This window comes from Citrobacter sp. KH_055_1, from assembly GCF_057838705.1.
On sequence record NZ_CM174473.1, the window covers coordinates 55,041 to 111,149 of the forward strand.

Below are 56,109 nucleotides of genomic sequence, written 5' to 3' on the forward strand. Positions count from 1 at the left end.
CAGGAATTGCCATTTTAATAATCCATTTTGTTGAGAAAATAATATATGAGGTTTTTACGGTTGGTTTGCAATAGTGAAGGTATTAATAATAGAGAAAAATAAATAAATTATTCTACGGCTGAATTTAAAATACTTATATATAAGTGGGATGATTGGTTATGGAAGAATAATTGATTTTGAAAGTAGACCGGATAAGCGTCAGCGCCATCCGGCAAATAAGGTGGTGAGCTACAAACGTTGTCCCAGATGTTTTGTTGGTACTCGGCTTTGGTGTAAGACTGCCAATACAACAATATTTGTGTCTTGTGCACTATAGTAAATCGTATGGCTAACATAAGGAAAGCTGTAAACATCTTCACCAAAATCATCAATGCGATGTTGCCCCATGCCTGGCATTTCAGCTAATTGGGAGAGAACGACCTGTAATTTACTAAGATAATCCCTGGACTGTTTAGCGCCCCAATTTCTTGATGTGTAATCACGGATTTCAATAATATCGCGCTGTGCTTCCCCAGTAAGTTTGTAACTCACTTTTTATCCTTTGTGTTGATCCATCAACTCATCAAAAAAAGCATCGCCGTCGACAGTATTGCCCGAATGAATATCGTTCTGAGCACGCTGAATTTTGGCCTTCAGTAACTGGAGCTTCATGGCTTCCATTTGTTCATAGTCCTCAATGGAAACGACGACTGCAACAGGCTTACCGTTACGGTTAATTTGCACAGGTTCTCGCTGTGCTTTAAGCAGCATATCGCCAAATTGTGTTTTGGCTTCATTTGCCGTAAGAGTATGCATATTGTCACCATTTCGCATGAATCGTTCGATTCGTTCATTATAGTCGATATCTTTCTGGTGGTCACTATGAAGAGGGGGCCAGAAAAGTAGGCCGGATAAGCGATAGCGCCATCCGGCACCTGGTGAACCTGTAAGTATGGCTTACAGGTTCAGCTGTACTTCACTGGAGAGTCGCCAGCGTACTCTCAATTCTTGCCAGCTTCTGCTGTACCTCTTTCAACTCATCCTGCAGCCGTTGCTCCTGCTCGCCATAGACCATCAGGACGATACAACCGTTCATCACTTTTACGGTAATCTGTTGTCCGGTATCAAACCCAGCCGTGCGTAACCACTTGCCGGGAAGGATAATTTTGGGCGTGGATATGTCGAAAACATTCGGGCGATATCCCACAATTAACGAACGCTCGGCTCCGGATTGGTCAGTGTCTGGGGTAGAATGCGAATCAGCCATAATCAACTCCTTGATAGTTGGTGAGGTTAGCACTCGTCAGGTACTGCGAATACCGGGTGGGAGCATTTATAGATCAGGTCGCCAAAGGAAAAGTACGTACCTGGTTGGTGATGTCTTGCTCTTATAGGTACGTACATGTCAACGGTTAAACGCGACCCAAACCAGTCCAAATCCGGAAAAGCACCGACCTTCCAGATTCGTATCACGCCTGAGTTAAAGGCGCAGTTCGAGGCAGCTGCAAAGGCAGAGGGGATGAGCTTGGGGAATTGGCTCAAAACCTTGGGGAGAAAGGAGTTGGTAAGGCTGCAGATTGAGCCTCAAGATAAATAGTGGGCCGATTAATTATCCTGCCTTCCTGGGATATTTATGATCTCCATTTTTAAGGCATCTTCTCCTGAAAATATTGCAGCTAAACCCTTCCTGATTTTTAATTGGTCGTTCTCTATTGCCCCATGAGCCACAGGGGAATATATAGCTGTTTGTAACTGCACTCGCTCAAAATTATAGCCAATATCTTTTGCGATCTCTGACAATAAGTCCAAGAAAAGATTGTTGCTTATTTGGTTCCATATGGTTCCTAAGGCGTTGTCGTTATCAGGGTATGATGTATTCAAATGTGCAAAATAAAGCTTCCAGGAAGATAATACATCACTTTCAGAAGCGCTTCTTCTGGCCTTTCCTCTTCTTATTTTTCCATAAAATGCTAAGTCGATCATATTTAATGCACGAACATGTTCGTTAGACAGTCGAGCATTCGGAGATCTGGTTGCCATGAGTTGTTTGAATATATCAATCTTTAATGATTTTATTTGTGAATGTTTTTCAATGAATTTTTGAGTTTGAATAGCTATTAATGGGCTAATCAAAGTGGCAGTAATGGCTATAATGGTAAGTGCAGTACTCATATATGATTCTCGTTATCAATAATTGAATTTAAACATTTGAACGAGGATCATAAATGAATTCGTGTACTGAGGAGATATGACAAATGGCTGGGATAAGAAAAGCATTTTGGCGGAGATCACAGGAGTCGCATTAGGTTGGTAATTATGTTGAATTTATTCATTATTTTTCTATGCGATTTGTGAGTATGCCCCCAAATATGCCCCCACATGTTTTTTCTTGTCAGTTAACTGGCTAAATTATAAACGTTCCATGTTGAGTTTAAATCGAGCTCGATGGACATCCATAGATGTTAACCAAGGCTCTGGATCTTGCACGGAGAAGCTTCTTTGGTCAATACGGACTAGTTCATAGCGTTCAACCAGAAAATTTACGGCATCGGCCAGAGTAATACCGGCCTCAATGTGTTCCTGAATAACAGTTTCATTATTGAACGGCGTGTCGTTTAGTGTCAGGACATAGTGCTGTTCCAGCAGGCGTGTCAGTAACATTTGCCAGACAGCCACGGGCGACGGGCATGGCTTCGCCGCCTGCGGACTTGTTGCAGGTTGAGTATTCATGTTTGCTCTCGTGAAATTAATTAGCGTTGAGTTAGATAAGCGGCGATGTACACATAGCCGCAACTACCATGGGTGTCGGCTTCGCAGGTAAAACCGTTATGGTAGAGCGTGACACAGTGATGATGGCAGGGGTCCAGTTCACCAGTGGTCAGCATCGATTCCATCTGGCTGATAAAGTGTGGAAATGCGTCATTCAATTTGAAGCATTCCGTATCGCTGAAATTGCCCATCAAATTAGCCCTGTCAGCCAGATAATGCAGCCGGTTGCCTTCCTGAACTAATCTGGCACCAAACCGTGGAACAATTTCTCTTTGTAGCCCCCATTCATGGGCTGGTATTAATGACATGAGAACCTCCTTTTAAAGTAATCCCAGCTCAGCAAATGAAATTGTCTCATTCCCGACTACGAGATGATCCAGCACGCGCACTTCCACCAGCGCCAGCGCTTTCACGATACGCTGAGTAATATGTTTATCTTGCTGGCTGATTTCTGTCGTACCAGATGGATGGTTGTGCGCCAGAATTACCGCAGCAGCATTATGCCTCAGAGCCGATTTCACCACTTCGCGGGGATGTACCTCGGTATGGCTCAGTGTGCCGGTAAACAGTGTTTCGCGTTCCAGCAAACAGTGCTGATTGTCGAGATACATCACGATGAAAGCTTCACGCTCAAGGTGTGCCATCCTGAGTTGAAGCCAGGCTTTAGTAACGCTGGTGCTAGTAAATGATTCGCTGGGTTGACGCTGATACTTCTCCAGCAATCGCAGTGCGCGTTGTATAACACGTTGCTCGTTTACAGGAAATTCCGGGAATAAATAGGGTGCAGACATAATTGTTCCTTAAAGCAAAAAGCCCTACCAGTTTAGTCGTAGGGGCAAAAGAGCCTTCGTGACAGAGTTCATGAAGCAAGTTGCAGCATATTCTCAGCCATAACCCACAGTGCTCGATTGAGCTTCACATCACCGTCGATCCCTTTCACTGCGCGTGTATGAGCGCGTTTACCTTTGATGGTTCGTCCCGATAGCCCACCTTTAATCAGGTTTTCCTGAATGCGTTGGTAGGTAGTCCAAAGATCGTTACTTTCATCCTGCCATCGGCGCGGGGAAAGTATCTGTGATTCCGTCACTGGTTGATGCTCTTCACCAAAACGATAGGTTAATGCCGCTTTCGCAATGGCGTGCTGAGCAGGTGGCGGTAACATAAGCGACTGCATGGCATCGCGCCTCTCTTCTACTCGGTCAAATATCCCCAGTATTTCGTAAGCCCCTTCAATGACTTTCTCCACGACATTGCCTTTATGCGGCACACGCACTTCCCCAAAACTTTCACCGCAAATCAGTCCATTTTGGCAAACCGATCTAAACAACCCTGGCAGCATCTGGTATGAGCTTGAACCGTCATGGCTATTAAGCAGAATTATTTCTGGCACCTGTTTGCCGGTAATTTGTCCTTCGCGACGCAGGCGCAGCATGTGTTTGGTGTGTTCTCGCTTACTCAGATCTCGCACGCGGGTCTGGCAGGCAAAGAACGGTTGAAAACCCTCGCGTTGAAGGTTATCGAGGAGGGTAATAGTAGGGATGTATGTGTAACGTTCACTGCGGGATTCATGCTTTTCTTCACTGAAGACACTCGGAACGTAATGCGCCAGTTCATCGTGGGTTAACGGGCGATCACGGCGCACTAAATTGACCGCACCAAAGCGGCTGGCTAATCGAGTCATAATTAATTCCTTCGGGCATAAAAGCGAAAAGGCCATACTTCCCTGGGGAGGCATGGCCTGGATAAAATGATTAATAGCAGTTGAATGGCGTATTACTGACCTTCGTACTGAACCTGTGTGCCAGTCACCGCACCTGATGCGTTGAGGGTGACGCGAACTTTGTCATAAGTTTTATAGCCCGGATTAAAGACCTCATACTCCACGACACGCAGTTGTTGTGTTTTATCTGCCGGATCTGGTACAGAAGGCGCTTGTTTGTATGATCCAAAGTCAGCTGATGCGAGGGTTTCTTGATCGTAATTGGCAGCATAAGCCTTTTTCGCTGCCGCTAATGCTGCCTGCATCTCTGGTTCTGTAATTCCAGTAGCGCTTTTTGACATACGATTTTGTGCTGCAAGGCGGCGTGCTTCGTTTGCAGCTTCAGCATCTTTTTGTGCCTGGCTACCCGGACCATAAAGATTTTTATTGGCTCCGTCTCCATAGAACCCTCCTTTTCCTGAATTTTCAGCAACCCCCGCTTTGGGATCATAGTTGGCGGCTATTTCAGGATCTGCTTCGCGTGAATATGCCTGCTTTGATTGTTTATGCCATTGGCCGTTTTCATCCTGTTTATAGCCCATCTTTGTCATGTCCTGTTGATAGGTTTTTTGGGGATCGAAGTCGGCCACTTTCTGGTTAATGATGGATGAACAAACTTGTGCAAAATCAGCGGTATTAACTTCAGAGCGTGAACCGAAGGTATTGATGCTGACCGATTGGTTCTCTTGCAGCATGCTGATTATGTTTTGGATATCTTTTGTCGTTGTGGTGGTTTGCACTGCCTGATAGTTCGATTGGGCGTTACACATCACGCTGGAGGGATAAGACGAACCATTGACACTAAAGTTACTGCCAGCCAGTTCGGTTGAGCCCCGTCCGTTGCATTGCGGTTGCTGCTCAATCAAACCTATTGTTGCGGGTTTTACGCGAATGAGTATCTGCCCGTCGTCGCTGTAGGATTGGCAGAAGGTGCCATTAACTTGCCAGGCTGCCGAGGCATTAGAGGCAGTGATACTCATCACCACAGCAAACATCGTAGTTTTCAGAGTAATATTTTTCATTGAAGGTTCTCCATAACAGACAAGAGGAAACCAGCCACATAGGTGTATTCCGTTGGCTGGGATTAATAGCGAAGGCTGTTAATGACATCGCTAATGAGTGGGAAGTGGGGAAGTGCAGCGATAAAATCTTCACCGGCTGTCAGGTAAGTAACATCTTCGCGTCGGCTAAAACGCCCATCAGCCAGCGTAACAGCACCAATGGTGGTAAGTGCAAAGACACGAATTTCCCCCGATTGGCACACCACCAGATACCACTCTTCCACGTAGTGGATGAGCCGGTAGGGTTCTAACGCTTCATGGCGCTGCCCTTCGACCAGCACCGTGATTTGTCGTTGCTGGCTGATTGCCTGTACCAGACGGGAAAAGAACTCCGGCATTGCCACATGGGATTTCAGAGGTGCATGCCAGATGAGGCACGGTGAGGTGCCGGTTTCATTCATCAACAAGTTCATCAGTTGCTTGTCCCGAACCGGCATGATCCGTGCGATCCCCGTGGTGCGGATAAAGGAGAATGCGCCAGATGAATGATCGGGAGGCTGGCTATCATTCAAGCGGTATCGTCCATTTTCATCCTGGATATCGAGATGGATCAGTCGTTGATTGAAATCACGCTGTAAGGTGCGTTCAGAAACCCCAAATTCATCCACCAGAGATTTCAGAGTGAGTGTTTCTCCGGCAAGCAGGCGGCTAATAATGACCGACAACCTGATCGCCAGTCGGTCGTAACGTGAGTCGTGCTCGTTGACGGACATATGGCCTCTCAGGGAAATAAATATGTTGCTATTTCATGCAGTTATTATGCAGGACAGGCCGGACACGTTATGTCGGCAAAGATAGGTAAAATGTAGAAAACAGGAAAATAGCGCGGCACGATAACGCATTGTTAAAAAAGGTTTTGTCCATTAAATATTCATCATGGCGACACAACCTGACGGAGATGGAGTTAGCTAAAGATTCTGTCCCACAGCACGGTGGCAAGTTGCACTAGTTTTTGGCGCAGTTTCCTCAAAAGGCTGGTCCAGCCTGACGGGAAAGAGTCAGGGTTTATCACCGTATCAAATGCAGTTCCTGCCATCTCGCCAAACCGCTGGCGTACAGCATCGTTGCTCTCTGTAGTCAGGTGCTCTGGTTTCAATTGCCGATAAAAGGCGCTGCTGGCCTGTATCGGTAATGAATGCACCGTAAGCTCTACAAGGGCAGTCAGGTTGTAACCGGTATGAGCGGAAACTGCTATTACCGGATAAGACGATGGAAACTGACCCGCAATTTGGGCGCTGATGGCGGCCAACGAGAGGTATTGTGTTGGAGAAGGCCGATCCTGGCACTCAGAGTTAGTAGGCAACGGAGGAATACATTCAGCCTGAGTTATCACAAATAAGAAACGTGATGCATCAGCGCCATTAGAAAGTAGCAATCGGTGCGTTGTAATATCTATTGCCCGAGCGCGGTCATCAGCCCGTAATACCCAAATAACCAAATCCAGTTCAACAAACAAACGATGATAGAGCGCTATATACTCAGCATCGAACTCAGGAGTTTCACCCACGCCAGGAAGATCGACTAAGGTTATGCAGCGTTCGCCTACAGTGAGGACCATGCGCTGTGGCTCACGTGTACAAGCCATAAGCTCGCTAGTAAGACAAATTTGCTCCTGGAATAGTGCGTTGCAAAGGCTGCTTTTACCTGCACCGGTTTTACCCATAATTCCAATTACTGGCTCGTAGTCGATGGATTGCTTTAATTGCTTCAGGATGCGTTCAGTTGTAGAGGAGGGTAGGAAGTTAAGGCAGGCTTGGAATGCGTTTACCGCATCCTGTGAATCAGTGTGTTTGGACATAAGGCGCTCCTTTGAATGTATTACCTGAAAGTCTTTCGGTATTTCAAAGGGGTAATGAGGGTGTGAAATTTTTTGGAATGGTGGTGGTAAGTTAACTTACTGTATTGCCGACACAAAGCGTGGAAAAATGAGCGCCAATAACGACAATTTTGGCGCTATTTGTGTAAGGTATTGCATCACCTCTTCAACTTAGTTTAAGACCACTTCCGAAGGCGTCACCTGAATCTGGTAGTGTGTCAAAAATATACTCTGGGATGATAAAAAAGGTTGTTTCTTTGCTCTGCCTGCCCATGAAATAGGAAAAGCTAACGATTTGGCTCATCTCCCCGACGTCAACAACCTGAAGTGAAAAAAAGCTATTGTAGAGATCGACGATTTCTTGGGGACTCTCAATAGCTGCGCCATAAAAATGCCGTAGATATCGTCTTAGAAGTAGGTACATGCATCTTTCGTAGTTGTCCCTGCCCCATGCCCGAAATGGATGCCTTGTGGATGAAGCTGTATCGTCAAACCAACGCTGAATCCTCATGAAACGCATCAGGAAGCGGTCACGATCACCTGTTAAGATCGCATAAAGCATGATAGCAGCCACTAATTCAACATAGATAGGAAGAAGAGCCTCGTAATCTCGCCGAATACCTTGAAGAAATTTAACAATGTCATGGTGCCCTAAGCGTAATAATTCCTCAATTAACAGCATTAGTATGGGAAATTCATGATGCATTCCCCTAAACTCCGGATTTTTAGCGTAATTGCCATGGAAGTGCTTCAGTTTGCCAATTGATGAAAGCTCTTCGTCTACAACCTTTTTTCCAAATCGTGCAACTAAACCATCGTACAGACTTCCATTCAGTAGCATTTTCTTTCCTAAAGCTTTCAATCCTGGAAAAAGGCTACCTTGGTATGGAATAGTATCTTTTAACATGCGATTGATTCGCAATGGGGCAATGATCACATTATTAGGTGTATTTTCACCCCCACTATTTACCGGATAGAAATGGCAGACTTCTAGCCTAAAAAGCGGTACTGGTTTCAATTTGGATGACGGTTTAGATACATCCGATTGTTGCTGTGCTGATACATAGCTTCTTTGATGTTTGGCTTTACGTTGGTACAAGTGGTATAGCCCTGTGATGTCATCCACTTCATTAATTGAAGCTAGTTCTATCGGGCTTCGTTTAATATGATGTTGAATATGACCCCAGTAAGAAAATCCGATAATATCCGTTATTACTTTACCCAGAAGCTTTCTAGAACCAAGCTGCCGGTGTGTTTTACTACAGAATTTCTTATTTCTCACTTGTGCTAGGGACAGGCCGCAATAATGACAAACTGATAATGCCTTAGCTTCTTTAGCTATTCTATTTTGGTTATATGCGGCATAATGTTGTTTGCAAAGACGCTTAGATCTCTCTTTATTGTTTCCACAAACAGGCATGGTGCAATTCTTACGGATACAGATAGCCATTATTTTATCCATATATAAAATTTAATATTTAGGGTGATACTATTTGATATAAATAACGTTGTGTTATAATTAATTATCAAATAATCAATAACTGACTGGTATATACATAATGTTAAATGTAGTTATCAACATACAAATTACCTAGCCAGTTATTGTTCTGGATGGCTATTAGCCTCGCTTATTTGCTCTTTGCTCAACCCATTCTTGGTACTCACTCAGTTTCCACCGTGAAGAACGCCCTAGCTTAATTGGCGATGGAAATAGGCCTTTCTTTATTTGAGCGTAGAAGAACTTATTTGTCAGACCTGAATTACTCACAATGTACTTCATGTCGACTAAAATATCATCTTGGTTGTAATTTGGCGGAACAGTATCAGTGAGCTTTTGATCAGGGATTAGGCTCGTTACTAACCCGGCTGGAACTTCACATGTGCCCCATACATGCTTAGTGCTCGGGGAACCCTCGAAATGAGAAGAAAGGCGAGTCCTGATGTAGGTAGCTGTTTTACGAGCCTGTAGTTTATTCTTTATTGCATCGGTGTTTAACATTACTTACCTCTTTATAAATCAAGTGTTTTGGCGTGAAGAGTTGTTGCTACGAAGAGGATAGTAATAGGTTCTTTTAGTGTGTAAAATTGGTAAATGTCAGATACTTTTTTAGACACTAAGGTAAGCAAATGCCTAAAGTCTCAAATGAGCAGAAAGCAGTAATGGACATACTTGATCTTATTCATTTTCATAATGTATATACATCAAGATTCATATCTTCTGAAGATATAAAGTTATTTCAAAATATAGCTTTGGATGTACAGGATACTGTAAATAAAATCAGCACTGATGAAGCGCTACTAGATATTTTAACCCACTATTTGATATGTGGTTTGGAAATTTCATTAAGTGGCGATGATGTAAAATTTATGAGTAAGTTGAAGGGTAAACATGAGATTCCTGATGAAGTACTAGATTCTATTTTGAAAAAGAAGAAAGAAATATCTTTCGCTCTTCTTAGTTGTATGGTGTCAGAGCATGGTATTAAAAAAGTTGATTTTATAAATCAGTTGGTGAATTTGACAAAGAAATATGAGGGGATATATATCCCAGCCACTTTAGCTTATAGACTTGCTAATAATTTTAATAGTCTTGTTCATCCTCTTGATCATCTTCACTTCTATGGATATCTTAATGATCTTGGTATAATGACATGCGCGAAATATCGGTGTAACAAAAAAAATGATAATAAGGACTCTTTTAATCGGGTAGCATTGCTCATGGAGTTTGAGATTTTTAGAGTATTTGCAAGGTTTTGTATTGACCCAGGCGGCATGGATGAAATCACCTTAAAAGTTCCCCCGAAAGATATTCCTGATGAGTTAAGGAAAAATATTATAGATGAATATAAATATTTAATAGATAATATTTTTAGCAAGGAAGGTATTATTTATAAATTTATAGATACCAGTTTAAATGAGGAGGAAACAGCTTTACTCCTTCTGGGAAATGTAAGTCGTTTATTTAAGCATAGACGATTTTTTCAAGGAACAATAGCCAGATGGCCGGGCGCTTGGGGAGCTTTTTTAATAGAACTTTTGAGACAAGAGAATCCAACAAGAGCAATTTATTGTGAAAGCGAAAACACTAATAGCATTAGTGAAAAGGCTAAAGATATAATGGATAAACTGAATTATAAAGTATCAGCTAGAATGCTTTATTTACGATATAGCCAATTTATAAAGAATGAATCAAAATTTATAATAAAATATAACAATGTATTAGCTCAGTTACCTTATACGCCTGAATGGGATGGTGACAACTATGTTTACCATAAATTTTTAGTGTAAAATGTAGTCCAAGGATTTTCTAATGAAGAGATATTCGAGAGGATTTTTGGTAGAAGAAGTGACTGGGGGGTGGTGGTAGGAGCGATGACCACTCTGAAATGGTCAGTATTTTCAGATGGTTGACTAATTCTTCATAGGTAGTATGTAACTATCTTTTACTGCAAGGATAAGATCTGAATGAACATTTGCCACATTTTTTACTGATTTATAATTAACCATAATTATGAATGATTTTAATTTTTACTGTACATATAAACAGTGCTGGGCGATACTAAGCTATGAGTGACAGTTAGAGCTGATGAAATGAAAGAAATTGATATCAAATTGAAAATTGTAGAGTTTCTTTTAAACTCTGAGCCCGCTGATACATACCTCGCTGCTGAAGTTAGATTTAGTTTCGGGTCAAGACGTGCTGATATCGTTTCAATTTCATCTGATGTTGCAACTGTTTATGAAATAAAAAGTGAAAAAGATTCCGTTGAAAGGCTTGTTTATCAAATAGATAGTTATAAAGAATATTTTGATTATTGTTACATAGTCTGTGTGAATCAAAATTTAGATGCAGTCAGGAAAAAAATCAGCTCGAATGTTGGGATTATTGTTGTAGATGATATTAGCGTTAAGAGAATTAGAAAGGCAAAGCGTATTGCCCGGCAAGATAAATTATGTTTAGCAAGCACTATACCAGTGAATGAATTAAAAAAAATTGTCATACAAAAAAATGGGCTATCAAAATATGAATTATGTGTTTCATTAGCTAATGAAAAGTCTCTCGCTGAGATAAAAAGCTTATCGAGAAAATTTTTATTGAATAATATCATGAAAAATTTCAAAATTTTCCATGATGAAATTGGTGAGATTTTATCACCAGATGACATTCTAACAATAACAAGAATGCCTCCTGGTAGGATATTAAGATTTTCTTAGTAGAACACGGCTTGACATGAAATAATTCATTCTCACTGCAATCCAAAAAGATGGACTTATACCTGAAGGCGTGTTTTTAGCTGCAAGACTAATTTCATGATCAGCCCATATCCCAATTGATTTATAACGTTCATCTTTTACCATCATTGCAGCACACAACGGATAACTTCCGGCGTCTCTTCTATACCTTTTATAGATAAATTTCTCCTGTAAAGAAATATCTATTCTTGGTACAAAAGTGCCTCCTTTCATTTCAATTTGTTCAATATTAATTGAAGCATAATCACCATATTTTACTTGATAATTTTCGCTAATTTTATTGAATATTTTTTCTTCTAAAATAGGTATTTCACCTCGATCATCGTGCCCATATTTAGTAGGGCTAGAGGGAAATGATGTACAGGCAATGATAACATCTTCGATTTTATCATTAAACATTTCTAGATCACTACAAGCATTAGAAAAGTACTCTTCTTCTTTATCTGTAGTTCCTTCAACTTGCCCTGCATCTAAGATAACAAAAAATTTACTGCCGTCTTGTAAACTATCAGCTATAGGTTTAATAAAAATAGAATAATCATCTAGATCGTGTGGAAGGCGTAACGCCAGCATTTTCTTTGTTTTTGTTATTTCGGTAACAAAACTCTGCACTTCTGAAAAATCTTCATCATCATAGATGTGTATCATTGGGATAATGTTCAAATGACTATAAAGATTGATGAAGTATCTCCATTCATAATAACCATCTTTTTCATCAACGAGTTGTCGAATTTGATCGTTAATATATTTCTCATTTGATGTTAAATCTAAAATAAAAGGTCTTTCCCCCTGAATATCTTTGATAGTCAGCATTCTACGATGAATGTCTCCATCTGGAGCAATTTTGGCTTTTCGTGACTTTGTTAGCTCATAAATTGGTAGAATATGATCAAATATCCCTGAAGAGAGTTTTGACACTGCTTTTAACTCAGCGTCCCGGGTCTTCATAATTGGAAAGTAATTGAATTTTTTCATGATTTATAAATTATGTCCACTGAAGCCTAATTGTTGAGCACGGATTCTCACAGCCATTGAAGATACTTGAAAATGTGCTGCTATATCAGCCACTTGATTGGATTTTTCTTCTATAAACTTACTGAATTCAATCTCTGGCATTAATAACTCGGCAGCGAATCTATTTGCTTCAGCTTCCATTTTATTTGTTTCTTCATTTCTGAAGAAAACTGTGTCTGTAAAGCTATTTCTATTGAGTGTATGGCGAATAAAGTGGCCTAGTTCATGGGCAATAGTGAAGCGTTGGCGATGCGGATGATGTAAAGAGTTTACCGTCATTACCCAATTGCCGCTTTTCCCTTGTTTGAGAGAACCAGATTCTTCTCCTTTCATCGGCTCTAGTCGCATCGTAATACCCAACAAATTGGTTAGTCTTGAGACATCTAGAGGACTAGTTTCAATATTATTTTTCTTTGCAAAAACAATAAGTTCTGAAGCTGTTGTCATGTCAATGTCTTGGCCGCTTATTACACCACTGCTTTTTAATTTCTTAGTCATAAACGCCATTTAAGTTCTCCTTCCTAAGATAAAGTTGCTGCCATCTTCATCTGAGGTATCTTTTAAAGAAATGCTTTCAGCAATTAATTTAAGATTCCTTTTTAAACCATCCAGTTCTTGCTCAAGTTTCTCAAATGACTGATTATGTTCTTGTTGGCTGAGTTTAATCTCGTCAATTGAACTAATTTGAGCTAGCAAATCAAATTGTACAGGTTCAATCTTTTCATATAAAATTTTCTTTATTTCTTTTTCAAATTTTGAGCTTTCGACATATTGATTTACTTCGACAACGGCAATATCTCTCGCTTCTTCTTTTGCTTTTGCTGTGGAAGAGTTTTTGATAATAAGAAACGAAAATGCTGCTACTATCCCATTGAGTGCAATGAGTACAGTAATAATTGTTTGGTATAAATTACTTTGGAAAGACCAAAAATCGTCAAGACTTAAAAGGGTTCCATCAGTGACCATCTTACCGATGTTCTGTAAAATTTTTGGATCAGAAATGATATCGGGCTTCTTAAGCACAAAATTATCAGCGAACCCAATGTAAGAATAAAAATTTGGGCGTAGAACTAAATAGAAAATAAAAAGCCAAAAAAAACTAGTTACTAAGGTACAGAAAGCAATAGATAGAAAAGTAATCCATTTACTATGATGGCAAAGTTTTGGCTTAAGGTGTATATCTCCGTGTTGAGCTTTATCTTTTATCGACATTCTCTACCTCGTTAAGCCTGCCCATGCCATATCCTCTCTACTCTTGTGTATGATACCAGCTTTTGTTGGCTGCTCGTTCATACTTAGATTTCGTAAAAATGTGACCTTTATTGCATTGTGGCTTAAAAATCAATCTAGTAAAAGACATTTTCAAGCCAATTCGATGCCTCAACTTGCTATGTTTCTGACACTTGCGACACTCAAGCTTGTTATGAACGAAGCATACCACTGCATCATCTCTTTCCTTCCATCCAGATATTGCGCATGGTTGTAAGCCCCACGAATCGCATTTTTATCCACATGAGCAAGCTGAGTTTCAATCCACGCCGAGTTAAAGCCTTCTTCATGCAAAATGGTGCTCATCGTATGGCGAAAGCCGTGCCCTGTCAGCCTTCCTTTGTATCCTAATAACTCAATCACCTGATTAATGCTTTCCTTTGAGATCGGCTTAGTACGATCATTACGTCCAATGAATACAAGCGGATATAACCCAGTAATAGGTTTCAGTGACTCAAAGAGTGCCATTACCTGATCCGACATAGGTACGATATGTGGGCGCTTCATCTTCATCACTTCGGCAGGTATCTCCCAGAGCCGCTTTTCAAAGTTGATATTTTCCCAACGGGCGAAACGCAACTCCTGAGTTCGTACACCTGTAAGCATGATGATTTGGGTTGCCGTCTTGGTAATAATGCTACCCGTGTACCCAGCTAGATCTTTAAGAAAGTGCGGTAGTTCTTCGACCGTCAGGAAGGGAAAATGTGTTTTCTTAGGTGTCGCGAGGGCAGTAGCGAGATCGGGGGCAGGATTGTATTCAGCGCGTCCGGTCACGATCGCATGACGAAATACTTCACCACAGCGTTGCCTGACTTTGCGCATCTTTTCTAGCGCTTCACGTTTTTCCATTCGGCGCAGAGTTTCAAGTAACTCCATCGGTTTTATCTCTGCAATGGGACGCTTACCAATGTAGGGAAAAACATCTTTCTCGAAGGTATCAATGATTTCGTCACGATAGCGCAACGACCACCGGTCAGCTCTCACCTGATGCCATTCTCTCGCAATTGCTTCAAAAGTGTTTTCAAAACCTAGCTTCTGAGCGATTTTCTCCGCTTTCTTTACTTCACCAGGATCGTTACCTGCTGCCAGTACCTTTTTTGCAGCTTCACGTTTATCACGCGCTTCAGCCAAGGAAACTTCTGGATATACACCAAAGGCCAGGCGTTTTTCTTTACCAGCGTAACGGTACTTTAAACGCCAGTAACGTGAGCCGCTGGTCGCTACTTCAAGGTAGAGGCCAGCTCCATCAGATAACTTGTAAGGCTTTTCTTTCGGTTTAGCAGTATCAACTTGGCGGGCTGTTAACTTCATTGGGGGCACCTTAAAATGGGGGCATCTTTTATGCCCCCCATAATGCCCCCAGAATGTACTTGATTCTGGTAGACATGAGTTGACCTCAGGAGAACATAACTGATCGCAATGGCAGGTAGTATAAGGGATTTATTGACTGTGGGGGAATTCAGGAGAAGCTAAATGGCGGAAGATCACAGGAGTCGAACCTGCCCGGGACCGCTGGCGGCCCCAACTGGATTTGAAGTCCAGCCACCTCACCGGAGATGACGATCTTCCGCGCCTCGATTGCTACATGGAGGCGGGGCGCATTATAGCTACTTCCTCGGGTTTCCACACCCCCTGACTCACTTTTTTAACTTCCGTTTCGCTATAACATGATCGGTTTCATATAAATCCCCACAAAATCCATAAGTTACAGTGATGTTTATTTTTTGACGCTACCCCGATCACAGAAAACAAGAATCGTAATTTGATAACGAGATATCGGAATACCCATGTCCCGCGTGATGATTTACAAAAACTGTAACCGGTACCAGTATGCCTGTGTACGCCTTATGCCCCGTATCTGACCGACGCAATCAACAGGACGTTACGGCGAAAGCATTTCAGAACTAAAGGAACAGACGATGAAAATTAGTGACGGAAACTGGATGACCCAGCCAGGTCTGAATGTAATAAACCCCGTTCAGGTGTTCGATGTTGAACAACAGGGTAATGAGATGGTGGTCTACGTTGCGCCGCGCGACGTGCGTGAGCGAACCTGGCAGTTGGACACCCCGATGTTTACGCTGCGCTTCTTCTCGCCGCAGGAAGGCGTGGTGGGCGTGCGTATGGAGCACTTTCAGGGGGCGCTGGATAACGGCCCGCATTATCCGCTGAACGTGCTGCAGGACGTGAAGGTTGAGATGTGCAATAACGCCGACTTTGCCGAACTGAAGAGCGGTAATTTAAGTGTGCGCGTCACCAAAGGCGAATTCTGGGCCCTCGATTTTTTACGCAACGGGGAGCGCATTACCGGCAGCCAGTTGAAAAATAATGGCTACGTGCAGGATGCTAATAGCGATCGCAACTATATGTTCGAGCGCCTGGATCTGGGCGTCGGCGAAACGGTGTACGGGCTTGGCGAACGCTTTACGTCGTTGGTGCGTAATGGTCAGACGGTCGAGACCTGGAACTGCGATGGCGGTACCAGTACCGAGCAGTCTTACAAGAACATCCCGTTCTATGTCACCAATCGTGGTTACGGCGTACTGGTGAACCATCCGCAGTGTGTGTCGTTTGAAATTGGCTCCGAGAAGGTGTCAAAGGTACAGTTCAGCGTGGAAAGCGAGTATCTGGAATACTTCGTGATCGACGGCCCGACCCCGAAAGCGGTGCTGGATCGCTATACCCAGTTTACCGGTCGCCCGGCACTGCCGCCAGCGTGGTCGTTCGGTCTGTGGCTCACCACCTCGTTCACCACCAACTACGATGAAGCGACGGTGAACAGCTTTATCGACGGCATGGCCGAGCGCAATCTGCCGCTGCACGTTTTCCATTTTGACTGCTTCTGGATGAAGGCCTTCCAGTGGTGTGATTTTGAGTGGGACCCGGTGACGTTCCCGGACCCGGAAGGCATGCTCCGTCGCCTGAAGGAGAAAGGTCTGAAGGTCTGCGTGTGGATTAACCCGTACATCGGGCAGAAATCGCCGCTGTTCAACGAACTGAAAGAAAAAGGCTATCTGCTTAAGCGGCCGGACGGTTCAGTGTGGCAGTGGGATAAATGGCAGCCGGGGCTGGCGATTTATGACTTTACCAATCCAGAGGCCTGCGAGTGGTATGCCAACAAGCTGAAAGGCCTGGTAGATATCGGCGTGGACTGCTTCAAGACCGATTTTGGCGAGCGTATCCCGACGGATGTGCAGTGGTTTGACGGCGCTGACCCGCAGAAAATGCACAACCATTATGCGTTCATCTACAACGAACTGGTGTGGAACGTGCTGAAAGAGACCGTGGGGGACGAAGAGGCGGTGCTGTTCGCCCGTTCTGCTTCCGTGGGCGCGCAGCAGTTTCCGGTGCACTGGGGCGGCGACTGCTATGCCAACTACGAATCAATGGCGGAAAGCTTGCGCGGTGGCTTATCCATCGGCTTGTCCGGCTTTGGCTTCTGGAGTCACGACATCGGCGGCTTCGAGAATACCGCCCCGGCGCACGTCTACAAACGCTGGTGTGCGTTTGGGCTGCTCTCCAGCCACAGTCGTCTGCACGGCAGCAAATCCTACCGCGTACCATGGGCGTACGACGACGAATCCTGCGATGTGGTGCGTTACTTCACCGAGCAGAAATGCCGCATGATGCCGTATCTGTATCGCGAAGCTGTGCGCGCCAGCGAGTATGGCACGCCGATGATGCGTGCGATGATGCTCGAATTCCCGGACGATCCGGCGTGTGATTACCTTGACCGTCAGTACATGCTGGGCGACAGCGTGATGGTGGCCCCGGTGTTCTCTGAAGCGGGAGATGTGCAGTTCTACCTACCGGAAGGTCGCTGGACGCACCTGTGGCGTAACGACGAGATTGTGGGCAGTCGCTGGCATAAACAGCAGCATGACTTCCTGAGCCTGCCGGTCTACGTGCGTGACAACACCCTGCTGGCGCTGGGCAGCAATAACCAGAAGCCGGATTACGCCTGGCATGAAGGCACTGCGTTCCAGCTGTTCCATCTGGAGGAGGGTCGTGAAGCCGTCTGTGACGTGCCGGCCGCTGACGGCTCGGTTATCTTCACGCTGAGGGCGAAACGTGTGGATAACACCATCACCGTGACGGGGGAGGGCGAGGCGCGCAACTGGATGCTGTGTCTGCGTAACATCCCGCAGATTGGCGGCGTGAAGGGCGGTTCATCTACAGGGAGCGAGTGGGGTGTGGTGATTGCAGCAGAAGGCAATGTGTTGACCATTACTCTGTAAGTGCATGTGAACGTGGTGCCGGTTCTCTTATCCGGCACCACGGTGTGCGCAACTTCTTGGCTCGGTAGTATTTGCTCTACCGGCGATACCTTACTGCGCAGGCTCGGTCGACATCACTTCGCCGCCCGAAATCTCACCTGCACTCATCGTCTGTGTCACTTGCTGCTTGTCGGCATTCACCGCATGCAGTTGACCGTTCACCGTGGGCTTCAGCGGCGTATCTGCCTGCAGAGTGCCGCTGGCAGTCAGTTGGATGTTACCGTCGCCGGAAATCGGCAGCGCAGGCCATCCCCACTGTTGTAGGATAGTCATTGGCACACCGCGACCGTTCAGGCTGACCTGCGTCTGGCGCTGCGGAAGTTGTGAGATGCTGGCGGTAGCCTCCAGCAACCCTTTCTCGGTATACGCGCTCAGTTCGCTGATATTGATCGTGCTGCTGTTGGCCGTAAGCGTCAGCGAAGGGCGGCGTACGTCGGTGCGGTTAAACGTGGCGGCCGCGGCGTTGAGCGTGGTGCTGCCGCTCCAGATCCCCCACTGGTGATTTTGCACCAGTCCGAGGTTGGCGCCGTAACCGTCCAGCGCGGTGAGCTGCCACGGGAAGGCTGGGTCGATATCGATCACCAGATTGCGGCTGGCGCTGAATTTCTTCAGCGTCAGGCTGTCGAGCCAGGTGGGCAAGGGCTTCACCCACAGCGGTTTCCAGTTTTCCGGTAGCGTGTATTCCAGCCCGGCAACTGCGGCATCGTCGAGAACAAGCGCTTTGCTATTGCGCAACCAGTTGCCGGAGGTTCTGACCATACCGCCTTCCCAGCGGGTGGTGAACTGGCGCAGCGCAATGCCCTGCGGCGAGAACTCAGCGTTGAGAATAGGATCGAAGAAGTGCAGCGAGCCGTAGATAAACTCGCTGGCGTTCATCGACAACTTACCTTCCTGGGTTTGCCAGTCGTCCTTACTGAAGGTCATGTTGCGCAAGCTGAGATCGAGATCCGTTACCGCCCAGTCAGGGCCTTGTAGACGGGCATCTGTCACCTCAAGACGACCAATTTGCAGCGAGGGAATGGTGGTGAGCGGCGCAAAAAAGTCGGTCAGCGATTTATCGCTTTGCAACCGAATGTCGTTTAGCCGTAGATTTTCCACCACCCAACTGCCGTCGGGGTTTCGCTGCGCCACGCCGGTCAATGCGCCGCGCGCCACATCGGCGCCAATATTGCTTAACGTGACGCGATCGTTATCGATACTGCCTTCAATCAGCACGTTAGTCGTAGGAACATCGTTCAGCGTTAACGAGCTGGCGCTGAGCTGGATCTGCGCTTTACTGCCGAGTATTTTTCCGGCTTCAGGGCTCCAGGGGATCACGCCGCCGTTCACGCGCTGCGCACTGAGGTTCCACTCGCTTCCGGGGCTGTTGAGTGCCATATCCTGTAGCTGCAGGCGATCGGCCTGGAACGGCAGCGGTGCAGTTTGTGGAGAAAGATTCAGCGTACCGTTTTGCAACAGGATGGTGTCGACGTGCAGCGGGTCGGTGATTTGGCGACTGCTCAGCCCAATATCAACGTTTTTTGCTACCAGGGTGGCAGGCTGGCCATCCCGACCAAAGGTGACGTTCTCCAGCAGAATGTGGGAGGGCGAAGAAAACCGATGATCGATGGCATCAAACGTCAGGTGGTAGCTGCTGTTCTCTGACACCCAAGCGCTGACATGCTCGGCGCCCCAGCGGGTTTGCAGTAGAAAATAGAGACCGAGGATCGCCACTGCAAGGGCGATCAGCACGTAAAGAAGCAGCTTTCCAATAAATTTCATGGTCTTCCATCCCGCAAAGTACACGTAGTCAAGTTATGCACGATTTACGCGCAATCCTCAAGGCGGGAATGGTGAAAGAGCGTAACAGCGGCGTTGATTCTGAATCAACGCCGCATGTCGCTTACTGTTTCTCTGGCGGGAAAACGAGGTTCAGAACGATAGCGGTAATACCGCCTGCGGCAATCCCTGAGGAGAGCAGGTTTTTCACCCAGTCCGGGGCAAACTGCAGGATCAGCGGCTGCTGGGAGACGCCCAGGCCAACGGCCAGCGACAGTGCAATAATCAGAATAGCGCGGCGATTCAGCGGCTCGCGAGAAACAATGCGCACCCCGGAGGCGGCGATGGTACCGAACATCACCAGCGTAGCGCCGCCGAGAACCGGCTCAGGGATGTGCTGTACAAACCCACTGACCGCCGGGAACAGACCCAGCGCGATCAGCATCAGCGCGACTACAAAGCCAACATAGCGGCTGGCTACGCCAGTCAACTGAATCACCCCGTTGTTCTGCCCGAAGCAGGAGTTCGGAAAGGTATTGAACACGGCGGAAACAAACGAGTTCAGGCCATTTGCCAGAACGCCGCCTTTCAGACGCTTCATGTACAGCGGGCCGGAGACCGGTTGTTCGGAGACATCGGAGGTGGCCGTAATATCGCCGATAGTTTCCAGTGAGGTGATCATAAAGACCAGCATCAGTGGCAGCAGTAAGCTCCAGTCGATGCCCAGGCCATAATATAGCGGCGTTGGTACCATGATGAAGTCCTGGCTCACCGGGGCGGTGTTTTGCGGCAACATGTCCATAAACCAGGCCAGCAGATAGCCTGCGGCCATGGCAATCACCAGTGATGCCACACGCAGGTACGGGTTGCGCTGGCGGTTAAGAAGAATAATGAGCGCCAGTACAACGCCGGCCAGCATCAGATTCTTCGGTGCGCCGAAGGTGTTGTCGCTCATTGCGGCATAGCCGCCACCGATTGACGTCAGGCCTACCTGAATCAGCGACAGGCCGATAATCATCACCACCACACCTGAGACCAGCGGGGTAATAATACGGCGCGCCAGATGCAGTACGCGCGAGATAACCATTTCCGTGCAGCTCGCCAGCATCAGCGTACCGAACAGTGCCGCCATCATGGTCGGGACATCTGCACCGCCGGTTTTCAGCGCCGTGCCGCCCATAATCAGCGGTGCTACAAAGTTAAAGCTGGTGCCCTGAATGGATAACAGCCCTGAGCCGACCGGCCCCCAGGCTTTAATCTGAATGATGGAGGCTACGCCGGAAGCGAACAGCGACATACTGATAATGTGTTGAGTATCCTGAGCCGGTAAACCGAGCGCCTGACAGATAAGCAGGGCTGGCGTGATCACCGCGACGAACATCGCCAGCAGGTGCTGGCAGGCGGCAAACAGGGTCTGGGCTAACGGGGGGCGATCTTCAAGACGGTAAATCAGTTCACTGTTGTGAGCCTGCGCAACCGGTTGCGCATTTGTTGGCTCTACGGCGTTAACGGACATCAGAGGCAATCCCATGGTGGAAAAGCGGTGATTTTATCTGACCAGAACAGAAAAGCAAACGTTTGCTAGCAGGTATTCTTAATATTTAAAACCGATGAACTCACCTTTTTATATAACTTTTTGTCATTTTCTGCTTAAAATCCACCCCGAAAACCTAAAAAGACCTAAAAATCGATCTGGAATACATCGTGCGTGATTGTGCTAAACGCACTAATGGAGCTGTCTATGTTTTACCTCGATACGTTATCTACATTGGTTGCGGCAACGCTGGTGTTGCTGCTGGGACGTAAGCTCGTCCAGTCTGTTCCCTTCCTGAAGAAATACACGATACCTGAGCCCGTTGCGGGTGGTTTACTGGTGGCGATCGCACTGCTGGTACTGAAAAAGAGCATGGGCTGGGAAGTTAATTTCGATATGACGCTGCGTGACCCGTTGATGCTGGCGTTCTTTGCCACTATCGGCCTGAACGCCAACATCGCCAGCCTGCGCGCCGGTGGCCGCGTGGTGGGCATTTTTCTGATTGTGGTGGTGGGGTTGCTGTTGATGCAGAACGCCATTGGGATCGGGATGGCGAGCCTGCTGGGTCTTGACCCGTTGATGGGGCTGATTGCCGGTTCGATTACGCTTTCCGGTGGACACGGTACGGGCGCGGCGTGGAGTAAGCTGTTTATTGAGCGCTACGGTTTTACCAATGCCACCGAAGTGGCGATGGCGTGCGCAACATTTGGCCTGGTGCTGGGTGGACTGATTGGCGGCCCGGTCGCGCGCTATCTGGTGAAGCACTCCACTACGCCTGACGGTATGCCGGACGATCAGGCCGTGCCGACTGCGTTTGAAAAACCGGATGTCGGGCGCATCATCACCTCTCTGGTGCTGATTGAAACCATCGCGCTGATCGCTATCTGTCTGACGGTGGGCAAAATCGTTGCGCAATTGCTGGTGGGTACCGTGCTGGAATTGCCGACCTTCGTCTGCGTGCTGTTTGTTGGGGTGATCCTCAGCAATGGCCTGGCGTTAATGGGCTTTTATCGGGTGTTTGAACGCGCGGTTTCCGTGCTGGGCAACGTGAGTCTGTCGCTGTTCCTGGCGATGGCGTTGATGAGCCTGAAGCTGTGGGAACTGGCTTCGCTGGCGCTGCCGATGCTGGCGATTCTGGTGGTGCAGACGATCTTCATGGCGCTGTACGCCATATTTGTCACCTGGCGCATGATGGGCAAGAACTACGATGCCGCTGTGCTGGCAGCCGGGCACTGTGGTTTTGGTCTCGGCGCAACGCCGACGGCGATTGCCAACATGCAGGCGATTACCGAGCGTTTTGGTCCATCGCATACTGCATTTTTAGTCGTGCCGATGGTAGGGGCGTTCTTTATCGACATCGTTAACGCGCTGGTGATTAAGCTGTATTTGCTGTTGCCAATTTTTGCGCAATAAAGGCCGTGCGGCGGTGTGACAACCGCCGCCGCTATTTATCGATTACGCGTTGGAATAGCGTTCGGTTTCCGGCATCCAGCGTTCAATCAGCGCCACCGCCTGTTGTGGGTAACGTTCGTGAATATGACGGGCAATGCGCTGAACTTCCGGAATAATTGCATGATCGCGTAGTAAATCCGCTACTTTGAATTCCGCCGTCCCCGTCTGACGTGTCCCCAGTAATTCTCCGGGGCCGCGAATCTCCAAATCCTTTTGCGCAATCACAAATCCGTCGTTACTGTCTCGCAGGACCTGCAGGCGTTTCTGCGCGGTTTTTGACAGCGGTGATTTGTAGAGCAGCACGCAGTGGGAGGCCACCGCGCCACGACCGACGCGGCCGCGTAGCTGATGCAGCTGGGCCAGACCTAAACGTTCCGGGTTTTCGATAATCATCAGGCTGGCGTTGGGGACGTCCACGCCGACTTCAATCACCGTGGTGGCGATCAACAGATGCAGTTCTCCCTGCTTGAAGGCAGCCATCACCGACTGCTTCTCGGCGGGCTTCATGCGTCCGTGCACCAGACCAATATTGAGTTCCGGTAGGGCAATTTTCAGCTCTTCCCACGTGGCTTCTGCCGCCTGGGCTTCTAACAATTCAGACTCTTCAATCAGCGTGCAGACCCAGTAAGCCTGACGTCCTTCATGGGTACAGGCGTTGCGCACGCGATCAATAATATCGCTGCGACGGGTATCCGGGATGGCGACCGTGGTGACCGGCGTACGACCCGGCGGGAGTTCGTCTATCACCGAGGTGTCGAGATCGGCGTAGGCGGTCATTGCCAGAGTACGCGGGATCGGCGTGGCAGTCATGATCAGCTGATGCGGGTGGAAACCCTGCTGCTGACCTTTTTCCCATAGAGCTAGACGTTGATGAACGCCAAAGCGGTGCTGTTCGTCGATAATCACCAGCGCCAGACCATTGAACTGAACCTGCTCCTGAAAAATGGCGTGTGTACCGACAATCATCTGTACCTGCCCGCTGGCAATGGCTTCCTGTTGGGCAAGACGCGCTTTACCTTTCTGCTTACCGGCCAACCAGCCGACTTCAATGCCAAGTGGGGCAAACCAGCTACGGAAGTTATTCGCATGCTGTTCGGCCAGTAGTTCGGTTGGTGCCATCAGCGCTACCTGCTGACCGTGGGCAATAGCCCGTAGGGCAGCGAGCGCGGCGACCAGGGTTTTACCAGATCCGACATCACCCTGTACCAGGCGCATCATCGGGACATCCAGCGCCATGTCGCGTTCGATCTCAGCGGTCACCCGCGCCTGTGCGGCTGTGGGTTTGAAGGGTAATGCGGCCAGCAGCTGGTTTTTCAACGTATCGTTGGCACTCAGTGACTGGGCATGAAAACGCTGCGCCCCGGCGCGCAATGCCAGCATACTGAGGTTATGGGCTAAGAGCTCTTCGAGGATCAGGCGCCGCTGCGCCGGATGTTGTCCGGTTTCTAGATCGCTGAGCTGTAACGATGGCGGTGGACGATGCAGCGTGCGCAGCGCTTCTGGTAGGCTCATCATGCCCTGTAACAGTTCGGGCGGCAGCAGTTCGGCAATGGCGCAGGTATCGAGCAAATCCAGCGCCTGATCGGTAAGTTTGCGCAGCGTAGCCTGCTTAACCCCTTCCGTAGTCGGGTAAACTGGCGTGAGCGTTTCCTGTAGTTCCGGGGTGCTGAGATCGCCCTGTACGCGGTATTCCGGGTGGATCATCTCTGCCCCGTATTTCCCGCGCTTGGCTTCACCGTAGGCCAGCACTCGCCGACCTGTCGCCAGGCTATTTTTCATTGCCGCGCTGAAGTTGAAAAAACGCATCGTCAGGATGCCGGAACCGTCGCTTATCTGGCAGGTCATCATTCGCCGACCACCGAAGGTGACAGTGCAGTTCAGCACTTCTCCTTCTACGGTGGCGTAGACGCCCGGCAAAAGCTCGCCAATTGGGTACAGATGCGTGCGGTCTTCATAACGCAGAGGAAGGTGTAACAGGAGATCCTGTACGGTGTGCAGGCCGATTTTAGCCAGTTTACTGCTTTGCGCTGCGCCAACGCCCGTCAGGGAATTAAGTGGAATGGCATCCAGTAAACGGCCTTTCATCGGATTTATCTCGCTGACTGCATAGTGGCCCACCACGCGGCATCGGCTTCAATTTCGCCCTGCGTATTGACGTGGGGGTAAGGGAGACCTTTGCGCTTTGCGACGTTGGCCAGCACCGGATAACCCCCTTCGAAAAGCAGGCGCTGCTGCTCGTCTTCCGGCAGCATGCTGTTATCTCGCTGGTACATGCCGGCGTTTTGCCGCTGGCGCTGTGCTTCATACAGAATGAGTGCGGAGGCAACCGAGACATTCAATGACTGCACCATGCCGGTCATAGGAATGATGATATCCCGATCCGCAAGGTCTAACGCTTCCTGGGTGATGCCGGTTTTTTCCTGACCCATCAGGATGCAGGTGGGGCGCGTGTAATCAATTTCGCGGAAATCGACAGCCTTATCAGAGAGATGCGTCGCCAGAATCTGCATGCCCTGATTTTTTAAATGGGTGACCGCATCGCCAATAGTCGGGTGGGTCTTGACTTGCACCCAGCTGTTACTGCCTGCGGCAGAAGAGAGCATGGTGCGCATGCGGCTACCCGGCCAGACGGCGTGGACTTCGTGCACACCGACCGCATCTGCGGTACGAACGATCGCAGAAACATTATGAGGTTTATGGACCTGCTCCATGCAGACGGTCAGATCGGACTGACGCCTGGCGAGCATTTCACAAATACGCGCATAACGGTTTGAGTTCATTACACTTCATCCTTCGAACTGCCTCGGCGTTGGCTGCACTCACTTACCCCAGTCACGTACTTCTGTACGCTACTGGGGATTCATTCGCTTGCCGCCTTGATGCAATTCGAATGATTTTGTGTAAGCGCTAATTTCTATTACGTGTGACTTTAATAACGTCCGGCATTACGCGGATTTTGCGCATGATATTCGCCAGATGCACGCGATCGCGAGCGGTCAGGCGGATAAAGGCGCTGTAGACGCGACCGTCTTTTTCTTCCGTATTCAGGCTTTGAATATTGGAAGTCGTGGTGTTGATTGCCGCCGTCAGGTTAGCCAGAGCACCCTGGTGGTTAAACATCTCCACCTTGATTTCGGTGATGAATTCCTGCTCCGTTTCTTTGTCCCATTCTACCGCCATAAACTTCTCTGGCTCTTTCTGGTAACCACGGATGTTACGACAGGATTCATGGTGAATGACCAGACCTTTCCCCGGGCTGACGTGGGCGATAATCGGGTCACCTGGGATGGGACGACAGCATTTCGCGAAGGTGATCAGCACACCATCAGCGCCTTTGATCGGCAGATGGCCGTGGCCGGATTGCGCAGGAACATTCGCAGATGCGTCACCCTGCTGGAGGTTCTTCGCTACCACCACGCTCATGGCATTCCCCAGGCCGATTTCCGCGAGCAGATCGTCAAGCGTGGCGAGCTTCATGCGCTCAAGCTCACGCTGGATGCTCTCCTGCGGGATCTCAGCCAGTTTACGGCTGCCGCCTAAGGCATGGTTAAGCAGACGGCGACCCAGGCTAACGGAATCATCGCGCTTGAGGTTTTTCAACAGCTGGCGAATTTTGGCGCGGGCTTTCGAGCTAACGACAAAGTTAAGCCACGCCGCATTCGGACGCGCGCCCGGAGCGGTAATGATCTCAACAGTTTGGCCGCTGGAAAGCGACTGCGAAAGCGGGTAAGGCTGTCTGTCGACGCGTGCACCGACGCAGGCATGACCGATGTCGGTATGCACGGCATAAGCGAAATCGACAGGTGTTGCACCGGCAGGCAGTTCAACAATGCGCCCTTCCGGTGTGAAAACATAAATCTCATCCGGGAAGAGATCAGATTTGACGCTTTCAATAAATTCAAATGAGCTACCGGCACTCTGCTGCAGTTCCAGCAGGCTTTGCATCCAGCGCTGTGCGCGGATTTGCGCTGTGGTGCTGCTTTCACCGCCGTGCTCTTTATATGCCCAGTGCGCAGCAACCCCCATCTCCGCCATTTGGTCCATGTCTTCAGTACGAATTTGTACTTCAACCGGAACCCCGTGCGGACCGATCATCGAGGTGTGCAAAGACTGATATCCGTTCGCTTTCGGAATGGCGATATAGTCTTTCACGCGACCAGGACGGGGTTTGTACAGGCTGTGCATTTGACCAAGTACGCGATAACAGGTGTCGGCGTCGTGGACGATAACGCGAAACGCGTAGATGTCCATGATCGAGTGAAAACGCTGCTCTTTGAGCACCATTTTGCAGTAGATCGAGTACAGGTGTTTCTCGCGACCGCTTACGCGACACGGAATGCCTGCCTCCTGCAAACGCCCTTCGATTTCCGAGAGGATTTTTTGAATCATCTCTTTGCGGTTGCCGCGTGCGGCTTTAACCACTTCTTTAATCACGCGATAGCGGTTCGGGTACAGCGCTTCAAAACCCAACTCTTCCAGCTCGGTTTTAATGTGATGTATACCTAAACGGTGCGCCAGCGGACTGTAGATTTCGAGGGTTTCGCGGGCAATACGGCGACGTTTGTCCGGGCGTAATGAGCCCAGCGTGCGCATATTGTGGGTACGGTCGGCAAGTTTGATGAGAATGACGCGGATATCCTGCACCATCGCCATAATCATCTTGCGAAAGTTTTCGGCCTGCGCCTCTTTCTTATCGCGGAACTTAAGCTTATCAAGCTTCGATACCCCTTCAACCAGTTCTGCAACGCTTTTACCAAAAAGCTGTTCCATGTCCTGGTAGGTAGCGGGGGTATCTTCAATCACGTCATGCAGCAGCGCAGCCATTAGCGTTTCATAGTCGAGTTTCATCTCGGCCAGAATGCAGGCTACTGCTACCGGGTGCGTGATATAGGGTTCACCGCTTGAACGTGTCTGGCCCTCGTGAGCGTCACGTGCAACGAGATACGCCTGCCGAAGACGCTTAATCTGGTCTTCCGGCAGGTAGTTTTGAATCAGTTGATTCAGGCTTTCAAACAGATACAAGGGCGACCCGCTTTGTGATTAACGACGACCTTCAGCAATAGCGGTAACGGCTTGTAATTCAGCGGCTTCCTGCTCTTGCTGTTCCTGGCGCTCACGCACGTCGAGGATCTGGTTGTTGATCAGACCTTCTTCGATTTCGCGCAGCGCGATTACGGTAGTTTTATCGTTTTCTTCTGGTACAAGCGGATCCTTTCCGCCTGTCTGCATCTGACGAGCGCGACGCGCGGCGACCAGTACCAGGTCAAAACGGTTACCAATTTTCTCTACAGCGTCCTGAACAGTTACGCGTGCCATACTTAAAATGCTCCACAGGTGAAGAAATGACTGGGCATGATACTGAATGTGGGTTCAGTCTGCCAACAGTTTGCTGATTAAAGCGTCATGGCGCTGCTTTTGGCGGCTCATGCGCAGACGTTCGGCGCGAATGATCGTTTTCAAATCGCCCAGGGCAGTATCAAAATCATCATTCACAATCAGATAATCATATTCGGCGTAATGGCTCATTTCTGCAACAGCTTGTGCCATACGTTTTGCGATCACTTCTTCGCTATCCTGACCACGCCCACGCAGGCGACGGTCCAGTTCAATCTTAGAAGGCGGCAAAATAAAAATACTGCGTGCATGCGGCATTTTTTCACGAATTTGCTGCGCACCTTGCCAGTCGATATCTAAAAAGACATCTACGCCCGATGCCAGTACTTGCTCAATTGCCTCACGCGAGGTGCCGTAGTAATTGCCGAATACCTCTGCGTGTTCCAGAAACGCATCTCTGCCAATCATGGTCCTGAATTCATCATGGTTCACAAAGAAATAGTGTTCACCATGCACTTCCCCCGGGCGCGGTGCGCGCGTGGTGTGCGAAACAGAAACCTGGGTGTCATACAACGGTTGGGTCTTTAATAAAGCCTGAATCAGGCTGGATTTACCCGCGCCACTGGGGGCAGAAACAATATAAAGCGTGCCTTGAGCCATGAGTATCTTATGTATGTGATTGTCGAAAGAGAGCCTACATACGGGCTTATTATACACGTAGCCGCTATACGACGTAGTCTTTGTCACACTTTTTGCGCAGGATTATTGCGTTTTGCGTATCTTTTTCCTGTTTTATCGCAGAGTTGCTGCAACAAGTAAAAATGACCGGAAAGCTCCTCGCAGGATGGCTTTTTACCACTCGGATTCTCTGCCGCTTCGCGCTATACCTGCCGCGTAATACAACCTACAGCGGAGGTAGTGATGGCAATAAGGAAATACATGGTGCTGATTTTGCTGCTAGGGCACTTACCCGTATGGGCTGTGTGCCCGGTCTGGTCGCCAGCCAGGGCTCATGAGGAAATTTCACAGCTACAACAGCAGATAACCCAGTGGGATGCCAGCTACTGGCAGCAGGGGGTCAGTGCTGTAGACGATGGCGTTTATGACCAACTCAATGCGCAATTACGGCAGTGGCAGCGCTGTTTTGATGAGGAGCCTCAAGCCGAGGTGCCTGCCCCACCGATTAGCGGGACGATATCGCATCCCATTCCCCATACCGGTGTCCGTAAACTTGCAGATAAACCCGCGATACAGCAATGGTTACGTAGCCGCAGCGATGTATGGGTACAACCGAAGGTCGATGGGGTTGCGGTGACGCTGGTTTATAAGGATGGCAGTCTTGTCAGGGCGATTAGTCGCGGAAATGGACTTAAAGGGGAAGACTGGACCCAGAAGGTTCGTCGGATCCCTTCCATACCGCAGACAACTAAAGGTCTGCTGGCGAACAGCACCTTACAGGGTGAAATATTTCTACAGCAGGAGGGGCATATCCAGCAAAAGAGAGGCGGAATGAACGCCCGCTCGAAGGTGGCAGGAATGCTGATGCGTCAGGATAATCCAGAGTCACTACACTCCCTGGCTGTTTTCATCTGGGCCTGGCCTGATGGCCCAGAGGCGATGCAGGAAAGACTCACGCTGCTCGCTGATGCGGGGTTCGGTTTTACACAACACTATACTCAGCCCGTGAATAATGCAGATGAGGTCGAGCGTGCCCGTACACATTGGTGGACTTCCACATTGCCTTTCGTGACGGATGGTGTGGTGGTGCGCATGGCAAAAGAGCCGCCAGCGCGAAACTGGTTACCCGGACAGGGCGATTGGGTGGTGGCCTGGAAATATTCTCCGGTCGCTCGCGTGTCCGAGGTCATGGATATTCAGTTTTCTGTTGGTAAAAGTGGGAAAATTGCCGTGGTCGCACTACTGGCTCCTGTCATGCTGGATGATAAACGGGTGCAGCGTGTCAACGTTGGCTCTGTAAGGCGCTGGAATGAATGGGATATTGCCCCAGGCGATCACCTCCTGATAAGCCTGGCCGGACAGGGCATTCCTCGCATCGATGAAGTTGTCTGGCGCGGCACTCAACGTACTAAACCTACGCCCCCAGAGGGGCACTTCAATTCATTGACCTGTTTTTATGCTAAGCCTGAGTGTCAGCAACAGTTTGTTGCCCGACTGGTCTGGCTGAGTGCAAAAGAGGTGCTGGATCTTGAGGGTATCGGCGAGGCGGGATGGCGGGAACTCCATCAGGCGTATCGCTTTGAACATATCTTTTCGTGGCTGGCATTAACCCCAGAGCAATTACAGTCCGCGCTTGGGGTAAGCAAGGGAGAGAAGTTGTGGCATCAATTCAATCTGTCACGGCAGCGTCCTTTTACTCGCTGGCTAATCGCCATGGGCATACCGTTAACACAGGTAACACTTAACGCCAGTCACGAGAGTTCCTGGCGGCAATTACAGGCGTGCGATGAGAGCCATTGGCGCCAGCTTCCCTCCACGGGGGAGCGTCGTGCCAGGCAGGTGATTCAATGGCGGGATAATCGGCAAGTCAACGCACTAAGTAACTGGTTAGCCGCTCAGCGCGTTACCGGATTTATGCCTTAATGACCTTCATGGTGATAATAGAACACCGGCAGCCCTAGCTTCAGGCGCAGCGCCAATAATCGCGCAGTAAAGCCGAATAGCAGGGTGGAGATAACGACCACATCGTGATTGGAAACATAATGTTGTAGCACGATGTACAGTACGGCAGCGGCAAATGACACCCCGGCATACAGTTCTTTCTGGAACACCAGCGGAATGCGTTTGCAGAACATATCGCGCAATACGCCACCAAAGACACCGGTGGTGACTGCTGCTACAACGGCAATGATTGGTCCATGTCCCATATCAAGTGCAACCTGTGCGCCGATAATCGAGAACACCACCAGGCCTAGTGCATCCAGTACGAGGAAAATCTTGCGCAGGTAGGGCATGACGGGAGCAATAATTGTGGTTAGCACCGCGGCGGTCGCCACAATAATGACGTACTCAGGATGTTTCACCCAGCCGAGAGGATAATGGCCGAGAAGAATATCACGGACGGACCCGCCGCCAATGGCTGTCGCGGTGGCAATAATAATAACGCCAAATGTATCCATGCGACGACGGCCTGCCGCCAGTGCACCCGTCATGGCTTCAGCAGTGATGCCAATTAAGTATAAAACGTGTAACAGCATGTATTCCCCCTGATTTCTTGGGGGCTAAGGTTAGCGATTTGTGCTCGTTGTCACGATTGAGATTTTCTAAGGCGAAGTGGTTTTAATAACTACAGCTAATGCGAATTTACTAAGCATGCCAGATGGTATGCACTTTAAGCTATAAAAACTGAGCATAGATGATGAGAAAATATAATTCGAAGTGGCGATAAAATAAGCGCATAGTTGAAAGGCAGGCGTAGCGCCGCCATTTTATCGACGGGCTACGTGAGGAGATGACCTATTCGATGTTCTGAATCTGCTCGCGCATTTGCTCGATCAATACCTTCAGCTCAATGGCTGAGTTAGTCACTTCGGCATTGATGGATTTAGAGGCGAGGGTGTTCGATTCACGGTTGAATTCCTGCATCATAAAGTCCAGACGACGGCCGACCGCCTCTTTTTTCTTCAGGATGTTGTAGGTTTCTTTAACGTGAGCTTCCAGACGATCTAACTCTTCCGCCACATCGATACGCTGCGCCATCAGCACCAGCTCTTGTTCAAGACGGTTATTTTCCAGCTGAACCTGTGCGTCTTCGAGTTTGGCAACCAGACGTTCACGCTGCCACTGCAGGATTTCCGGCATATGCGCGCGGACTTTCGCCACTTCGGTGCTGACGCCTTCCAGACGTTGTTCGATTAACGCTTTTAGCGCCTGGCCTTCGGTTTCACGTGCGACAATAAAGTCGTCCAGCGTGCCATCGAGCGCGGCAAGGATCTCTGCGGCAATAGCGTCCAGGTCTTGTTCCTGGGCCGCCATGACACCCGGCCAGCGCAGGATATCAACCGGATTAATTTCGCCTTCATCGCTCTGCATCTTGACCCAGTTTGCGGCGGTGACGAGCTGTTTAGCGAGTTTTTCATTCAGGAGCAACTCACCTTGCGCGCTGGCATCAGGCTCAAAACGCAGCGTACACTCGATTTTACCGCGTGTCAGACGCGTGCGGATGCGCTCGCGTACAACAGGCTCAAGACTACGGAACTGTTCCGGCAGGCGAAAATAGGTTTCCAGATAACGCTGGTTTACCGAGCGCATTTCCCAGGTAGCGCTACCCCATTCACCCTTGATTTCACGCCGGGCGTAGGCGGTCATGCTGCGGATCATAGACGTTCCTGTTTTTGAAGATGAGATGGGAGGATTATAGCCATCCATGTCTTGTCAGGATAGGAATAACCGTCGGAACTCCGTATAATGCGCAGCCACATTCGTTTCAAGCCGGAGATTTTATCATGCGTCCAGCAGGTCGTAGTGCCAACCAGGTGCGTCCCGTCACCCTGACCCGTAATTATACAAAACACGCTGAAGGCTCCGTGCTGGTCGAATTTGGTGATACCAAAGTACTGTGCACCGCTTCGATTGATGAAGGCGTGCCGCGCTTTCTGAAGGGCCAGGGGCAAGGCTGGATCACCGCAGAATATGGCATGTTACCGCGTGCGACTCATACCCGTAACGCACGTGAAGCGGCGAAAGGTAAGCAGGGCGGCCGTACCATGGAAATTCAGCGTCTGATCGCGCGTGCGCTGCGCGCCGCCGTTGACCTGAAAACGCTTGGCGAATTCACCATCACCCTGGACTGCGACGTGATTCAGGCGGACGGCGGTACCCGTACTGCATCCATTACCGGTGCTTGTGTTGCGCTGGCTGATGCGCTGAACAAACTGGTTGCCAGCGGTAAGCTGAAAACCAACCCAATGAAAGGGATGGTTGCTGCGGTGTCCGTGGGTATTGTGAATGGCGAAGCGCTCTGCGATTTAGAGTACGTTGAAGACTCTGCGGCAGAAACCGACATGAACGTGGTGATGACCGAAGACGGTCGCATTATTGAAGTGCAGGGCACGGCGGAAGGCGAACCGTTCAGCCATGAAGAACTTCTCACCCTACTGGCACTGGCCCGAGGGGGAATTGAATCCATCATAACGACGCAGAAGGCGGCGTTAGAAAATTAATTTTAAAGGCGACTGATGAGTCGCCTTTTTTTTGTCTGTTATAAAGTGAGATGAGGAGCGAATCCATGAAACCGTATCAGCGCCAGTTTATTGAGTTTGCGCTTAGCAAGCAGGTACTAAAGTTCGGCGAGTTTACGCTGAAATCCGGGCGTAAGAGCCCCTATTTCTTCAACGCTGGACTGTTTAATACCGGGCGTGACCTGGCACTGTTAGGCCGTTTTTATGCCGAAGCGCTGGTGGATTCCGGTATTGATTTCGATTTGCTATTTGGCCCGGCGTACAAAGGTATTCCTATTGCCACAACGACCGCCGTTGCGCTGGCAGAACACCACGATAAAGATTTGCCGTACTGCTTTAACCGTAAAGAGGCGAAAACCCACGGCGAAGGCGGTAACCTGGTCGGCAGCGCATTGCAGGGCCGTGTGATGCTGGTGGATGATGTGATCACCGCCGGTACGGCGATTCGTGAGTCGATGGAGATAATCCAGGCGAATGGTGCGATGTTAGCTGGGGTTCTGATTTCTCTCGATCGTCAGGAACGGGGTCGTGGTGAGATTTCCGCTATCCAGGAGGTGGAGCGTGATTATGGGTGCAAGGTCATTTCAATCATTACCCTGAAAGACCTGATTGCGTATCTGGAAGAGAAGCCGGAGATGGCGGAACATCTGGCCGCAGTGCGGGCGTATCGCGAAACGTACGGCGTATAATCAGAACTGCCGGATGGCGCTACGCTTATCCGGCCTACGCACTTTCTGTAGACCCGGTAAGCGTAGTAGCGCCACCGGGCAATCAGCGATTACTGCAATTGTGCGACTATCAGCGGCCAGCGGATGTCAAAATCGTCCGTTGGACGGTATTTAAATTCGCTGCGCACAAAACGAGACAGCATACCTTCACAGAAAGCCAGTAACTGGCTGGCCAGCAGCGTTTCATCCATGGCGTAACCTTCACCTTCACGCATCCGTTTTTCTCGCAGGACCTGACGCAGCTGGGCCTCGATGCGTTCAAACAACTGATTAATGCGGCCCTGCAGACGATCTTGCTCAAACATCAGTGCGTGACCGGTCAGAATACGCGTCAGGCCGGGGTTACGTTCACCGAACCCTAAAATCAGCAACACGATCAGACGCAGGCGTGCGCCGGTGTCTTTTTCATCTTTCAAAATCAGGTTGATACGGGTAATCAGACTATCTTCGATAAACTCAATCAGGCTATCGAACATGCGGGTCTTGCTGGGAAAATGGCGATACAATGCCGCTTCGGAAACGCCAACAGAGGCTGCCAGTTTTGCTGTCGTAATGCGTTGGCTTCCATCGCTGGATTCCAGCATCAGCGCCAGAGACTGAAGTATTTCTTCGCGACGATTCCTTTTCGCAGTTTGCTTTTCTACCATGTTACAAAATACCCCTGAAAATAAGCACTTGCCAGGCAGGCATCCACACAGCGACCGCAAACGACGGTTTGCGGTATGTTATTGCGTTATTACGCTGTGGGATACTTCTCTACGGGTTACTTGCGCCCGGAATGGCCGAAGCCGCCTTCGCCACGATCGGTGGCTTCAAATTCTTCCACCAGATTAAATTCAGCCTGCACGACCGGCACAAAGACCATCTGTGCAATACGCTCACCCGGCTCGATAGTGAAGCTGTCCTGGCCACGGTTCCAGACAGATACCATCAGTTGGCCCTGATAATCGGAGTCAATCAAGCCGACCAGGTTGCCAAGTACGATACCGTGCTTATGGCCCAACCCGGAGCGTGGAAGCATTACCGCCGCCAGCGAAGGGTCGGCGATATGAATGGCTAACCCGGTTGGCACCAGCGTCGTCGCGCCCGGAGCCAGTTCTACGGCGTCATCAAGACAGGCGCGCAGGTCAAGTCCGGCAGAGCCAGAGGTGGCGTACGTCGGGAGCGGAAATTGTTGCCCTACGCGTGGGTCCAGAATCTTAACGTCGATTTTTTTCATCATAACGGGTCACGATCTCGTCGAGTAATAATTGGCCCAGGAGTTCTTTACGCTCAAGCGGTAAGACTTTATCTCCATCCTGCCAGAAAAGGTGTAATGCGTTGCTGTCGCTGTTAAATCCTTGAGTAGATAGTGAAACATCGTTTGCACAAATCACATCAAGGTTTTTGCGGATACGTTTTTGCCGGGCATATTCTTCCACATTATTTGTTTCGGCGGCAAACCCAACGACAAAAGGACGATTAGCATTGAGTGCGGCAACCCCGGCGATAATATCCGGGTTTTTGACCATTTTTACTGTGAATTCATCACCCTGCGTCGCCTGCTTTTTGATTTTTTCATGGGCTACGGTTTCTGCGCGATAATCAGCGACGGCGGCACAGCCGATAAAAATATGCTGTTGCTGTACGACTGATTGCACGGCAGCTTCCATTTCGAGCGCCGTAACGACATCAATACGCTGCACCAAAGGCGGCGTGGCTAATGACACGGGACCTGACACCAGCGTGACATTAGCGCCGCGCTTTGCTGCCGCAGCGGCGATGGCGAAACCCATCTTTCCGGAACTGTGGTTAGAAATGTAGCGCACCGGATCAAGCGGCTCGCGTGTTGGGCCAGCCGTAATCATGATGTTGAGATGTTGCAGGGAATTGACAGGTGAAAAATGTTCCGCCGCCATATCCACAATGGTTAACGGATCCAGCATACGGCCAGGGCCAACATCGCCACAGGCCTGGCTGCCGCTGTCGGGTCCCCAAATGAGCAAGCCACGTGACGCGAGAACGCCGAGATTGTGCTGTGTTGCGGCGGCGCGGTACATCTGCTGGTTCATGGCCGGTAAGACGGCAACAGGCGCAGGCGTTGCCAGGCAGATCGTTGACACCAGATCGTTGGCCATGCCAGCGGCAACGCGCGCAATCAAATCAGCCGTGGCGGGGGCCAGGATAACTAAATCGGCCCATTTCCCGAGTTCAATATGACCCATCGCAGCTTCTGCTGCGGGGTCAAGCAAGCTGTCGGAAACGGGGTAGCCCGAAACCGCCTGTAAGCTCAGGGGCGTAATAAACGCTTTTGCCGCCTCGGTCATTGCCACGCGGACGTCTGCGCCACGTTCCCGTAAACGGCGTACCAGCTCGGGGGTTTTGTATGCAGCAATACCGCCACTGACACCAATTACGATTTTTTTACCGGCCAGGCTCATCATGATCTTTCCTGTTGGATTTCACCAGAAGGCGGATATTTTATCACAATCCTCAATGCGAGGTGCTTTTGCCGGGAAGCACTTTGCGAGGCGTCACGAAGAAGTGAAAACAGGACGTCGCTTCATGGCGGGTGTTATGTAACCATTCGCGGGCTAAGGGAGGAGATGCATGGAAGAGATGGAATGTTCGATGCCCCGGGAAAAAATGATGGCGCTGGGGGTAGATTCGCTGACGGATGTTGAGCTATTGGCACTTTTTTTACGTACCGGTTCGCGAGGGAAAGATGTCCTGACGCTGGCAAAAGAGATACTGCAAAATTTTGGTTCTCTGTATGGTCTGTTATCGGCCGATTACATGGATTTCAGCCAGGTTCAGGGTATTGGCGTGGCGAAGTATGCTCAGCTAAAAGGTATTGCCGAATTGGCAAAGCGTTACTACAACGTGCGCGTGATGGAAGAGCGTTCGCTACTGAGTCCCGAAATGGCGCGTGAGTTCCTGCAAAGCCAGTTCTCGCAAGAGGAACGAGAGATCTTTCTGGTGATCTTTCTTGATGCTCAGCATCGTGTGATTAAACACAGCACACTTTTTTCTGGCACGCTCAGCCATGTCGAGGTGCATCCGCGAGAAATTGTCCGAGAGGCGATAAAAATGAATGCGTCGGCGCTGATCCTTGCGCATAATCACCCTTCGGGGTGTGCAGAGCCGAGCAAAGCAGATAAACTTATCACCGAGCGTGTTGTGAAATGCTGTCAGTTCATGGATGTCCGGGTGCTTGATCATCTAGTAATTGGGCGCGGAGAGTACGTTTCTTTTGCGGAACGCGGTTGGATTTAACGCACTTTACGCGATCCATCGGGATCTTTGTCTGTTCGGGACTTGAGCACATCGCTGACTCAGCGTATACTACGCCACCTTTGAGAATCTCGGGTTTGGCATTTGGGCCTGGCAATCGAGAGTTCGCAAATATACGAAATCATTCATTCGGTATCCAACGTTGATGCAGTATGAAAGATTGAGTGTATTGAACTGCGATAACCGGGCTGAGAAGCCTGACGAGGCGCCAATACCCCATACGAAGCTCGAGCTAATTTGATTTTTGGAGAATAGACATGTCCCGAGTCTGCCAAGTTACTGGCAAGCGTCCGGTGACCGGTAACAACCGTTCCCACGCACTGAACGCGACTAAACGCCGTTTCCTGCCTAACCTGCACTCTCACCGTTTTTGGGTTGAGAGCGAGAAGCGTTTTGTCACCCTGCGTGTATCTGCTAAAGGTATGCGTGTTATTGATAAGAAAGGCATCGAAACAGTTCTGTCTGAACTGCGTGCCCGTGGCGAAAAGTACTAAGTACTAAGAGGAAATAAATCATGGCTAAAGGTATTCGTGAGAAAATCAAGCTGGTTTCTTCTGCTGGTACTGGTCACTTCTACACCACCACGAAGAACAAGCGTACTAAGCCGGAAAAACTGGAACTGAAAAAATTCGATCCAGTTGTCCGTCAGCACGTTTTATACAAAGAAGCGAAAATCAAATAATTTTCGCTTTGATGTAAAGAAAAACCCTGCCTCGGCGGGGTTTTTTGTTTTCTGGCCGTCCCCATATTAATGAGACCTGATACACCGCCGGAGATGCTATGCCTGAATTACCTGAAGTCGAAACCAGTCGCCGTGGTATTGAGCCGCATCTCGTTGGGGCAACGATTCTGCACGCCATTGTGCGTAATGGGCGTCTGCGTTGGCCGGTATCAGAAGAAATCTATCGTCTTAGTGATAAGCCTGTGCTTAGCGTACAACGTCGTGCGAAGTATCTGCTTTTAGAGCTAGCGGATGGCTGGATTATCATTCATCTGGGCATGTCAGGCAGTTTACGTATTCTTCCTGAAGAACGCCCGGCAGAAAAACACGACCATGTGGATTTGGTGATGAGCAATGGCAAAGTCCTACGCTATACCGATCCCCGGCGGTTTGGGGCGTGGTTATGGACCAAAGAACTGGCGGGACACAATGTTCTCGCGCATCTTGGCCCGGAGCCGCTGAGCGATGATTTCAACGCCAGTTATCTCCAGCAGAAATGCGCGAAGAAGAAAACGGCGATTAAACCCTGGCTGATGGACAACAAGTTAGTGGTGGGGGTTGGCAACATCTATGCCAGCGAGTCGCTGTTTGCGGCTGGTATCCATCCTGACCGCCTGGCATCGTCGCTGTCGGTATCTGAGTGTGAGCTGTTGGTGCGCGTTATCAAGGCGGTTTTGCTTCGCTCTATCGAGCAAGGGGGAACGACGCTGAAGGATTTTCTGCAAAGTGACGGCAAGCCGGGCTATTTTGCCCAGGAGTTGCAAGTCTATGGGCGAGAAGGTGAGCCTTGCCGTGCATGCGGCGCGCCGATCGTTGCGACAAAACATGCACAGCGAACGACATTCTACTGCCGTCGCTGCCAGAAATAGCGTAGATAACGCCTTTACTTCAGCTTGGCCATTAACGCCTGGTGCACGTTCGCCGGTAAAAAGTGGGTCACGTCCCCCTGATGGCGGGCGACTTCTTTAACCAGCGATGATGAGATAAATGACCATTCTTTGGAAGGCATCAAAAAGACGCTTTCCAGCTGCGGCATCAGGTGGCGATTCATGTGCGCCAACTGCATTTCATACTCAAAATCTGCCACGGCACGCAGCCCACGAATCAGAACATTTGCCTGTTTATCGCGGGCGAAGTTTGCCATTAAGTCGCTAAACCCCAGTACTTCGACATTGTCGAGATGCGCCGTTGCCTGCTGTGCCAGCTCAACGCGCTCTTCCAGAGTAAACATCGGTTTTTTACTGGGACTTGCGGCAATCGCCAGAATCACGTGATCGAACATGCTTGTTGCACGCGTCACGATATCGATATGGCCGTTAGTAATGGGATCGAAGGTTCCTGGATAAATTGCCCGTTTTTGCATGACAACCCTCAGTGCGTTTTGGGTGGCAGGTAAGGTTCCAGCAGCTGCAGCAGACGCTGTAGCGCGCCCTGGTTTTGATACAGAACTTCAACTGCATGACGACCATAGAAATTACGATAATCTGCATCGGTCAGCAACGACGAGATCTCTTTCACCAACGTGGTGGTATCGGTGACGGTGATCAATCCACTTGCCTGCTCAAGTCGGGCGCAAATATCTTTAAAATTAAAGGTATGTGGTCCCATCAGTACGGGAATCGCATGCGCTGCAGCTTCTAATGGGTTATGACCCCCACGTTCAACCAGTGAGCCGCCGACGAACGCCAGGTCGGCAATGCCGTACAGCAGCATCAGTTCGCCCATCGTATCGCCAATAACCACCTGAGTACCTGAGGACGGGACTTCTCCCGAGGACCGTGTGGTATAGCTTAGCCCAGCCTGGCGTACGAGGTTAATGGCATCCGGAAAACGTTCCGGATGTCGTGGAACCAGAATCAGTAACAGATTAGGGAACTGATTTAATAATGCCTGATGCGCGGCGACGATAATGCTTTCTTCACCATCGTGTGTGCTGGTAGCAATCCATACCGGGCGATGTGGTGCCCACTGGCGACGTAACGTGATCGCTTTAGCGGCCAACTGCGGGGTGACGGAAATATCAAATTTTAGACTGCCGGTGACGGTCACCTGATTGCTCTTTGCACCAAGCGTAATAAAGCGTGCACCATCTTCTTCATTTTGTGCGGCAATCAACGTAATACGACGTAGTAATCTGCCAACAAATTTACCCAGTTTCGCGTAGCCTGCGGCCGAGCGGGCGGAAAGTCGGGCATTAGCAATGACCAGAGGAATATGACGTTTGTGGAGTGCCGCGATCAGATTTGGCCACAACTCGGTTTCCATGATTAACACCAGTTTGGGGTCAACTTTGTTCAGGAAACGGTTGAGTGCATCGGGTAAATCGTAAGGTAAATAGACGTGTTGAACGTCAGTACCAAATGCAGACTGTACGCGCTCTGAGCCGGTTGGTGTCATGGTGGTAACCGTGATCGGCAGGTCCGGATAACGATGTCGCAGGGCGCGGACTAATGGGATCGCCGCCAGTGTTTCGCCCACGGACACAGAATGCAGCATGATGCCGCCTGGCTTTAGCGGACGACGATAAAACCCGTAGCGTTCACCCCAGCGTTTACGGTAGGCCGGAGCCTTACGACCGCGCACCCAAAGCCGTATCCAGATCAAGGGCTGAATAAGGTAGAAAAGGGCGGTGTAAAGCAATTCGAGCATAATAGTGGCTAACCTAGGGATGTGCTGGGGATTCTATGTATTTAACTGTGGCTTTACCATCATTTTTATCCAGGTTGTACCAAAACGCTTGTGTTGACAAGGCATTGTTATGCCTGGCGGTCGTTTCAAAAAACACCTGCTTCCAATATTAGGGCTTAACTTCTCGTGCGATACGACTTTTACGATGAAATTGAATTTATATTATGTATCTGTTTTTTATATTAAATTTAATTTTTTGTTCAAAAAACATTCAGTTCGGATTGAGTGATAATCAATGATATACTATTGCGCAATTTCTGGTAGTTTGCGGCCGAAGCATGTGGAGTAATCTTTGGGTAGCGCAAGTAAGGATTACAGTCCCCTTATGTATCTGGCTTGGTATGCCTGGCGACACGATGCGGATATTAATGCATGATCATTGCTTTTTGTTTGTACAAGTATTTTCCTTATGGTGGATTGCAGCGTGATTTTCTGCGGGTTGCGCAGACGGTTGCTGCACGGGGACATCATGTTCAGGTCTTTACCCAACAATGGCAGGGGGAGCGCCCTGAAGGCTTGGAAATTATACTCGTTCCAGTTACATCCAGAACAAATCATGGGAAAAATGAGCAATATCATCAATGGGTTCAACAGTATTTTAGCCAACATCCTGTTGATCGTGTTGTTGGTTTTAATAAAATGCCTGGGCTGGATGTGTATTATGCAGCCGATGTCTGTTATGCCGAAAAAGTTGCCCGTGAAAAAGGTTTTTTTTACAAGCTGACGCGGCGTTATCGCCATTATGCCTCGTTTGAAAAGGCGGTATTTCAGCAAGGTTCTCATACCACATTACTGATGTTAACCAACAAACAAATTGGCGATTTTAAACGTCATTATCATACCGAGAATCCACGTTTTCGTATTTTACCACCGGGTATTTACCCTGACCGAAAGTACAGCCAGCAGCCTGAAAACAGTAGACAGATTGTCAGGGAAAAAAATGATATTGGTCTCGATCAGTTCTTCCTTCTGCAGGTAGGTTCAGATTTCAAGCGTAAAGGTGTGCTGCGTACATTGCAGGCTCTGGCGTCTTTGCCTGAACCTCTACGCCAGCGTACGCGGTTGATGGTCGTCGGTCAGGATAAAGCAGATCGTTACCGTGCTCAGGCTCGCCAATTGGGTATTGAAAAACAAGTACAGTTTTTCTCGGGGCGGGATGATATCTCCGAATTGATGTCTGCTGCGGATTTGTTACTGCATCCTGCTGTTCAGGAAGCTGCTGGGATTGTCTTATTAGAGGCAGTAGTTGCAGGGTTGCCGGTGTTAACCACGGAGGTATGCGGGTATGCTGACTATATCAATGCTGCCCAATGTGGCGTGGTTATTCCTGAACCGTTTGAGCAGAACAACTTGAATTCAGCACTTTTCGATGCGTTGCAAAACAATGAGCAAAGAAGTCGCTGGGCCGGCAATGCACGGCATTTTGCTGATACAGAAGATCTCTATAGTCTGGCTGACAGGGCTGCAGACATCATTTTAGGCATTGAGAATGATTGAATTAAAAGAACCCTTTGCCACGCAGTGGCAGGGAAAAGATCCGTTTACAGAAGTCGCTAAACTGGATGGTGAGGTTTTTCGTGCGTTGGAAACGCGACGTACTCTACGTTTTGAGATGATGGGGAAAGGATATTTCCTTAAATATCATCATGGAACCACGCTCAAAGAAGTGGTGAAAAACCTGATTTCGTTACGTATGCCTGTGCTGGGGGCCGATCGAGAGTGGCTAGCTATTCATCGTTTGCAAGCGTTGAATGTTGATACCATGACCGGGGTGGCGTTTGGACAGAAAGGACTGAATCCATTAGAGCGTACGTCATTTATTATCACTGAAGATCTCTCTCCTGCTATCAGCCTCGAAGATTTTTGCGCTAGTTGGAGTGTTGAACGCCCTAATTTTGTATTAAAACGGACCATAATCACCCGCGTGGCAGAAATGGTGGGTAAAATGCATCGTGGTGGGGTGAACCATCGTGACTGTTATATCTGTCACTTTTTGCTTCAACAACCTATGCCCTCAAAAATTGAGGATATTAAACTATCGGTGATCGATCTGCATCGTGCGCAAATACGCCAACATGTACCTCGCCGTTGGCGCAATAAAGATTTGATTGGGCTCTATTTCTCATCACTTGAAATCGGGCTGACATCAAGAGATATCTATCGATTTTTACGTGTTTACTTTGCCATGCCGCTACGTGAAATTTTCCGCCAGGAAGTTAAATTGTTTGAACAAGCCGTTACGAAAGCGCAAAAAATCAGACAGAGAACAATAAGAAAAGCGCTCTAAAGTACATATTAATTTTGAGGCCATTGCACTATGAACATCGATTTTCAGCAAGTAATTATTCAAAAGCATTTGATTGACAGTTCTACGCACGAAAAGAACAAAAAACTAAATATTGCGTATGGTGTTGATCGTAATTTTTTATTTGGTTCTGGCATCTCGATGACCTCAGTGCTGGTAAATAACCCTGATATTGATATCCACTTCTATATAGCAACAGACTATGTCGATGATGACTATCTGGAAAGTGTAAAACGACTGACGCAGATGTACAGTACGACGGTGACGGTTCTGGTTTTCGATAATACTGCATTTCGAAAATTACCGAGCACTAAAGCCTGGACCTATGCAATGTATTATCGCTACTTTGCATTTGAGTATTTAAGCACTGAACTTAGTTCAGTGCTGTACCTTGATGCCGATGTGGTTTGCAAAGGTTCTTTGCGAGAACTTACTGAAATTAATTTTTGTGAGGAATATGCCGCTGTAATCAATGATATTGATGAAGTGCGTATTAAATCCGGTACCAGACTTGGCATTCCTGAGTTGAGTAATGGGTATTTTAATTCTGGCGTGGTGTTTGCCAACCTGGCCGTCTGGCGAGAGCAACAACTACTAACTAAAGCCTTTTCTATTTTAGAAGAACGCCAAAAGGATCTTCTTTATTTTGATCAAGATGTTCTGAATATATTATTTGTCGGTAATGTAATTTTCCTGAGAAGAGACTTTAACTGTATTTATGGTGTTGATCAGGAACTGAAAAATAAGAATGATGAAATTTACAAAAACTATATCACTGATGATACAGTGTTAATTCATTATGTTGGAGTAACAAAGCCATGGCATACATGGGCTAAATATCCAGTAGCTAAGTTTTTTATTGAAGCATATCAGAAATCCGCATGGGCGGAAAAATCTTTATTGAATGCAAATACGGCGAAGCTATATAAACGTAAATCGCGGCATGAAAAAGTGCAGCGGAAATATATCCGTTCTGTGCTAAGCCACGTTATGTATATAAAAAATAAACTACATAATGCACGGTCGCACTAGTTTGCTGTGCAGATAATTTTCAGATAGCATAAAAAGGTGTAGTACATGAATTTTGATTGTCATCAGTCTATCAAGGATACCATTGAGATCTGTGGTGCTCCAACAGATCATACCCCGCAGCTCAATATTGCATGGGGGGTTGATCAGAATTTTATGTTCGGAGCGGCAGTTTCGATGTCGTCCGTTTTACTACATAATCAAGATATCAGCATTCATTTTCACCTTTTTACTGATTATATTGACTTAGATTATCGGCAACGGCTTGAAAAACTAGCAAAACAATTTTCTAGTAATATAACGGTCTATGTAATGAATGCTGAAGGACTAAAGGTCTTGCCATGCGGAAATGCCTGGTCTCATGCGACTTATTTTAGATTCATTGCATTCGAATATCTTAGCGAAAAAATCGATAGTCTACTCTATATTGATGCCGATGTGGTATGTAAGGGTTCGTTGATTGATTTAACGAATATCAAATTTGAGCATCATGTAGCTGCAGTTATCCAGGATGTTGATGATAGTCGCTCATATGCAGCTACTCGTCTTAATGTTCCAGAGTTTAATGAGCAATATTTTAATGCTGGGGTTGTTTTTGCCAATTTAAAGGAATGGAAGGAGCAACAATTTTTCACTAAAGCATTTTCTACTCTTTTAGATAAAACTAAGAAATTTGCGTTTCTTGATCAGGATGTTTTAAATATCATGTTTTTGGGGAAAACTATTTTCTTACCACGAATTTATGATGCAATATATGGTATTAAACAAGAACTTAAGAGCAAAGATCTTTCAAAGTATAAAGAGTATATTACACCTGAAACCATTCTGATCCATTATATAGGTGTGACTAAACCATGGAATTCATGGGCTAACTATCCTTCAGCACAGTATTTTATTGAAGCGTGGAAGTCTTCACCATGGACTGATGTTCCTTTGTTACCAGCCAGAACGCCAAAACAGTATAAAAAGAAATCACGGCATGAAAGACTACAAGGAAAATATTTCGCTTCAGTAATTAGCTATATCGGCTATTTACGTGCAAAGTTACAAAGTAAGTAAAAAAACTCCCGAAAGGGAGTTTTTATTTAGCGCAGTTTTGTCTTGAGATATTTCATATACCATTTGATAGAAGCGCAGTAATTTCCCCTTTTGGCTTCCTGACGCGAGTAAACCCGATAATCAGTAGGCCTCATTCGCGGGGCATAAGAGCGCATTTCTGTGTTCTGCCATGGTGTGAAATGATGGTAGAAAAGATACAGCTGCTGTGAAAGCCCTGTGTGTTCTTTATACCATGGCTTTCTTCCACCGGTGAAATGGATAATGCGTGGCAGGTTATCTTTTTGATAGAAGAAGCTATCTTTCTGTTGATCGTTAAACCAGTTAAACAAAAAATTCCATCGATTATCAATAAATTTGACGTTGCCATCCATTGCAATATTTAGAGCATCTTGATCAAAGTAAGGTAGATTTTTTCCCTGTTCAAATAGTACAGTATTTGCTTTGTTTTCGATGTCGAATTTAATCCAATTCGCGATATTAATATACAAAAAACCGGCATTGAAGTAATGACCTGTACTGAGACCTAGGCGTTTGGCATTTTTTGTATCATGGATATCGAGCGAGTCGTGGCTGGCTGCGCAAATGACGTTACTGATATCAATGCTGTTAATATCATTGAGTTTATCAAAACACAGAGTGTCGGCATCTAAATAGATAAAGTGCTCAACTTTATCTTTCAGTAAGCGCGGAACGGCAAGGCGCATATAAGTTGAACGGTTCAGGTGTTTGATTGCAAAGTCATTGTTATATTTTTCAATCTCTTCTTTATCAATATTGATAACCTGAATTTTATCACTGGTGGAGCGTAGCTTATCAATCTCTTCATCAGTGACGTCATAGACAAAAACGAAAAATGACAGGTCTTGTCCTGGGTTGTTCATTATGACGGACATAATGGACACTGCTACATATTCCAGATAATTGGCATCTGTACAGTAAGCAATATTAATAACGTTATTTTTGTTGTCCATTTATGCTTTCTCATTGCCTTTATTATTGCCACTATCATGAAGTACCATATCGATAGCGTCAATCACAGCTTGTTCTGGTACCCATGTTAAATATTTTTTTGACCTGTCGAGTTCATCTCTGGAAGGCATTGGATGGTAATCGCCAGCCCAAATCAACACGGCTTTATCTGACCATGGTCTCCATTGCTGATAATTGGTAGCGCCAAACAGGCAGACCTGTGGTGTTCCTAACGCTGCCGCCATATGCATAGGCGCAGAATCGACCCCGATGTAAAGAACTGCATGGTCGATCAACGCAGCCAATTGCAGGAAGGTTGTTTTGCCTGCCAGTGTCAGGTCAGGAGAAACCGGGCACAGTTCTGCGATGCGTTGAACCTGCTGTTGCTCCCCTAATGCTGGCCCACAGGTTAGATAAACATGCAGGCCTTGTTGATGCAGATGGTCTATGACATGTGCGAATTTATCATCATCCCAACATTTAAACTCTTGCCTTGCCGTAGGCTGAATAACAACATATTTTTGCGAAGATAGTGCAGGCAGCTGGGATACTAAATGTTGATAGTCATCCGGACGATAACACAACGACATCTCTTTCTTGAGCTCTGCTTCACCAAAGCCAATCCCTTTCAATATAGATAAATTTTGCTCAACGACATGTGTTCCAACGGAGGGCGTTATGTGTGTAAAAAGCCGATTCCATTGATTTTTGTCACGTTCAAACGCAACAGAGGGACGATGCAGGGAGGCTATAAGGGCTGCAATAGGCCACTGCTCTGTTAAGTTGACGATAAGATCATAGTGATTTTTCTTTAGTTGTTGACGCACCGATAGGTAATTTTTCGTAGTCGCCAGCAAACCTTTCTTTTTCTCGATGAGGTAAAAATCATTGATATCTTTATTCGCGGCTACGATTGCTTTGGTATCTTTATAAAGAAGCAGATCGATTTTAGCCTGCGGATAGCGGGCTCGAATGCTGGCAATGACGGGGGTGATCAACAGTACATCCCCGTAAAATTTGAGCTTGCAGATAAGAACTCTGTCCACTTTATCAAACATGTTAAAGTCCCTTTCGAAAAAATAAATTCTTGCAGGTATTTATAATTTTAAAACGTATTTCAGAAATGGAACGATCAATGTGTGGATATTTCATTTTATAAATGATCTTTTTCTTAATAATTCGCGTGTCGCAGCATGCCAGCGCGTTGTGAATATCATTTAGCATGCTTTCGTTATAGCGGTAATAGCCTTTTTTCTTACGCAGTAGTTTGCGTCCTTCGAGAAAACAATTGATGATCATGAGCGTAGCAACAGTGCGTTTGGCACTATTTTCGTTGATATAGTTATACATTTTTCGCATGGCGAAGAAGATACTATCCGCATCGCTATCAATAATATTCTCGGTAATACTTTTATCATTTACCCGGTAGTAGTAAAGATTATTTTCGATCTTTAAAATCTTATGGCATTTAAAATATTGAAAAGGACAGAAAATCATATCTTCATAGCGACGATGTTCTTCAAATCGATCTTCACCGATCACATCACGATGAAAAATCTTCGTCATTAAGTGCCACTGACCGGCACGAAAAATTGGGAATAGTGGCGCATAGTTGTCATTTTCTAAAGTCACTTCGTGCTGGACGATAGTCTTTTCCGTATCAGAAGTATTCTTATGCAGATTTTTTATATTACGGGTTAGGTTAAATTCAATAATATCATATTTTTCGTCTCTTAATTTAGGGAGGAGAATAGAAAAATAATCACGGCAGACAATATCATCGCTGTCCACAAAACCAATATATTTTCCCGTCGCATGAGCCAGTCCAACGTTACGGGCGATTGCAACACCTTGATTATTTTTGCTTATATATCTAATGTTCTTGCAATTTTTTTCACGATAAAATGTACTAACGCGTTCTTCGGTCAGATCGGTTGAGCCATCATTAACAATGATTACCTCCACATCGTCAGTGATACTCTGGTGTATCGATGCCAGTGTTTCTGCGATGAATTCCGCATTGTTGTATGTTGGTATAATAATGCTCAGTAAATAACCTGAAGCGTTAATCATGGCATCGCTCTCTCGTTGGATTCGAGGTCAGCATTGCTGCTATACACAATGCTAGTACGCTGCTCAAAGCTTCACCTTTGGCATATAATAATAAATCACTTAAGCCATAGATAGCGATAGCACCTGCGATGACAAACAACAGAGAACTACGTTGCCAGTAAGCTCTTAAAAACATGACTGCATAGAGCAAGAGTAGCACAACAGCCCCTAGGATGCCTTTAAGCGAAAAGGTATCAATTATCTCGTTATGCAGATGAACGTCAAGGAATTCAACGGCGCCTTGTAGCGAGGTATCTTGCAAAGCAAGTTGTTGTATTTCTGCACCTCGTTGCTCAAGTGACTGTCCCCAGTAATGCTCTTTCCCGGCTTCAATACCTGCTCGTTGCATTGCAAGTCGCGCGCCAATAGAAGAATTACTATTGTTCTGGCTGTAGGAATGCAAATCGACCAGCGTGTTCTGGTAACGATTTTCAATAATTGATTTAAGCGGAATTGACGCTACCCCTACCAGTATCACGAAGCCCAATAATGTTTTGAACAACATGATACGGTTGTGACGATGGTGCATGAGAAACAGGCCGATACTCAGGATCGGGTATACCAAAATAGCCGCCCGAGTTTGCGTGGTAATAATAACCGCCAGCGATATTAAGAAATGTAACAGATACAGTGAAACGGTATGTTTTATACGCAGGTTGATAATGGCCTGAGATGCCAATAAGCCAATCAATGTCAGCGCATAAGCGGTACCAGTCTGGTGCTCAAAACCGAGAGCAACACGATAAACCAAAGGATTAGGGGCACCGGCTAGCTGGTAGCCTGCAAAAAGATACAGGCCAATTGCCGTAACAATAACCCAGATGCTGGTGACACGGATTTTGGTTTCGCAGGGTGCTCGCGAGGTTAACGCGGTGAGAACCAGTGCGGCAAAGATCATGACCTTACCCCCGTTCTGATACGAACGGTAGGCGCCGGTAAAGGCAGAGCCGGGTTGCTTAAAGATGTCCACCCAGATAATTTGCACTAAGCCAAAAAGCAACAGCATAAAAGGCAAGATCAGATTTTTTTTGTTGCTGAGCACATACTTTATATTTTTGCCAATCAACGGCAGAGACAGGACAGCACAGGCAATAAATACCTTCAGTGCCTCATCGGGATTGACCAGCACCATCGCAAGGGTGACAAGGATCCCCGCGTAAAATAGCTGATATAGAAAATTTAATGGGTTGTTTTTTGTATTATCGATAAAGCGAGAAAACATGTTTTGGCAAAGCATGGTTCATCTCTTAAAGTTAAAGCAAATTAATATCAAGCAATGATGCGTTGATGCTGCTGGCATCGAGATCCTGTAAATTACCGGATTGACTCTGCTGTGCGTATTGATTCTTCCCATACCCACCAATCAGCCCAGGGTCTGTTGGGCCATACAGGGTAATGTTCGGGCGATCCAGCGCTGCGGTTAAATGGCTGAGCCCTGTATCCACCGACACGACAAACTTTGCCCCCGCCAACACACTTGCGATCTCTTCCAGACTCATCCGCGGCAGGACATCGACGTAGTTAAAACCATCAGCCAGCCTTTTGGCGCGCGCTTCTTCATGAGGGGCACCCCAGGGCAGCTTAATGCGTATTCCGGCGTTATGTAACTGGCCAATCAGCTCCCGCCAGTTGGCTTCCGGCCAATGTTTATCGTCACGGGTTGTCGCGTGTAAAAATACCGCATATTGGCCTGCATCAGCATTAAGATCGTTCAAGAAATGCTGCGCGATAGCATAATCGCCCTGCGGCTGTGGTTTGGTATACCCCAGACTTTTCGCAAACAGTTCCCGCGTACGTTCAACGGCATGCTGCTGCCTGGCAATATGATGCTTACAGTTATAAAACAGGCTTGCCAGTGGCTCGCGAGCCGTGCTCCAGTCCATGCCATGCTTGATGCCGCGCCCCAGACGCGTCACCAGAGCGGCACTTTTAACCAGACCTTGGGCATCGATTATCGCGTCATACTGCTGTAAACGCACCGCATCGCGAAACGCTTTACGCTCGGCTTTAATCGGTGCTGAAAACCAGGTTTTACGCCAGCGGCGAATCGCCACGGGGATCACCCGGTCAACGGCTGAATGCCAGGATGGGATTTGCGCGAACCCTTCTTCAACCACCCAGTCAAACTGAATACCTGGAATTGCCCGCTGCGCATCGGTTAGCGCAGGCAACGTATGCAGTACATCGCCCATCGACGATGTTTTAACGATCAGAACCCGCATCCGTCAGGCTTCCTCTTGTAACAACAGGTCGTTCAGTTCTTCCAGAACGCGCTGAGGAGTGATGTCAATCAGGCTCTGATGATACCCTTGTGCCGCATCGCCCTTACGCACTTTGTGATAACCCGTTATCAGGCGAATCACACGTGCTTTATGGGAAAGAGGCGGAGTAAAGTCTGGGCTGCTGGGGCCGTACAGAGCGACCAGCGGACGGTTCAGCGCGGCGGCTACGTGCATTAATCCTGAGTCATTGGTGACTACCGCTTTACAGGCGGCGAGAAGAATAACGGCCTGCTCGAGCTGCGTTTCACCCGCCAGATTACGGCACCATGCCTGCTGTTCGGTGTTGAGTGTCGCCAGAATTTCATTACCGGCTTCATGATCTTTGGCTGAGCCAAACAGTACGATCTGATGACCTTCGTCGATCAGCTGCTTTGCCAGTTCCGCATAGTGATAATGCGGCCAGCGTTTGGCCGGGCCAAATTCTGCCCCAGGACAAAAACCGATGATCGGGCGTTCAGCAGAGAGAGAGAACTGGCTACAGGTCAGTGATTTTTCACCTTCGCTGACTTGCAGCTGCGGCCATAACAGCGGCTGCGGTAAATCTTTCGCTGAAAGCATTACGCCTTTATCGTAGGCCAGCGCCACATAGCGCTCGACCATCAGCGGCCAGGCTTCTTTATCCAGCACGCGTGCATCATTGAGCAGCCCGTAGCGCATCTCACCGCGCCAGCCGGTACGATGGGGAATGCCCGCAAAGAACGGCACCAGCGCTGACTTAAATGAGTTCGGCAGCACGAAGGCACGATCGTAGCGTTTGTCACGCAGACTGTGGCCGAGTTTACGCCGTTCACCGATCTCCAGCGCGCCGTGACCTAGCGGCATGGCAATCGCGTCGTTGACTTCAGGCATGCGCGACAGCAGCGGACGACACCATGCCGGTGCCATCACGTCGATTATCGCCTGGGGATAGCGCGCCTTGAGCGTGCGATAGAGACTTTGCGACATCATCATGTCGCCAACCCAGGACGGGCCAACCACCAAAATTTTCATACTTACGCGTCGCGGTTCAGCCAGGCCATATATTCCGTTACGCCTTCGGCCACGGTCTTAAACGGCTTGTCGTAGCCTGCTGCGCGCAGGTTAGTCAGATCCGCCTGAGTAAACGCCTGGTAGCGGCCTTTCAGTTTTTCCGGGAATGGAATGTACTCAATGCTGCCTTTTTTATGGTAAGCCAGCGTAGCATCCGCCACGGCCTGGAATGATTCCGCACGACCGGTACCGAGGTTAAAGATACCGGATACACCATTTTCCAGGAACCACAGGTTAACTGCGGCAACATCGCCAACATAGACGAAATCACGTTTGAAGTTTTCGCTGCCTTCAAACAGTTTTGGCGTTTCGCCATTGTTGAGTTGGGTATTGAGATGGAAAGCCACGCTTGCCATGCTGCCTTTGTGGCCTTCACGCGGTCCGTAGACGTTGAAATAGCGGAAGCCAACAATCTGCGAATCCGCTTCTGGCAGGATCTGACGAACATACTCGTCGAACAGGAACTTTGAGTAGCCGTAAACGTTCAGCGGTTTTTCATATTCACGGGATTCGATGAAGTCAGAAGTACGTCCGCCGTAAGTGGCTGCAGAAGAGGCGTACAGGAACGGAATTTCGCGTTCCAGGCAGTAGTGCAGCAGCTCTTTGGAGTATTGATAGTTATTGTCCATCATATACTTGCCATCCCACTCGGTGGTGGAAGAGCATGCGCCTTCGTGGAAAATTGCTTCGATATCGCCGAATTCTTCACCGGCCATAATCTGGATCAGGAAGTCTTCCTTATCCATGTAGTCAGCAATATTCAGATCCACCAGGTTAACAAACTTGGTGCCGTCTTTCAGGTTGTCCACCACCAGGATATCAGTGATGCCTTTATCATTCAGTGACTTAACGATGTTGCTGCCGATAAATCCCGCGCCGCCGGTAACGATGATCATAAATGTAACCTTCGAATTATGGAGTCAGAGACAATCTCAGACACGAATACTTCTATCATATCACTACATGGCCCTGGCTTCAGCCATTCACCGATAAGCCGTGCGGGTACACGTGATTTATGCTTCATTTTGAAGAAGTGATGACGCGTCATCTCGTATCAATGTATAGCTTTGGGTAATATGTGCTGAAATTTGCCCAGTCTGGAGAATTGCAATGCGTGGGAATTTTTACAAGCAGTTAACGAACGACCTGGAAACCGCACGTGCGGAAGGGCTGTTTAAAGAAGAACGCATTATTACGTCTGCGCAGCAGGCGGATATCACGGTGGCTGATGGAAGCCACGTGATTAACTTTTGTGCGAACAACTATCTGGGACTGGCTAACCACCCGGAACTGATTGCAGCGGCAAAAGCGGGTATGGATTCTCACGGGTTTGGCATGGCTTCGGTGCGCTTTATCTGCGGCACCCAGGACAGCCACAAGCAGCTGGAGCAAAAACTGGCGGCGTTCCTCGGTATGGAAGATGCCATTCTTTATTCTTCCTGCTTTGATGCTAACGGCGGCCTGTTCGAAACGCTGCTGGGCGCAGAAGATGCGATTATCTCCGATGCCCTGAACCACGCCTCTATCATCGACGGCGTTCGTCTGTGTAAAGCGAAGCGTTTCCGTTACGCCAATAACGATATGCAGGAGCTGGAAGCGCGCCTGAAAGAAGCGCGTGAATCTGGGGCGCGTCACGTGCTGATTGCTACCGACGGCGTGTTCTCGATGGACGGCGTGATTGCCAACCTGAAAGGCGTCTGCGACCTGGCGGATAAGTACGATGCACTGGTGATGGTTGATGATTCCCACGCGGTGGGTTTTGTCGGCGAAAACGGCCGCGGTTCCCATGAATACTGCGAAGTGATGGGGCGTGTCGACATCATTACCGGTACGTTGGGTAAAGCACTGGGCGGCGCGTCCGGTGGTTATACCGCAGCGCGTAAAGAAGTCGTGGAGTGGCTACGTCAGCGTTCCCGTCCGTACCTGTTCTCCAACTCACTGGCTCCGGCGATTGTGGCGGCGTCCATTAAGGTGCTGGAAATGGTTGAGTCCGGCCATGACCTGCGCGATCGCCTGTGGGCAAACGCCCGTCAGTTCCGTGAGCAAATGTCCGCCGCTGGCTTTACGTTAGCCGGTGCCGATCACGCGATTATTCCGGTGATGTTGGGTGATGCAGTCGTTGCACAACAGTTCTCCCGTGAACTGCAAAAAGAAGGTATTTACGTTACCGGCTTCTTCTATCCGGTGGTTCCGAAAGGCCAGGCGCGTATCCGTACCCAGATGTCTGCGGCGCATACCCCTGAGCAGATTACGCGTGCTGTTGACGCGTTCACACGCATTGGTAAACAACTGGGCGTTATTGCCTGAGGATGTGAAATGAAAGCGTTATCCAAACTGAAAGCGGAAGAAGGCATTTGGATGACCGACGTTCCTGAACCGGAAGTCGGTCATAACGATTTGCTGATTAAAATCCGTAAAACAGCCATCTGCGGGACTGACGTTCACATTTATAACTGGGATGAATGGTCGCAAAAAACCATCCCGGTTCCAATGGTTGTTGGGCATGAGTATGTCGGCGAAGTAGTCGGCATCGGCCAGGAAGTGAAAGGTTTTAAAATCGGCGATCGCGTGTCGGGTGAAGGCCACATTACTTGCGGACATTGCCGTAACTGCCGTGGTGGGCGTACTCACCTGTGCCGCAATACGACCGGTGTCGGTGTAAACCGTCCGGGTTGTTTTGCTGAGTATCTGGTGATCCCGGCGTTTAACGCGTTCAAGATCCCGGATAACATCTCCGATGATTTAGCCTCAATCTTCGATCCGTTCGGCAATGCGGTTCACACGGCACTGTCGTTCGATCTGGTCGGAGAAGATGTGCTGGTTTCCGGTGCGGGTCCTATCGGGATTATGGCGGCAGCCGTCGCGAAGCACGTTGGTGCACGCCACGTTGTCATTACGGATGTGAATGAGTATCGCCTTGAGCTGGCACGCAAAATGGGTATTACTCGCGCGGTAAACGTAGCGAAAGAGAACCTGACTGATGTCATGGCCGAGCTGGGTATGACCGAAGGGTTTGATGTGGGTCTGGAGATGTCCGGTGCGCCGCCAGCGTTCCGCACCATGCTGGACACCATGAACCACGGCGGTCGCATCGCCATGCTGGGTATTCCGCCGTCAGACATGTCCGTCGACTGGACGAAGGTTATCTTTAAAGGGCTGTTTATTAAAGGTATCTACGGTCGCGAAATGTTTGAAACCTGGTACAAAATGGCTGCATTGATCCAGTCTGGTCTGGATTTGTCGCCAATCATCACCCATCGGTTCTCCATCGATGAGTTCCAGCAGGGCTTTGACGCGATGCGTTCAGGTCAGTCAGGGAAAGTGATCCTGAGCTGGGATTAACCGTTTCTGATTAATGGGTTCTGTGTGCTGTCCCCGGATATTTATGTTCATTAAATACTCGGGGATTTTTTTCTGGCGCGATCCCGCTTGTCTGGCGCATTTTAGGTCAAAGATAAGAATAACTTTCTCTGATCTTCTGCCGCGTAATATGCTAAAAATTGCCGTTAATTACATTGTTTGGCAGGATTTTATATGACCTATACTCCAGGCCTATTGAGCGTCATTATGCCGCTTTACAATACGGGTGAACCGTTCATTGCGTGTATGGATTCGCTGATCGCGCAAACCTGGAAAAATCTGGAGATCATCATCGTAAATGATGGCTCTACGGATAACTCGGCAGAGCTTGCTCAGGCCTATGCGGATCGTTATCCACACGTCCATTTGCTGCACCAGCGCAACGGGGGCGTCTCGGCAGCGCGAAATACCGGTATGGCGGTAGCAAAGGGCGAGTATATCGCTTACGTCGATGGTGACGACATTGCCTATCCGGAAATGTATGAAACGCTGATGAATATGGCGCTGCAGGACAATCTGGACATTGCCCAGTGTAACGCCGACTGGTGTATTGCGGAAACGGGTCATACCTGGGCATCTATTCCCACCGATCGTATTCGTTCTACCGGCGTCATGACCGGGCCGGACTGGCTGCGCAAAGCACTTGCCAGTCGTCGCTGGCGGCATGTGGTCTGGATGGGGGTTTACCGTCATCAAACCATCCGCGACGCTGGGCTAACCTTTCTTTCCGGTCTGCACCACCAGGATATTATTTGGACGACGGAGTTTATGTTTAACGCCAAACGCGCGCGTTACACGGAGGTTCCGCTGTATAAATATTTCCTGCACGGCGCGTCCGTCAGTCGCCTGCCGCGTACCGGAGAGAAGAATCTGGCCTATCAGCGCCACTACATCAAAATTACCCGCCTGCTGGATAAGATGAATCATGATTACGCCGGGCGTATTCCGATTTACCCTGAATTCAAACAGCAGGTGATTTACGAAGCGCTACGCGTATGCCATTGCATCCGTAAAGAGCCAGACGAAAAGATTCGCCAGCGCATGATTGCCGAGGTGTTTGTATCGGGTATGTTCAAGCGA

58 protein-coding genes and 1 tRNA gene (2 of these 59 running past the window's edge) are annotated in these 56,109 nt (G+C 48.3%); 19 read left to right on the plus strand and 40 right to left on the minus strand.

Annotation, left to right across the window (positions count from 1 at the left end; genetic code table 11):
* The 4 genes from AC3ITF_RS00280 to AC3ITF_RS00295 form a co-directional block, all read right to left on the minus strand.
* On the minus strand, positions 1 to 13 hold the beginning of the coding sequence (locus tag AC3ITF_RS00280; RefSeq protein ID WP_489176039.1) for an Hcp family type VI secretion system effector. The gene continues 473 nt to the left of window position 1, outside the view; the window shows 13 of its 486 coding nt (coding positions 1-13); the start codon lies at positions 11 to 13; the stop codon falls past the left edge of the window.
* 215 nt (positions 14 to 228) lie between these two features.
* Positions 229 to 531 carry a type II toxin-antitoxin system RelE/ParE family toxin gene (locus AC3ITF_RS00285; protein ID WP_489176040.1) on the minus strand — a complete coding sequence of 101 codons (303 nt, stop codon included), beginning with the start codon at positions 529 to 531 and terminating at the stop codon, positions 229 to 231.
* A 3-nt stretch (positions 532 to 534) separates the two neighbouring features.
* A complete protein-coding gene (locus tag AC3ITF_RS00290; RefSeq protein ID WP_117342569.1) occupies positions 535 to 795 on the minus strand; it encodes a type II toxin-antitoxin system Phd/YefM family antitoxin in 261 nt (86 codons plus the stop codon).
* Between the two features lie 160 nt (positions 796 to 955).
* The gene (locus AC3ITF_RS00295) at positions 956 to 1,246 is read right to left on the minus strand and encodes a SymE family type I addiction module toxin (RefSeq protein ID WP_181618267.1); all 291 of its coding nucleotides are present in this window, start codon (positions 1,244 to 1,246) and stop codon (positions 956 to 958) included.
* A 135-nt stretch (positions 1,247 to 1,381) separates the two neighbouring features.
* Between AC3ITF_RS00295 and AC3ITF_RS00300 the strand changes: the two genes are divergently transcribed.
* Positions 1,382 to 1,576 (plus strand): toxin-antitoxin system HicB family antitoxin, encoded by a 195-nt coding sequence (locus tag AC3ITF_RS00300; protein WP_146718178.1) that lies wholly within the window; start codon positions 1,382 to 1,384, stop codon positions 1,574 to 1,576.
* 8 nt (positions 1,577 to 1,584) lie between these two features.
* Here AC3ITF_RS00300 and AC3ITF_RS00305 read toward each other — a convergent pair whose 3' ends face one another.
* From AC3ITF_RS00305 to AC3ITF_RS00350, 10 genes are all read right to left on the minus strand, one after another.
* Positions 1,585 to 2,151 (minus strand): DUF6680 family protein, encoded by a 567-nt coding sequence (locus tag AC3ITF_RS00305; RefSeq protein WP_181540235.1) that lies wholly within the window; start codon positions 2,149 to 2,151, stop codon positions 1,585 to 1,587.
* Positions 2,152 to 2,388: 237 nt separating this feature from the next.
* Positions 2,389 to 2,709 (minus strand): TA system toxin CbtA family protein, encoded by a 321-nt coding sequence (locus tag AC3ITF_RS00310; protein WP_489176041.1) that lies wholly within the window; start codon positions 2,707 to 2,709, stop codon positions 2,389 to 2,391.
* A 20-nt stretch (positions 2,710 to 2,729) separates the two neighbouring features.
* Positions 2,730 to 3,056, minus strand: coding sequence for a type IV toxin-antitoxin system YeeU family antitoxin (locus tag AC3ITF_RS00315; RefSeq protein ID WP_489176042.1), 327 nt, complete (start codon positions 3,054 to 3,056; stop codon positions 2,730 to 2,732).
* A gap of 12 nt (positions 3,057 to 3,068) precedes the next feature.
* Positions 3,069 to 3,539, minus strand: a complete 471-nt coding sequence (gene radC / locus AC3ITF_RS00320) for a RadC family protein (RefSeq protein WP_489176043.1) — start codon at positions 3,537 to 3,539, stop codon at positions 3,069 to 3,071.
* Between the two features lie 68 nt (positions 3,540 to 3,607).
* Positions 3,608 to 4,429, minus strand: coding sequence for a DUF932 domain-containing protein (locus AC3ITF_RS00325; protein ID WP_489176044.1), 822 nt, complete (start codon positions 4,427 to 4,429; stop codon positions 3,608 to 3,610).
* Positions 4,430 to 4,521: 92 nt separating this feature from the next.
* Positions 4,522 to 5,529: a hypothetical protein gene (locus AC3ITF_RS00330; protein ID WP_489176045.1), complete on the minus strand. Its 1,008-nt coding sequence runs from the start codon at positions 5,527 to 5,529 to the stop codon at positions 4,522 to 4,524.
* 62 nt (positions 5,530 to 5,591) lie between these two features.
* Entirely contained in the window at positions 5,592 to 6,281 is a 690-nt protein-coding gene (locus AC3ITF_RS00335; RefSeq protein ID WP_489176046.1) for a helix-turn-helix transcriptional regulator, read from the minus strand.
* Between the two features lie 191 nt (positions 6,282 to 6,472).
* The gene (locus tag AC3ITF_RS00340; RefSeq protein ID WP_489176047.1) at positions 6,473 to 7,366 is read right to left on the minus strand and encodes a GTPase family protein; all 894 of its coding nucleotides are present in this window, start codon (positions 7,364 to 7,366) and stop codon (positions 6,473 to 6,475) included.
* Between the two features lie 184 nt (positions 7,367 to 7,550).
* On the minus strand, positions 7,551 to 8,834 hold the full coding sequence (locus tag AC3ITF_RS00345) for a hypothetical protein (RefSeq protein WP_489176048.1): 1,284 nt from the start codon (positions 8,832 to 8,834) through the stop codon (positions 7,551 to 7,553).
* A 168-nt stretch (positions 8,835 to 9,002) separates the two neighbouring features.
* Positions 9,003 to 9,164: a helix-turn-helix transcriptional regulator gene (locus AC3ITF_RS00350; protein ID WP_489176465.1), complete on the minus strand. Its 162-nt coding sequence runs from the start codon at positions 9,162 to 9,164 to the stop codon at positions 9,003 to 9,005.
* Positions 9,165 to 9,511: 347 nt separating this feature from the next.
* Here AC3ITF_RS00350 and AC3ITF_RS00355 point away from each other — a divergent pair, with 347 nt between their 5' ends.
* On the plus strand, positions 9,512 to 10,672 hold the full coding sequence (locus tag AC3ITF_RS00355) for a hypothetical protein (RefSeq protein ID WP_489176049.1): 1,161 nt from the start codon (positions 9,512 to 9,514) through the stop codon (positions 10,670 to 10,672).
* Between the two features lie 303 nt (positions 10,673 to 10,975).
* The gene (locus AC3ITF_RS00360) at positions 10,976 to 11,599 is read left to right on the plus strand and encodes a sce7726 family protein (protein ID WP_489176050.1); all 624 of its coding nucleotides are present in this window, start codon (positions 10,976 to 10,978) and stop codon (positions 11,597 to 11,599) included.
* On the opposite strand, the gene AC3ITF_RS00365 is transcribed toward AC3ITF_RS00360, so the two are convergent.
* The 5 genes from AC3ITF_RS00365 to AC3ITF_RS00385 form a co-directional block, all read right to left on the minus strand.
* Positions 11,585 to 12,613 (minus strand): beta family protein, encoded by a 1,029-nt coding sequence (locus tag AC3ITF_RS00365; RefSeq protein WP_489176051.1) that lies wholly within the window; start codon positions 12,611 to 12,613, stop codon positions 11,585 to 11,587. The two genes, AC3ITF_RS00360 and AC3ITF_RS00365, sit on opposite strands and share 15 nt — an antisense overlap.
* Positions 12,614 to 12,616: 3 nt before the next feature.
* On the minus strand, positions 12,617 to 13,159 hold the full coding sequence (locus AC3ITF_RS00370; protein WP_489176052.1) for an ImmA/IrrE family metallo-endopeptidase: 543 nt from the start codon (positions 13,157 to 13,159) through the stop codon (positions 12,617 to 12,619).
* Positions 13,160 to 13,864, minus strand: coding sequence for a hypothetical protein (locus AC3ITF_RS00375; protein ID WP_489176053.1), 705 nt, complete (start codon positions 13,862 to 13,864; stop codon positions 13,160 to 13,162). It abuts the gene before it with no gap.
* A 168-nt stretch (positions 13,865 to 14,032) separates the two neighbouring features.
* Positions 14,033 to 15,232: a tyrosine-type recombinase/integrase gene (locus AC3ITF_RS00380; protein WP_489176054.1), complete on the minus strand. Its 1,200-nt coding sequence runs from the start codon at positions 15,230 to 15,232 to the stop codon at positions 14,033 to 14,035.
* Between the two features lie 163 nt (positions 15,233 to 15,395).
* Positions 15,396 to 15,490, minus strand: a tRNA-Sec gene (locus AC3ITF_RS00385).
* 350 nt (positions 15,491 to 15,840) lie between these two features.
* On the opposite strand from AC3ITF_RS00385, the gene yicI reads away from it, so the two are divergent.
* Complete coding sequence (yicI, locus tag AC3ITF_RS00390) at positions 15,841 to 18,159, plus strand: alpha-xylosidase (protein WP_489176055.1); 2,319 nt, start codon at positions 15,841 to 15,843, stop codon at positions 18,157 to 18,159.
* Between the two features lie 90 nt (positions 18,160 to 18,249).
* Here yicI and AC3ITF_RS00395 read toward each other — a convergent pair whose 3' ends face one another.
* Complete coding sequence (locus AC3ITF_RS00395) at positions 18,250 to 19,959, minus strand: AsmA family protein (RefSeq protein WP_489176056.1); 1,710 nt, start codon at positions 19,957 to 19,959, stop codon at positions 18,250 to 18,252.
* A gap of 121 nt (positions 19,960 to 20,080) precedes the next feature.
* Positions 20,081 to 21,472 carry a xanthine/proton symporter XanP gene (gene xanP, locus AC3ITF_RS00400; protein ID WP_096759062.1) on the minus strand — a complete coding sequence of 464 codons (1,392 nt, stop codon included), beginning with the start codon at positions 21,470 to 21,472 and terminating at the stop codon, positions 20,081 to 20,083.
* Positions 21,473 to 21,697: 225 nt separating this feature from the next.
* Between xanP and gltS the strand changes: the two genes are divergently transcribed.
* Positions 21,698 to 22,903 carry a sodium/glutamate symporter gene (gene gltS / locus AC3ITF_RS00405; RefSeq protein WP_096759063.1) on the plus strand — a complete coding sequence of 402 codons (1,206 nt, stop codon included), beginning with the start codon at positions 21,698 to 21,700 and terminating at the stop codon, positions 22,901 to 22,903.
* Between the two features lie 42 nt (positions 22,904 to 22,945).
* On the opposite strand, the gene recG is transcribed toward gltS, so the two are convergent.
* The 5 genes from recG to gmk all read right to left on the minus strand — a co-directional run bounded on the left by recG (position 22,946) and on the right by gmk (position 28,936).
* Entirely contained in the window at positions 22,946 to 25,027 is a 2,082-nt protein-coding gene (gene recG / locus AC3ITF_RS00410; protein ID WP_489176057.1) for an ATP-dependent DNA helicase RecG, read from the minus strand.
* A 5-nt stretch (positions 25,028 to 25,032) separates the two neighbouring features.
* Positions 25,033 to 25,722 carry a tRNA (guanosine(18)-2'-O)-methyltransferase TrmH gene (gene trmH / locus AC3ITF_RS00415; protein ID WP_135911212.1) on the minus strand — a complete coding sequence of 230 codons (690 nt, stop codon included), beginning with the start codon at positions 25,720 to 25,722 and terminating at the stop codon, positions 25,033 to 25,035.
* Positions 25,723 to 25,849: 127 nt separating this feature from the next.
* Positions 25,850 to 27,964 carry a bifunctional GTP diphosphokinase/guanosine-3',5'-bis pyrophosphate 3'-pyrophosphohydrolase gene (spoT, locus tag AC3ITF_RS00420; protein ID WP_096759066.1) on the minus strand — a complete coding sequence of 705 codons (2,115 nt, stop codon included), beginning with the start codon at positions 27,962 to 27,964 and terminating at the stop codon, positions 25,850 to 25,852.
* Positions 27,965 to 27,982: 18 nt separating this feature from the next.
* Positions 27,983 to 28,258 (minus strand): DNA-directed RNA polymerase subunit omega, encoded by a 276-nt coding sequence (rpoZ, locus tag AC3ITF_RS00425; RefSeq protein WP_002442542.1) that lies wholly within the window; start codon positions 28,256 to 28,258, stop codon positions 27,983 to 27,985.
* Between the two features lie 54 nt (positions 28,259 to 28,312).
* Positions 28,313 to 28,936: a guanylate kinase gene (gene gmk / locus AC3ITF_RS00430; RefSeq protein ID WP_005122601.1), complete on the minus strand. Its 624-nt coding sequence runs from the start codon at positions 28,934 to 28,936 to the stop codon at positions 28,313 to 28,315.
* Between the two features lie 261 nt (positions 28,937 to 29,197).
* Here gmk and ligB point away from each other — a divergent pair, with 261 nt between their 5' ends.
* The gene (gene ligB, locus AC3ITF_RS00435; RefSeq protein ID WP_489176058.1) at positions 29,198 to 30,877 is read left to right on the plus strand and encodes an NAD-dependent DNA ligase LigB; all 1,680 of its coding nucleotides are present in this window, start codon (positions 29,198 to 29,200) and stop codon (positions 30,875 to 30,877) included.
* Here the strand turns inward: ligB and AC3ITF_RS00440 are convergent.
* The gene (locus tag AC3ITF_RS00440; protein WP_096759068.1) at positions 30,874 to 31,491 is read right to left on the minus strand and encodes a trimeric intracellular cation channel family protein; all 618 of its coding nucleotides are present in this window, start codon (positions 31,489 to 31,491) and stop codon (positions 30,874 to 30,876) included. The genes ligB and AC3ITF_RS00440 overlap by 4 nt on opposite strands.
* Before the next feature lie 259 nt (positions 31,492 to 31,750).
* Positions 31,751 to 32,614 (minus strand): YicC/YloC family endoribonuclease, encoded by an 864-nt coding sequence (locus AC3ITF_RS00445; protein ID WP_096759071.1) that lies wholly within the window; start codon positions 32,612 to 32,614, stop codon positions 31,751 to 31,753.
* A 125-nt stretch (positions 32,615 to 32,739) separates the two neighbouring features.
* Between AC3ITF_RS00445 and rph the strand changes: the two genes are divergently transcribed.
* Entirely contained in the window at positions 32,740 to 33,456 is a 717-nt protein-coding gene (gene rph / locus AC3ITF_RS00450; protein WP_115257161.1) for a ribonuclease PH, read from the plus strand.
* Positions 33,457 to 33,521: 65 nt separating this feature from the next.
* Complete coding sequence (pyrE, locus tag AC3ITF_RS00455; protein ID WP_115257162.1) at positions 33,522 to 34,163, plus strand: orotate phosphoribosyltransferase; 642 nt, start codon at positions 33,522 to 33,524, stop codon at positions 34,161 to 34,163.
* An 89-nt stretch (positions 34,164 to 34,252) separates the two neighbouring features.
* Here pyrE and slmA read toward each other — a convergent pair whose 3' ends face one another.
* The 3 genes from slmA to coaBC form a co-directional block, all read right to left on the minus strand.
* Positions 34,253 to 34,849 carry a nucleoid occlusion factor SlmA gene (gene slmA, locus AC3ITF_RS00460; protein WP_096759074.1) on the minus strand — a complete coding sequence of 199 codons (597 nt, stop codon included), beginning with the start codon at positions 34,847 to 34,849 and terminating at the stop codon, positions 34,253 to 34,255.
* A 116-nt stretch (positions 34,850 to 34,965) separates the two neighbouring features.
* Entirely contained in the window at positions 34,966 to 35,424 is a 459-nt protein-coding gene (dut, locus tag AC3ITF_RS00465) for a dUTP diphosphatase (RefSeq protein WP_003827259.1), read from the minus strand.
* Entirely contained in the window at positions 35,402 to 36,622 is a 1,221-nt protein-coding gene (gene coaBC, locus AC3ITF_RS00470) for a bifunctional phosphopantothenoylcysteine decarboxylase/phosphopantothenate--cysteine ligase CoaBC (RefSeq protein WP_115259885.1), read from the minus strand. The genes dut and coaBC overlap by 23 nt, the downstream gene beginning before the upstream one ends.
* 169 nt (positions 36,623 to 36,791) lie before the next feature.
* Between coaBC and radC (AC3ITF_RS00475) the strand changes: the two genes are divergently transcribed.
* The 4 genes from radC (AC3ITF_RS00475) to mutM all read left to right on the plus strand — a co-directional run bounded on the left by radC (AC3ITF_RS00475) (position 36,792) and on the right by mutM (position 39,065).
* Positions 36,792 to 37,457 (plus strand): RadC family protein, encoded by a 666-nt coding sequence (gene radC / locus AC3ITF_RS00475; protein WP_096759076.1) that lies wholly within the window; start codon positions 36,792 to 36,794, stop codon positions 37,455 to 37,457.
* 275 nt (positions 37,458 to 37,732) lie between these two features.
* Complete coding sequence (gene rpmB / locus AC3ITF_RS00480; RefSeq protein WP_003024071.1) at positions 37,733 to 37,969, plus strand: 50S ribosomal protein L28; 237 nt, start codon at positions 37,733 to 37,735, stop codon at positions 37,967 to 37,969.
* A gap of 20 nt (positions 37,970 to 37,989) precedes the next feature.
* Positions 37,990 to 38,157 (plus strand): 50S ribosomal protein L33, encoded by a 168-nt coding sequence (gene rpmG / locus AC3ITF_RS00485; protein WP_003024094.1) that lies wholly within the window; start codon positions 37,990 to 37,992, stop codon positions 38,155 to 38,157.
* A gap of 98 nt (positions 38,158 to 38,255) precedes the next feature.
* On the plus strand, positions 38,256 to 39,065 hold the full coding sequence (gene mutM / locus AC3ITF_RS00490; protein WP_115257164.1) for a bifunctional DNA-formamidopyrimidine glycosylase/DNA-(apurinic or apyrimidinic site) lyase: 810 nt from the start codon (positions 38,256 to 38,258) through the stop codon (positions 39,063 to 39,065).
* A gap of 14 nt (positions 39,066 to 39,079) precedes the next feature.
* On the opposite strand, the gene coaD is transcribed toward mutM, so the two are convergent.
* On the minus strand, positions 39,080 to 39,559 hold the full coding sequence (gene coaD, locus AC3ITF_RS00495; protein ID WP_096759078.1) for a pantetheine-phosphate adenylyltransferase: 480 nt from the start codon (positions 39,557 to 39,559) through the stop codon (positions 39,080 to 39,082).
* An 8-nt stretch (positions 39,560 to 39,567) separates the two neighbouring features.
* Positions 39,568 to 40,845, minus strand: coding sequence for a lipid IV(A) 3-deoxy-D-manno-octulosonic acid transferase (waaA, locus tag AC3ITF_RS00500; protein ID WP_115257166.1), 1,278 nt, complete (start codon positions 40,843 to 40,845; stop codon positions 39,568 to 39,570).
* Positions 40,846 to 41,256: 411 nt separating this feature from the next.
* Here waaA and AC3ITF_RS00505 point away from each other — a divergent pair, with 411 nt between their 5' ends.
* From AC3ITF_RS00505 to AC3ITF_RS00520, 4 genes are read left to right on the plus strand one after another with little or no spacing between them, the layout of a single operon-like run.
* Positions 41,257 to 42,381: a glycosyltransferase family 4 protein gene (locus AC3ITF_RS00505; RefSeq protein WP_135911216.1), complete on the plus strand. Its 1,125-nt coding sequence runs from the start codon at positions 41,257 to 41,259 to the stop codon at positions 42,379 to 42,381.
* Positions 42,374 to 43,171: a lipopolysaccharide core heptose(I) kinase RfaP gene (gene rfaP / locus AC3ITF_RS00510; protein ID WP_115257168.1), complete on the plus strand. Its 798-nt coding sequence runs from the start codon at positions 42,374 to 42,376 to the stop codon at positions 43,169 to 43,171. Before AC3ITF_RS00505 ends, rfaP begins: the two co-directional genes overlap by 8 nt.
* 30 nt (positions 43,172 to 43,201) lie before the next feature.
* The gene (locus AC3ITF_RS00515) at positions 43,202 to 44,221 is read left to right on the plus strand and encodes a glycosyltransferase family 8 protein (RefSeq protein WP_489176059.1); all 1,020 of its coding nucleotides are present in this window, start codon (positions 43,202 to 43,204) and stop codon (positions 44,219 to 44,221) included.
* 45 nt (positions 44,222 to 44,266) lie between these two features.
* On the plus strand, positions 44,267 to 45,277 hold the full coding sequence (locus AC3ITF_RS00520; RefSeq protein ID WP_489176060.1) for a glycosyltransferase family 8 protein: 1,011 nt from the start codon (positions 44,267 to 44,269) through the stop codon (positions 45,275 to 45,277).
* 26 nt (positions 45,278 to 45,303) lie between these two features.
* Here the strand turns inward: AC3ITF_RS00520 and AC3ITF_RS00525 are convergent, their stop codons facing one another.
* From AC3ITF_RS00525 to rfaD, 7 genes are read right to left on the minus strand one after another with little or no spacing between them, the layout of a single operon-like run.
* Positions 45,304 to 46,248 carry a glycosyltransferase family 8 protein gene (locus AC3ITF_RS00525; RefSeq protein WP_135911219.1) on the minus strand — a complete coding sequence of 315 codons (945 nt, stop codon included), beginning with the start codon at positions 46,246 to 46,248 and terminating at the stop codon, positions 45,304 to 45,306.
* The gene (gene rfaQ, locus AC3ITF_RS00530; RefSeq protein ID WP_489176061.1) at positions 46,249 to 47,304 is read right to left on the minus strand and encodes a lipopolysaccharide core heptosyltransferase RfaQ; all 1,056 of its coding nucleotides are present in this window, start codon (positions 47,302 to 47,304) and stop codon (positions 46,249 to 46,251) included. It lies immediately after the preceding gene.
* A 1-nt stretch (position 47,305) separates the two neighbouring features.
* Positions 47,306 to 48,319, minus strand: a complete 1,014-nt coding sequence (locus AC3ITF_RS00535) for a glycosyltransferase family 2 protein (RefSeq protein ID WP_115257173.1) — start codon at positions 48,317 to 48,319, stop codon at positions 47,306 to 47,308.
* Entirely contained in the window at positions 48,312 to 49,595 is a 1,284-nt protein-coding gene (locus AC3ITF_RS00540; RefSeq protein WP_489176062.1) for an O-antigen ligase family protein, read from the minus strand. The genes AC3ITF_RS00535 and AC3ITF_RS00540 overlap by 8 nt, the downstream gene beginning before the upstream one ends.
* Positions 49,596 to 49,611: 16 nt before the next feature.
* Positions 49,612 to 50,580: a lipopolysaccharide heptosyltransferase RfaC gene (rfaC, locus tag AC3ITF_RS00545; RefSeq protein ID WP_489176063.1), complete on the minus strand. Its 969-nt coding sequence runs from the start codon at positions 50,578 to 50,580 to the stop codon at positions 49,612 to 49,614.
* Positions 50,581 to 50,583: 3 nt separating this feature from the next.
* The gene (gene rfaF, locus AC3ITF_RS00550) at positions 50,584 to 51,630 is read right to left on the minus strand and encodes an ADP-heptose--LPS heptosyltransferase RfaF (protein ID WP_181218505.1); all 1,047 of its coding nucleotides are present in this window, start codon (positions 51,628 to 51,630) and stop codon (positions 50,584 to 50,586) included.
* 2 nt (positions 51,631 to 51,632) lie between these two features.
* Complete coding sequence (rfaD, locus tag AC3ITF_RS00555) at positions 51,633 to 52,565, minus strand: ADP-glyceromanno-heptose 6-epimerase (protein ID WP_096759088.1); 933 nt, start codon at positions 52,563 to 52,565, stop codon at positions 51,633 to 51,635.
* Between the two features lie 214 nt (positions 52,566 to 52,779).
* Here rfaD and kbl point away from each other — a divergent pair, with 214 nt between their 5' ends.
* The 3 genes from kbl to AC3ITF_RS00570 all read left to right on the plus strand — a co-directional run.
* Positions 52,780 to 53,976, plus strand: a complete 1,197-nt coding sequence (kbl, locus tag AC3ITF_RS00560; RefSeq protein WP_117342546.1) for a glycine C-acetyltransferase — start codon at positions 52,780 to 52,782, stop codon at positions 53,974 to 53,976.
* Between the two features lie 9 nt (positions 53,977 to 53,985).
* Entirely contained in the window at positions 53,986 to 55,011 is a 1,026-nt protein-coding gene (gene tdh, locus AC3ITF_RS00565) for an L-threonine 3-dehydrogenase (RefSeq protein WP_137399933.1), read from the plus strand.
* A 192-nt stretch (positions 55,012 to 55,203) separates the two neighbouring features.
* On the plus strand, positions 55,204 to 56,109 hold the 5' portion of the coding sequence (locus AC3ITF_RS00570; RefSeq protein ID WP_489176064.1) for a glycosyltransferase. Its footprint extends 132 nt past the window's final position; the window shows 906 of its 1,038 coding nt (coding positions 1-906); it begins with the start codon at positions 55,204 to 55,206; its stop codon lies off the right edge, out of view.

Excerpts from the sequence above, each read along its gene's own strand:
- rfaQ (WP_489176061.1), bottom strand. The coding sequence starts at position 47,304 with ATGTTTGATAAAGTGGACAGAGTTCTTATCTGCAAGCTCAAATTTTAC.
- AC3ITF_RS00380 (WP_489176054.1), bottom strand. The coding sequence starts at position 15,232 with ATGAAGTTAACAGCCCGCCAAGTTGATACTGCTAAACCGAAAGAAAAG.
- radC (WP_096759076.1), top strand. The coding sequence starts at position 36,792 with ATGGAAGAGATGGAATGTTCGATGCCCCGGGAAAAAATGATGGCGCTG.
- AC3ITF_RS00365 (WP_489176051.1), bottom strand. The coding sequence starts at position 12,613 with ATGAAAAAATTCAATTACTTTCCAATTATGAAGACCCGGGACGCTGAG.
- rfaF (WP_181218505.1), bottom strand. The coding sequence starts at position 51,630 with ATGAAAATTTTGGTGGTTGGCCCGTCCTGGGTTGGCGACATGATGATG.
- AC3ITF_RS00525 (WP_135911219.1), bottom strand. The coding sequence starts at position 46,248 with ATGGACAACAAAAATAACGTTATTAATATTGCTTACTGTACAGATGCC.
- AC3ITF_RS00505 (WP_135911216.1), top strand. The coding sequence starts at position 41,257 with ATGATCATTGCTTTTTGTTTGTACAAGTATTTTCCTTATGGTGGATTG.
- AC3ITF_RS00325 (WP_489176044.1), bottom strand. The coding sequence starts at position 4,429 with ATGACTCGATTAGCCAGCCGCTTTGGTGCGGTCAATTTAGTGCGCCGT.
- rfaD (WP_096759088.1), bottom strand. The coding sequence starts at position 52,565 with ATGATCATCGTTACCGGCGGCGCGGGATTTATCGGCAGCAACATCGTT.
- kbl (WP_117342546.1), top strand. The coding sequence starts at position 52,780 with ATGCGTGGGAATTTTTACAAGCAGTTAACGAACGACCTGGAAACCGCA.
- waaA (WP_115257166.1), bottom strand. The coding sequence starts at position 40,845 with ATGCTCGAATTGCTTTACACCGCCCTTTTCTACCTTATTCAGCCCTTG.
- gltS (WP_096759063.1), top strand. The coding sequence starts at position 21,698 with ATGTTTTACCTCGATACGTTATCTACATTGGTTGCGGCAACGCTGGTG.
- dut (WP_003827259.1), bottom strand. The coding sequence starts at position 35,424 with ATGATGAAAAAAATCGACGTTAAGATTCTGGACCCACGCGTAGGGCAA.
- AC3ITF_RS00300 (WP_146718178.1), top strand. The coding sequence starts at position 1,382 with ATGTCAACGGTTAAACGCGACCCAAACCAGTCCAAATCCGGAAAAGCA.
- rfaC (WP_489176063.1), bottom strand. The coding sequence starts at position 50,580 with ATGCGGGTTCTGATCGTTAAAACATCGTCGATGGGCGATGTACTGCAT.
- AC3ITF_RS00520 (WP_489176060.1), top strand. The coding sequence starts at position 44,267 with ATGAATTTTGATTGTCATCAGTCTATCAAGGATACCATTGAGATCTGT.
- AC3ITF_RS00440 (WP_096759068.1), bottom strand. The coding sequence starts at position 31,491 with ATGCTGTTACACGTTTTATACTTAATTGGCATCACTGCTGAAGCCATG.
- AC3ITF_RS00340 (WP_489176047.1), bottom strand. The coding sequence starts at position 7,366 with ATGTCCAAACACACTGATTCACAGGATGCGGTAAACGCATTCCAAGCC.
- ligB (WP_489176058.1), top strand. The coding sequence starts at position 29,198 with ATGGCAATAAGGAAATACATGGTGCTGATTTTGCTGCTAGGGCACTTA.
- AC3ITF_RS00310 (WP_489176041.1), bottom strand. The coding sequence starts at position 2,709 with ATGAATACTCAACCTGCAACAAGTCCGCAGGCGGCGAAGCCATGCCCG.
- AC3ITF_RS00535 (WP_115257173.1), bottom strand. The coding sequence starts at position 48,319 with ATGATTAACGCTTCAGGTTATTTACTGAGCATTATTATACCAACATAC.
- AC3ITF_RS00395 (WP_489176056.1), bottom strand. The coding sequence starts at position 19,959 with ATGAAATTTATTGGAAAGCTGCTTCTTTACGTGCTGATCGCCCTTGCA.
- radC (WP_489176043.1), bottom strand. The coding sequence starts at position 3,539 with ATGTCTGCACCCTATTTATTCCCGGAATTTCCTGTAAACGAGCAACGT.
- AC3ITF_RS00295 (WP_181618267.1), bottom strand. The coding sequence starts at position 1,246 with ATGGCTGATTCGCATTCTACCCCAGACACTGACCAATCCGGAGCCGAG.
- rpmG (WP_003024094.1), top strand. The coding sequence starts at position 37,990 with ATGGCTAAAGGTATTCGTGAGAAAATCAAGCTGGTTTCTTCTGCTGGT.
- AC3ITF_RS00445 (WP_096759071.1), bottom strand. The coding sequence starts at position 32,614 with ATGATCCGCAGCATGACCGCCTACGCCCGGCGTGAAATCAAGGGTGAA.
- coaBC (WP_115259885.1), bottom strand. The coding sequence starts at position 36,622 with ATGAGCCTGGCCGGTAAAAAAATCGTAATTGGTGTCAGTGGCGGTATT.
- pyrE (WP_115257162.1), top strand. The coding sequence starts at position 33,522 with ATGAAACCGTATCAGCGCCAGTTTATTGAGTTTGCGCTTAGCAAGCAG.
- AC3ITF_RS00375 (WP_489176053.1), bottom strand. The coding sequence starts at position 13,864 with ATGTCGATAAAAGATAAAGCTCAACACGGAGATATACACCTTAAGCCA.
- tdh (WP_137399933.1), top strand. The coding sequence starts at position 53,986 with ATGAAAGCGTTATCCAAACTGAAAGCGGAAGAAGGCATTTGGATGACC.
- AC3ITF_RS00305 (WP_181540235.1), bottom strand. The coding sequence starts at position 2,151 with ATGAGTACTGCACTTACCATTATAGCCATTACTGCCACTTTGATTAGC.
- mutM (WP_115257164.1), top strand. The coding sequence starts at position 38,256 with ATGCCTGAATTACCTGAAGTCGAAACCAGTCGCCGTGGTATTGAGCCG.
- rpmB (WP_003024071.1), top strand. The coding sequence starts at position 37,733 with ATGTCCCGAGTCTGCCAAGTTACTGGCAAGCGTCCGGTGACCGGTAAC.
- AC3ITF_RS00515 (WP_489176059.1), top strand. The coding sequence starts at position 43,202 with ATGAACATCGATTTTCAGCAAGTAATTATTCAAAAGCATTTGATTGAC.
- xanP (WP_096759062.1), bottom strand. The coding sequence starts at position 21,472 with ATGTCCGTTAACGCCGTAGAGCCAACAAATGCGCAACCGGTTGCGCAG.
- AC3ITF_RS00360 (WP_489176050.1), top strand. The coding sequence starts at position 10,976 with ATGAAAGAAATTGATATCAAATTGAAAATTGTAGAGTTTCTTTTAAAC.
- AC3ITF_RS00355 (WP_489176049.1), top strand. The coding sequence starts at position 9,512 with ATGCCTAAAGTCTCAAATGAGCAGAAAGCAGTAATGGACATACTTGAT.
- gmk (WP_005122601.1), bottom strand. The coding sequence starts at position 28,936 with ATGGCTCAAGGCACGCTTTATATTGTTTCTGCCCCCAGTGGCGCGGGT.
- rfaP (WP_115257168.1), top strand. The coding sequence starts at position 42,374 with ATGATTGAATTAAAAGAACCCTTTGCCACGCAGTGGCAGGGAAAAGAT.
- rph (WP_115257161.1), top strand. The coding sequence starts at position 32,740 with ATGCGTCCAGCAGGTCGTAGTGCCAACCAGGTGCGTCCCGTCACCCTG.
- coaD (WP_096759078.1), bottom strand. The coding sequence starts at position 39,559 with ATGCAAAAACGGGCAATTTATCCAGGAACCTTCGATCCCATTACTAAC.
- yicI (WP_489176055.1), top strand. The coding sequence starts at position 15,841 with ATGAAAATTAGTGACGGAAACTGGATGACCCAGCCAGGTCTGAATGTA.
- slmA (WP_096759074.1), bottom strand. The coding sequence starts at position 34,849 with ATGGTAGAAAAGCAAACTGCGAAAAGGAATCGTCGCGAAGAAATACTT.
- AC3ITF_RS00350 (WP_489176465.1), bottom strand. The coding sequence starts at position 9,164 with ATGAAGTACATTGTGAGTAATTCAGGTCTGACAAATAAGTTCTTCTAC.
- trmH (WP_135911212.1), bottom strand. The coding sequence starts at position 25,722 with ATGAACTCAAACCGTTATGCGCGTATTTGTGAAATGCTCGCCAGGCGT.
- AC3ITF_RS00330 (WP_489176045.1), bottom strand. The coding sequence starts at position 5,529 with ATGAAAAATATTACTCTGAAAACTACGATGTTTGCTGTGGTGATGAGT.
- AC3ITF_RS00345 (WP_489176048.1), bottom strand. The coding sequence starts at position 8,834 with ATGGCTATCTGTATCCGTAAGAATTGCACCATGCCTGTTTGTGGAAAC.
- recG (WP_489176057.1), bottom strand. The coding sequence starts at position 25,027 with ATGAAAGGCCGTTTACTGGATGCCATTCCACTTAATTCCCTGACGGGC.
- AC3ITF_RS00370 (WP_489176052.1), bottom strand. The coding sequence starts at position 13,159 with ATGGCGTTTATGACTAAGAAATTAAAAAGCAGTGGTGTAATAAGCGGC.
- AC3ITF_RS00335 (WP_489176046.1), bottom strand. The coding sequence starts at position 6,281 with ATGTCCGTCAACGAGCACGACTCACGTTACGACCGACTGGCGATCAGG.
- AC3ITF_RS00290 (WP_117342569.1), bottom strand. The coding sequence starts at position 795 with ATGCATACTCTTACGGCAAATGAAGCCAAAACACAATTTGGCGATATG.
- AC3ITF_RS00540 (WP_489176062.1), bottom strand. The coding sequence starts at position 49,595 with ATGCTTTGCCAAAACATGTTTTCTCGCTTTATCGATAATACAAAAAAC.
- AC3ITF_RS00315 (WP_489176042.1), bottom strand. The coding sequence starts at position 3,056 with ATGTCATTAATACCAGCCCATGAATGGGGGCTACAAAGAGAAATTGTT.
- rpoZ (WP_002442542.1), bottom strand. The coding sequence starts at position 28,258 with ATGGCACGCGTAACTGTTCAGGACGCTGTAGAGAAAATTGGTAACCGT.